General features: G+C 38.1%; 52 protein-coding genes and 1 pseudogene (2 of these 53 only partly in view). 24 read left to right on the top strand and 29 right to left on the bottom strand.

The features are described from left to right. The 8 genes from speE to ACVC7R_RS01460 form a co-directional block, all read left to right on the top strand. Positions 1-698: the 3' portion of a polyamine aminopropyltransferase gene (speE, locus tag ACVC7R_RS01495; RefSeq protein WP_447263217.1), read on the top strand. The gene continues 163 nt to the left of window position 1, outside the view; the window shows 698 of its 861 coding nt (coding positions 164-861); its start codon lies off the left edge, out of view; it ends in the stop codon at positions 696-698. Continuing rightward, positions 695-1,954 carry a saccharopine dehydrogenase family protein gene (locus ACVC7R_RS01490; RefSeq protein WP_447263216.1) on the top strand — a complete coding sequence of 420 codons (1,260 nt, stop codon included), beginning with the start codon at positions 695-697 and terminating at the stop codon, positions 1,952-1,954. The genes speE and ACVC7R_RS01490 overlap by 4 nt, the downstream gene beginning before the upstream one ends. Next, on the top strand, positions 1,954-3,081 hold the full coding sequence (gene nspC, locus ACVC7R_RS01485) for a carboxynorspermidine decarboxylase (protein ID WP_447263215.1): 1,128 nt from the start codon (positions 1,954-1,956) through the stop codon (positions 3,079-3,081). The genes ACVC7R_RS01490 and nspC overlap by 1 nt, the downstream gene beginning before the upstream one ends. After that, positions 3,078-4,163 (top strand): agmatine deiminase, encoded by a 1,086-nt coding sequence (gene aguA / locus ACVC7R_RS01480; protein WP_447263214.1) that lies wholly within the window; start codon positions 3,078-3,080, stop codon positions 4,161-4,163. Before nspC ends, aguA begins: the two co-directional genes overlap by 4 nt. A 9-nt stretch (positions 4,164-4,172) precedes the next feature. After that, entirely contained in the window at positions 4,173-5,048 is an 876-nt protein-coding gene (gene aguB / locus ACVC7R_RS01475) for an N-carbamoylputrescine amidase (RefSeq protein ID WP_447263213.1), read from the top strand. 109 nt (positions 5,049-5,157) lie between these two features. After that, positions 5,158-5,934: a nucleotidyltransferase domain-containing protein gene (locus ACVC7R_RS01470; RefSeq protein ID WP_447263212.1), complete on the top strand. Its 777-nt coding sequence runs from the start codon at positions 5,158-5,160 to the stop codon at positions 5,932-5,934. A gap of 8 nt (positions 5,935-5,942) precedes the next feature. Continuing rightward, entirely contained in the window at positions 5,943-6,995 is a 1,053-nt protein-coding gene (locus ACVC7R_RS01465; protein ID WP_447263211.1) for a hypothetical protein, read from the top strand. A gap of 17 nt (positions 6,996-7,012) precedes the next feature. Continuing rightward, entirely contained in the window at positions 7,013-7,624 is a 612-nt protein-coding gene (locus ACVC7R_RS01460) for a tetratricopeptide repeat protein (protein ID WP_447263210.1), read from the top strand. 18 nt (positions 7,625-7,642) lie between these two features. Here the strand turns inward: ACVC7R_RS01460 and ACVC7R_RS01455 are convergent, their stop codons facing one another. Genes ACVC7R_RS01455 through ACVC7R_RS01445 form a run of 3 tightly spaced genes read right to left on the bottom strand, consistent with a single transcriptional unit; the run spans position 7,643 to position 9,492 of the window. Continuing rightward, on the bottom strand, positions 7,643-8,458 hold the full coding sequence (locus ACVC7R_RS01455; protein ID WP_447263209.1) for a TIGR03943 family putative permease subunit: 816 nt from the start codon (positions 8,456-8,458) through the stop codon (positions 7,643-7,645). Beyond that, positions 8,455-9,360 carry a permease gene (locus tag ACVC7R_RS01450; RefSeq protein WP_447263208.1) on the bottom strand — a complete coding sequence of 302 codons (906 nt, stop codon included), beginning with the start codon at positions 9,358-9,360 and terminating at the stop codon, positions 8,455-8,457. Before ACVC7R_RS01450 ends, ACVC7R_RS01455 begins: the two co-directional genes overlap by 4 nt. After that, positions 9,361-9,492, bottom strand: coding sequence for an SPJ_0845 family protein (locus ACVC7R_RS01445; RefSeq protein ID WP_447263207.1), 132 nt, complete (start codon positions 9,490-9,492; stop codon positions 9,361-9,363). 155 nt (positions 9,493-9,647) lie between these two features. Between ACVC7R_RS01445 and ACVC7R_RS01440 the strand changes: the two genes are divergently transcribed. From ACVC7R_RS01440 to ACVC7R_RS01430, 3 genes are read left to right on the top strand one after another with little or no spacing between them, the layout of a single operon-like run. Next, entirely contained in the window at positions 9,648-11,777 is a 2,130-nt protein-coding gene (locus ACVC7R_RS01440; RefSeq protein ID WP_447263206.1) for a Tex family protein, read from the top strand. Then, positions 11,764-12,213, top strand: coding sequence for a SprT family protein (locus tag ACVC7R_RS01435; protein ID WP_447263205.1), 450 nt, complete (start codon positions 11,764-11,766; stop codon positions 12,211-12,213). Before ACVC7R_RS01440 ends, ACVC7R_RS01435 begins: the two co-directional genes overlap by 14 nt. A gap of 59 nt (positions 12,214-12,272) precedes the next feature. Next, entirely contained in the window at positions 12,273-12,545 is a 273-nt protein-coding gene (locus ACVC7R_RS01430; RefSeq protein WP_447263204.1) for a PspC domain-containing protein, read from the top strand. Between the two features lie 212 nt (positions 12,546-12,757). Here the strand turns inward: ACVC7R_RS01430 and ACVC7R_RS01425 are convergent, their stop codons facing one another. Continuing rightward, positions 12,758-13,453 (bottom strand): VIT1/CCC1 transporter family protein, encoded by a 696-nt coding sequence (locus ACVC7R_RS01425; RefSeq protein ID WP_447263203.1) that lies wholly within the window; start codon positions 13,451-13,453, stop codon positions 12,758-12,760. A 190-nt stretch (positions 13,454-13,643) separates the two neighbouring features. Between ACVC7R_RS01425 and ACVC7R_RS01420 the strand changes: the two genes are divergently transcribed. Together ACVC7R_RS01420 and radC are read left to right on the top strand one after the other, a co-directional pair. Then, on the top strand, positions 13,644-14,924 hold the full coding sequence (locus tag ACVC7R_RS01420) for an O-acetylhomoserine aminocarboxypropyltransferase/cysteine synthase family protein (protein ID WP_447263202.1): 1,281 nt from the start codon (positions 13,644-13,646) through the stop codon (positions 14,922-14,924). 63 nt (positions 14,925-14,987) lie between these two features. Continuing rightward, a complete protein-coding gene (gene radC, locus ACVC7R_RS01415; protein ID WP_447263201.1) occupies positions 14,988-15,668 on the top strand; it encodes a RadC family protein in 681 nt (226 codons plus the stop codon). A 23-nt stretch (positions 15,669-15,691) separates the two neighbouring features. On the opposite strand, the gene ACVC7R_RS01410 is transcribed toward radC, so the two are convergent. The 7 genes from ACVC7R_RS01410 to ACVC7R_RS01380 form a co-directional block, all read right to left on the bottom strand. Further along, positions 15,692-16,381, bottom strand: a complete 690-nt coding sequence (locus ACVC7R_RS01410; protein ID WP_447263200.1) for a gamma-glutamyl-gamma-aminobutyrate hydrolase family protein — start codon at positions 16,379-16,381, stop codon at positions 15,692-15,694. Between the two features lie 15 nt (positions 16,382-16,396). Beyond that, on the bottom strand, positions 16,397-17,038 hold the full coding sequence (locus tag ACVC7R_RS01405) for a redox-sensing transcriptional repressor Rex (protein ID WP_447263199.1): 642 nt from the start codon (positions 17,036-17,038) through the stop codon (positions 16,397-16,399). A gap of 86 nt (positions 17,039-17,124) precedes the next feature. Next, positions 17,125-17,334, bottom strand: coding sequence for a DUF4649 family protein (locus tag ACVC7R_RS01400; RefSeq protein ID WP_447263198.1), 210 nt, complete (start codon positions 17,332-17,334; stop codon positions 17,125-17,127). A 9-nt stretch (positions 17,335-17,343) separates the two neighbouring features. Further along, positions 17,344-17,691: a DUF1831 domain-containing protein gene (locus tag ACVC7R_RS01395; protein ID WP_414257427.1), complete on the bottom strand. Its 348-nt coding sequence runs from the start codon at positions 17,689-17,691 to the stop codon at positions 17,344-17,346. Positions 17,692-17,696: 5 nt separating this feature from the next. After that, positions 17,697-18,812 (bottom strand): cysteine desulfurase family protein, encoded by a 1,116-nt coding sequence (locus tag ACVC7R_RS01390; RefSeq protein ID WP_447263197.1) that lies wholly within the window; start codon positions 18,810-18,812, stop codon positions 17,697-17,699. Positions 18,813-18,827: 15 nt separating this feature from the next. Continuing rightward, complete coding sequence (locus ACVC7R_RS01385) at positions 18,828-19,772, bottom strand: ribose-phosphate diphosphokinase (protein WP_447263196.1); 945 nt, start codon at positions 19,770-19,772, stop codon at positions 18,828-18,830. A 123-nt stretch (positions 19,773-19,895) separates the two neighbouring features. Further along, complete coding sequence (locus ACVC7R_RS01380; protein WP_447263195.1) at positions 19,896-20,465, bottom strand: CYTH domain-containing protein; 570 nt, start codon at positions 20,463-20,465, stop codon at positions 19,896-19,898. A 133-nt stretch (positions 20,466-20,598) separates the two neighbouring features. On the opposite strand from ACVC7R_RS01380, the gene ACVC7R_RS01375 reads away from it, so the two are divergent. The 7 genes from ACVC7R_RS01375 to ACVC7R_RS01345 all read left to right on the top strand — a co-directional run bounded on the left by ACVC7R_RS01375 (position 20,599) and on the right by ACVC7R_RS01345 (position 27,290). Further along, a complete protein-coding gene (locus ACVC7R_RS01375; RefSeq protein ID WP_447263194.1) occupies positions 20,599-21,270 on the top strand; it encodes a GTP pyrophosphokinase in 672 nt (223 codons plus the stop codon). Beyond that, positions 21,254-22,072, top strand: coding sequence for an NAD kinase (locus ACVC7R_RS01370; protein ID WP_447263193.1), 819 nt, complete (start codon positions 21,254-21,256; stop codon positions 22,070-22,072). The genes ACVC7R_RS01375 and ACVC7R_RS01370 overlap by 17 nt, the downstream gene beginning before the upstream one ends. Then, complete coding sequence (locus tag ACVC7R_RS01365) at positions 22,069-22,968, top strand: RluA family pseudouridine synthase (RefSeq protein ID WP_447263192.1); 900 nt, start codon at positions 22,069-22,071, stop codon at positions 22,966-22,968. The genes ACVC7R_RS01370 and ACVC7R_RS01365 overlap by 4 nt, the downstream gene beginning before the upstream one ends. A gap of 15 nt (positions 22,969-22,983) precedes the next feature. Beyond that, positions 22,984-23,958: a phosphate acetyltransferase gene (pta, locus tag ACVC7R_RS01360; protein ID WP_447263191.1), complete on the top strand. Its 975-nt coding sequence runs from the start codon at positions 22,984-22,986 to the stop codon at positions 23,956-23,958. A 148-nt stretch (positions 23,959-24,106) separates the two neighbouring features. Then, complete coding sequence (gene ylqF, locus ACVC7R_RS01355) at positions 24,107-24,958, top strand: ribosome biogenesis GTPase YlqF (RefSeq protein WP_447263190.1); 852 nt, start codon at positions 24,107-24,109, stop codon at positions 24,956-24,958. Then, positions 24,945-25,727, top strand: coding sequence for a ribonuclease HII (locus ACVC7R_RS01350; protein ID WP_447263189.1), 783 nt, complete (start codon positions 24,945-24,947; stop codon positions 25,725-25,727). Before ylqF ends, ACVC7R_RS01350 begins: the two co-directional genes overlap by 14 nt. A gap of 12 nt (positions 25,728-25,739) precedes the next feature. After that, positions 25,740-27,290, top strand: a complete 1,551-nt coding sequence (locus tag ACVC7R_RS01345) for a chloride channel protein (RefSeq protein ID WP_447263188.1) — start codon at positions 25,740-25,742, stop codon at positions 27,288-27,290. Between the two features lie 565 nt (positions 27,291-27,855). Here ACVC7R_RS01345 and ACVC7R_RS01340 read toward each other — a convergent pair. Further along, positions 27,856-28,126, bottom strand: a pseudogene (locus ACVC7R_RS01340) (transposase); the annotation flags it as partial. A gap of 513 nt (positions 28,127-28,639) precedes the next feature. Next, the gene (locus tag ACVC7R_RS01335; protein WP_447263187.1) at positions 28,640-29,656 is read right to left on the bottom strand and encodes a hypothetical protein; all 1,017 of its coding nucleotides are present in this window, start codon (positions 29,654-29,656) and stop codon (positions 28,640-28,642) included. 434 nt (positions 29,657-30,090) lie between these two features. Between ACVC7R_RS01335 and ACVC7R_RS01330 the strand changes: the two genes are divergently transcribed. Both ACVC7R_RS01330 and xerS read left to right on the top strand, forming a co-directional pair. Further along, positions 30,091-30,348, top strand: a complete 258-nt coding sequence (locus ACVC7R_RS01330) for a hypothetical protein (RefSeq protein WP_447263186.1) — start codon at positions 30,091-30,093, stop codon at positions 30,346-30,348. A 445-nt stretch (positions 30,349-30,793) separates the two neighbouring features. Continuing rightward, positions 30,794-31,864, top strand: a complete 1,071-nt coding sequence (gene xerS, locus ACVC7R_RS01325) for a tyrosine recombinase XerS (RefSeq protein WP_447263185.1) — start codon at positions 30,794-30,796, stop codon at positions 31,862-31,864. 78 nt (positions 31,865-31,942) lie between these two features. Here xerS and ACVC7R_RS01320 read toward each other — a convergent pair whose 3' ends face one another. The 12 genes from ACVC7R_RS01320 to ACVC7R_RS01265 all read right to left on the bottom strand — a co-directional run bounded on the left by ACVC7R_RS01320 (position 31,943) and on the right by ACVC7R_RS01265 (position 44,810). Further along, positions 31,943-32,584, bottom strand: coding sequence for a hypothetical protein (locus ACVC7R_RS01320; RefSeq protein ID WP_447263184.1), 642 nt, complete (start codon positions 32,582-32,584; stop codon positions 31,943-31,945). Positions 32,585-32,842: 258 nt separating this feature from the next. Continuing rightward, positions 32,843-33,832 (bottom strand): lipoate--protein ligase, encoded by a 990-nt coding sequence (locus tag ACVC7R_RS01315; protein WP_447263183.1) that lies wholly within the window; start codon positions 33,830-33,832, stop codon positions 32,843-32,845. A 58-nt stretch (positions 33,833-33,890) separates the two neighbouring features. After that, positions 33,891-35,594 carry a dihydrolipoyl dehydrogenase gene (gene lpdA, locus ACVC7R_RS01310; protein ID WP_447263182.1) on the bottom strand — a complete coding sequence of 568 codons (1,704 nt, stop codon included), beginning with the start codon at positions 35,592-35,594 and terminating at the stop codon, positions 33,891-33,893. 39 nt (positions 35,595-35,633) lie between these two features. Continuing rightward, complete coding sequence (locus tag ACVC7R_RS01305; protein ID WP_447263181.1) at positions 35,634-36,677, bottom strand: dihydrolipoamide acetyltransferase; 1,044 nt, start codon at positions 36,675-36,677, stop codon at positions 35,634-35,636. A gap of 431 nt (positions 36,678-37,108) precedes the next feature. Then, a complete protein-coding gene (locus ACVC7R_RS01300) occupies positions 37,109-38,101 on the bottom strand; it encodes an alpha-ketoacid dehydrogenase subunit beta (protein WP_447263180.1) in 993 nt (330 codons plus the stop codon). A 16-nt stretch (positions 38,102-38,117) separates the two neighbouring features. Further along, a complete protein-coding gene (locus tag ACVC7R_RS01295) occupies positions 38,118-39,086 on the bottom strand; it encodes a thiamine pyrophosphate-dependent dehydrogenase E1 component subunit alpha (protein WP_070460439.1) in 969 nt (322 codons plus the stop codon). A gap of 181 nt (positions 39,087-39,267) precedes the next feature. Beyond that, on the bottom strand, positions 39,268-40,608 hold the full coding sequence (locus tag ACVC7R_RS01290; protein WP_447263179.1) for an MATE family efflux transporter: 1,341 nt from the start codon (positions 40,606-40,608) through the stop codon (positions 39,268-39,270). A 41-nt stretch (positions 40,609-40,649) separates the two neighbouring features. Further along, positions 40,650-41,918: a dihydroorotase gene (locus tag ACVC7R_RS01285; RefSeq protein ID WP_447263178.1), complete on the bottom strand. Its 1,269-nt coding sequence runs from the start codon at positions 41,916-41,918 to the stop codon at positions 40,650-40,652. Positions 41,919-41,930: 12 nt separating this feature from the next. Beyond that, entirely contained in the window at positions 41,931-42,395 is a 465-nt protein-coding gene (locus ACVC7R_RS01280) for an NUDIX hydrolase (RefSeq protein ID WP_447263177.1), read from the bottom strand. A gap of 9 nt (positions 42,396-42,404) precedes the next feature. Then, entirely contained in the window at positions 42,405-43,058 is a 654-nt protein-coding gene (locus ACVC7R_RS01275) for a uracil-DNA glycosylase (RefSeq protein ID WP_447263176.1), read from the bottom strand. A gap of 118 nt (positions 43,059-43,176) precedes the next feature. Continuing rightward, a complete protein-coding gene (locus tag ACVC7R_RS01270) occupies positions 43,177-44,088 on the bottom strand; it encodes a hypothetical protein (protein ID WP_447263175.1) in 912 nt (303 codons plus the stop codon). Positions 44,089-44,117: 29 nt separating this feature from the next. Beyond that, positions 44,118-44,810 (bottom strand): YjjG family noncanonical pyrimidine nucleotidase, encoded by a 693-nt coding sequence (locus ACVC7R_RS01265; RefSeq protein WP_447263174.1) that lies wholly within the window; start codon positions 44,808-44,810, stop codon positions 44,118-44,120. 525 nt (positions 44,811-45,335) lie between these two features. Between ACVC7R_RS01265 and ACVC7R_RS01260 the strand changes: the two genes are divergently transcribed. Continuing rightward, positions 45,336-47,054 carry an Ig-like domain-containing protein gene (locus ACVC7R_RS01260; protein WP_447263173.1) on the top strand — a complete coding sequence of 573 codons (1,719 nt, stop codon included), beginning with the start codon at positions 45,336-45,338 and terminating at the stop codon, positions 47,052-47,054. A 129-nt stretch (positions 47,055-47,183) separates the two neighbouring features. Here ACVC7R_RS01260 and ACVC7R_RS01255 read toward each other — a convergent pair whose 3' ends face one another. From ACVC7R_RS01255 to rexB, 4 genes are all read right to left on the bottom strand, one after another. Then, positions 47,184-49,268, bottom strand: coding sequence for a glucosaminidase domain-containing protein (locus tag ACVC7R_RS01255; RefSeq protein WP_447263172.1), 2,085 nt, complete (start codon positions 49,266-49,268; stop codon positions 47,184-47,186). A gap of 364 nt (positions 49,269-49,632) precedes the next feature. Beyond that, positions 49,633-50,130 carry a YkgJ family cysteine cluster protein gene (locus tag ACVC7R_RS01250; RefSeq protein WP_447263171.1) on the bottom strand — a complete coding sequence of 166 codons (498 nt, stop codon included), beginning with the start codon at positions 50,128-50,130 and terminating at the stop codon, positions 49,633-49,635. Positions 50,131-50,219: 89 nt separating this feature from the next. Continuing rightward, on the bottom strand, positions 50,220-53,870 hold the full coding sequence (addA, locus tag ACVC7R_RS01245; protein WP_447263170.1) for a helicase-exonuclease AddAB subunit AddA: 3,651 nt from the start codon (positions 53,868-53,870) through the stop codon (positions 50,220-50,222). Further along, positions 53,867-57,118 (bottom strand): ATP-dependent nuclease subunit B, encoded by a 3,252-nt coding sequence (gene rexB / locus ACVC7R_RS01240; RefSeq protein ID WP_447263169.1) that lies wholly within the window; start codon positions 57,116-57,118, stop codon positions 53,867-53,869. The genes addA and rexB overlap by 4 nt, the downstream gene beginning before the upstream one ends. Before the next feature lie 116 nt (positions 57,119-57,234). Here rexB and ACVC7R_RS01235 point away from each other — a divergent pair, with 116 nt between their 5' ends. Next, positions 57,235-57,671, top strand: the 5' portion of a protein-coding gene (locus ACVC7R_RS01235; protein WP_447263168.1) for a Cof-type HAD-IIB family hydrolase. Its footprint extends 373 nt past the window's final position; the window shows 437 of its 810 coding nt (coding positions 1-437); it begins with the start codon at positions 57,235-57,237; its stop codon lies beyond the right edge, outside the window.

Raw genomic sequence — 57,671 nt, 5'->3', positions numbered from 1 at the left:
ATGCAGATGATTTCGTCTACAACGAAATGACAGTTCACGTTCCTATGGCTGTCCATCCAAATCCAAAGAAAGTCTTGGTTATTGGGGGTGGTGACGGTGGTGTTGCCCAAGTATTAACCCTCTATCCAGAATTGGAACAAATCGATATTGTAGAACCTGATGAAATGTTGGTAGAGGTTTGTCGAGAATACTTCCCAGATTTTGCTGCAGGACTTGATGACCCTCGCGTCACCATTTACTACCAAAATGGACTGAGATTTTTGAGAAATTGTGAAGATGATTACGACATTATTATCAACGATGCGACAGATCCATTTGGTCATACGGAAGGACTCTTTACAAAGGAATTTTACGGCAATAGCTATAGGGCTCTCAAAGAAGACGGAATCATGATCTATCAGCATGGTAGTCCTTTCTTTGACGAAGATGAGTCAGCTTGCCGAAGCATGCACCGCAAGGTCAATCAAGCCTTTCCAATCAGCCGGGTTTATCAGGCACATATCCCAACTAGTCCTGCTGGCTATTGGTTGTTTGGATTTGCATCGAAAAAATATCACCCTATTAAAGATTTTGACAAGGAAGGCTGGAAAAAACGCCAGTTATTTACTGAATACTATACTGCAAATCTACACGTCGGTGCCTTTATGTTGCCCAAGTATGTAGAAGACATTTTAGAAGAAGAGGAAGGAAGAAAATGAGTCGTTTATTAGTTATTGGATGTGGGGGCGTTGCCCAAGTTGCTATTTCAAAAATTTGCCAAGATAGCGAAACTTTTAAAGAAATTATGATTGCTAGCCGTACAAAGTCAAAATGCGATGACTTGAAGGCTAAATTAGAGGGGAAAACCAGTACTAAGATTGAAACAGCTGCTCTTGATGCTGACAAGGTAGAAGAAGTGATTGCCTTGATTGAAAGCTACAAACCAGAAGCTGTTTTGAACGTAGCCTTGCCATACCAAGACTTAACCATTATGGATGCTTGTTTGGCAACAGGTGTGCACTATATCGATACTGCCAACTATGAGGCTGAGGATACAGAAGACCCTGAATGGCGTGCTATTTATGAGAAGCGTTGCAAGGAACTTGGTTTTACAGCTTACTTTGATTACTCATGGCAATGGGCTTACCAAGACAAATTCAAAGAAGCAGGATTAACAGCTCTGCTTGGTTCTGGTTTTGACCCAGGTGTAACCAGTGTCTTTTCAGCTTATGCACTCAAACATTACTTTGATGAAATCCACTATATCGATATTTTAGACTGTAATGGTGGTGACCACGGTTATCCATTTGCGACAAACTTTAACCCAGAAATCAATCTACGTGAGGTTTCTGCACCAGGTTCTTACTGGGAAGATGGAAAATGGGTAGAAGTCGAAGCTATGTCTATCAAACGCGAGTATGATTTCCCTCAAGTTGGGCAAAAAGATATGTATCTTCTTCACCATGAAGAAATCGAATCACTTGCCAAAAACATTCCAGGCGTTAAACGGATTCGTTTCTTTATGACCTTTGGTCAGTCTTATCTAACTCATATGAAATGCTTGGAAAACGTTGGTCTCCTTCGTACTGATGCTATTAACTTCAATGGACAAGAAATCGTTCCAATCCAATTCTTGAAAGCCTTGCTTCCAGATCCAGCCAGCCTTGGACCACGTACTGTCGGTAAAACAAATATTGGATGTATCTTTACAGGTGTCAAGGATGGTGTTGAAAAGACTATCTACATCTACAATGTTTGCGACCATCAAGAATGCTACGCAGAGGTTGGTTCACAAGCTATTTCTTACACGACAGGTGTTCCAGCTATGATTGGGACAAAATTAGTGATGGATGGCACTTGGAAACAACCAGGAGTTTATAACCTTGAAGAGTTGGATCCAGATCCATTCATGGAAGCTTTGAATCAATACGGTTTGCCATGGGTTGTGGTTGAAAATCCACAAATGGTGGACTAATGAAGCTAGAACAAGTACCAACACCTTCTTATATCATTGACTTAGCAAAACTAGAAGAAAATTGTAGCATTCTACAAGAGGTTGGGGAAAAGGCTGGTTGTAAGGTTTTGCTAGCTCAAAAGGCTTATTCTCTCTATAAAACCTATCCTTTGATTAGTCAGTATCTGTCAGGTACGACAGCTAGTGGACTCTATGAAGCTAAGCTAGCCAGAGAAGAGTTCCCAGGAGAAGTTCATGTATTTGCACCTGCTTTCAAGGAATCAGATATGGAAGAGCTACTGCAAATATCTGATCATATTGTTTTTAACTCAGAGAGACAACTACGAAAATATGGTCAACTTTGTCGTGAGGCTGGTATCAGTGTCGGTTTGCGCATTAATCCACAATGTTCAACACAGGGTGACCACGCGCTTTATGACCCTTGTGCACCTGGATCCCGTTTTGGAGTGACTTCAGACAAGATCCCAAGTGATTTGTTGGATTTGGTTGACGGACTTCACTTTCATACCCTCTGTGAGCAAGGGGCAGATGATTTGCAGACAACGCTGAAAGCAGTAGAAGAGCAGTTTGGTTCATATCTACATCACCTTAAATGGCTCAATATGGGTGGTGGACATCACATTACCAGAGATGACTATGACCTAGATCTGTTAATTTCTGAGATTAAACGAATTCGAGAAACTTATAATCTTGACGTTTACATTGAACCTGGAGAAGCCATTGCACTGAATGCTGGTTATTTAGCGACTGAAGTCTTAGATATCGTGGAAAATGGGATTGAGACCTTGGTGTTAGATGCTTCAGCAAGTTGCCATATGCCAGATGTTCTTGAAATGCCTTATCGTCCCCCGTTGAGAGATGGTTTTGAGGCACAAGAAAAAGCCTATACTTATAGACTTTCTTCCAATACCTGTCTAACAGGGGATATCATTGGGGATTACAGCTTTGAAAAACCGATTGAAATCGGCGATCGCCTCTATTTTGAAGACATGGCTATTTACTCATTTGTCAAAAATAATACTTTTAACGGTATTGGACTTCCAAGTTTGTATCTCATGGATAAAGAGGGTGAGTGCAGTCTAGTCAAAGCTTTTGGTTACCAAGACTTTAAGGAGAGATTATCATGATAGAGACTCCAAAAAAAGCAGGCTACCGTATGCCAGCAGAGTATGAACCCCACCATGGGACTCTCATGATTTGGCCTACTCGACCAGGGTCTTGGCCTTTTGAAGGCAAGGCAGCTAAGAAGGCTTTTAGCCAGATAATCAAAACAATTGCTCAAGGGGAAACAGTCTACCTTTTGGTAGAGCAGGACTATTTAACTGAGGCGCAATCCTGTCTTGATGATAAGGTCGTTTATCTGGATATCCCGACAAATGATGCTTGGGCTCGTGATACTGGACCGACAATTCTCCTCAATGATAAAAGGGAAAAGTTGGCAGTAGACTGGTCTTTCAATGCTTGGGGTGGTGCTGTTGATGGTCTCTACCAAGACTATGAAGCAGATGACCAAGTAGCCAGCCGATTTGCAGAAGTCTTAAATATACCTGTTTACGATGCCAAACCATTTGTGCTGGAAGGTGGAGCTATTCATAGTGACGGTCAAGGAACGATCCTTGTTACAGAAAGCTGCTTGCTTAGTCCGGGTCGCAATCCTCACCTGACTAAAGAGGAGATTGAAAAGACCTTACTAGAGAGCCTTGGTGCCGAAAAAGTCATTTGGTTGCCTTATGGTATTTATCAAGACGAAACCAATGAACACGTCGATAATGTTGCAGCCTTTGTTGGCCCTGCAGAGCTTGTTTTAGCATGGACGGACGACCAAGATGATCCCCAGTATGCCATGTCTGCAGCTGATTTAGCTCTCTTAGAGAAGGAAACTGATGCAAAAGGCCGTCCCTTCACTATTCATAAACTCCCGATTCCAGCTCGTCATCAAGTCGTTACAGAAGAAGATTTGCCGGGCTATACTTATGAAGAAGGAGAAGAGGAGCGCTATGCTGGGGAACGTCTAGCAGCTTCCTATGTGAACTTTTACATCGCCAATAAGTCGATTTTAGTGCCACAATTTCAGGATATAAACGACCAAGTAGCCTTGAATATTCTGAGCCAGTGTTTCCCAGACCGTGAAGTTGTCGGCATTCCTGCAAGAGATATTCTCTTAGGCGGCGGAAATATTCACTGTATTACCCAACAAATCCCAGAATAGGAGAAAAAGATGAGAAATGTAACGGTTGCAGCTATTCAGATGCAATGCGCTAAGGATGTGGAAACCAATATCCAAACAGCTGAACGTCTAGTTCGACAAGCTGCTGAGCAAGGAGCCCAAATTATTCTTTTACCAGAATTATTTGAACGTCCCTATTTCTGTCAGGAGCGTCAGTATGATTACTACCAGTATGCCCAGTCAGTGACAGAAAATACAGCTATTCAGCATTTTAAAGGTATTGCCAAGGAGCTAAAAGTCGTTTTACCCATTAGTTTCTATGAAAAAGATGGAAATGTCTTATACAATTCCATTGCTGTCATTGATGCGGATGGAGAAGTTCTAGGAGTTTATCGCAAAACTCATATCCCAGATGACCATTATTATCAAGAGAAATTCTTTTTCACTCCTGGAAATACTGGTTTCAAGGTCTGGGATACTCGCTATGCCAAGATTGGGATTGGTATCTGTTGGGATCAATGGTTCCCTGAAACAGCTCGTTGCCTTGCGCTAAATGGTGCAGAATTGCTCTTTTACCCAACAGCCATTGGTTCGGAGCCGATTTTGGATACAGATAGCTGTGGTCATTGGCAACGTACCATGCAGGGACACGCAGCAGCGAATATTGTCCCAGTTATTGCTGCTAATCGTTATGGTTTGGAAGAAGTTACTCCTTGTGAGGAAAATGGGGGACAAAGTTCCAGTCTAAACTTCTACGGTTCATCCTTTATGACCGATGAAACAGGAGCTATTTTAAGCCAAGCCGAACGACAAGGTGAAGCAATCCTCTTAACTACTTATGACCTTGATAAAGGGGAAAATGAGCGCCTGAACTGGGGGCTATTTAGAGATAGAAGACCAGACATGTATAAAGATATTGTCAGATAAGAAAAGGCCTATTATAGGCTTTTTTCTGTAGATACTATAATAATTTTTGATAATGTCCTAGGATTCTGCTAAAATGGGGTATAAGAAGTTAATAAGAAAGAGAACTACCATGCAAACACAAGAAGAAATGAATATTCTGGTACCTGAAAAACTAGCGGAAATTGAACGTGATTATGATGTTACAGTTTTGTGGGCAATTGAGTCTGGCAGTCGCGCTTGGGGCTTTGAGTCTCCGGATAGTGATTTTGATGTGCGTTTCGTATACAAACACAAGCAAGATTTTTATCTTAGCTTGAATGATCATCGCGATGTCATCGAACTACCAATTGACGATACATGGGATGTGAGTGGCTGGGATTTGGACAAGACTTTAAAACTCCTTTATAAGTCAAATCCAACACTGTTTGAATGGTTACAGTCGCCAATCGTTTACCAGCAAGATGCAGATTTTATTAACCGTATCCGTCCGCTTGTCAGTCAGTATTTTTCCGAGAAAAAGATGCTCCACCATTACTTGAATACTGCTAGAACTCAAATGAATAAGTATCTTTCAGGAGACAAGGTCAAACCTAAAAAGTACTTCTATGCACTTCGTCCCATTTTAGCTTGTCGTTGGATTGAAAAACATCATTCTGTTCCACCGATTTTGTTTGATGATTTGGTCAAAGAACTCCTCCCTGATGAAATGAAAGAGCATGTGTCTAGATTGCTTGATATAAAGGTAAAGGGACCTGAAGGTATGGAAATTGAGCCGATAGAGCCAATTCAGGACTTTATCATCAAAAATATCCAAGAGCTGGATGACTACGTCCAAAGTGTTACAGAGGAAAAGAAAGACTGGAAAGCTCTCAATCAATTTTTCCTTGAAGAATTAAGTCGTGACTGAGGTTAGATATGGGAAAATGGACTTGTAGATGTGGTCAAGCAATGAACGACCACAAAGCCCCTGATCCAAATGCTTATTCGGTTTATTCGGATGAGTTGCTTGAAGATATTTTTAACAATACTGACGAACATGATAGAATTTCCTATGAAGACATTTCGGAGGCTTCCTTCTATATGTGGAAATGTCCAAATTGTGGTAGTTTTATGGTCTTTGGTGAAGAGGATAATAAAGATTGTTTCACTTTTTATGAGCGCCAGACCAGTGCAAAAGCTGAACCACTTTTCGATCCTGATCAAGAGTTAAATCTCGTTGTCGTTGAGTTTCAAGAAGGTGGAAATGGTTATACTTATATATGTGACGAGCCCAATATCCATATTGGACATGCTGTTATTGTCCCAGTAGGAAAGGAAAATACTGAAAAAACTGCTTTAGTTGTCCAGAAGTATCATGCCCTACCAAAGGATATCACTTTTCCCGTCGAAAAGTTAAAACGTGTCATTCGTAGGTATACAGATTTTGATCCACTGACTTCTACAATAGTTTGTGCAAATATAGTTAAACATGGAAGGATTTTAGATGCTTGCTTGAAAAAAGTAAAAGTAGATTCTAAACAAATTTACCATGCAATCAAAACTCCCTTGGGACACTTTTGGTTAGAGTTAAATGGAGTTCCTATTCCAATGAAAATCTCACAAATACAAGCCAGAGATAAAAAGTATCAGGTGGATGGTGCCTTTTATATAAAAACCGCCAAAGTAAACTATAGAAAATTCTTTACACTAGAGTTATGTGCAGATTTTGATATTGACGCCTCTCGTTGGATTGATGTTCTATCAGATGAAAATGTTTGGGGAAATACTTGGGAATTGAATGGTCTTCAATTTGGAATTACTGCAGGAGAGTCCCCAGAATTTGAAGATGAAGTAGTTGCAAGAAAATTTAGCCGTATCCCACTTTATTATGACTGGCATCCAGAATTTGAAGACTATTATGGCTTTAGTTTAGCTTGGAAAAAATACGAGTCTGATAGTGATTTGTCGATTGATTTCTATACAACATAAGCTAAAGGAGAATAAACATGAATCAAGCCTGGGAATTATTGTTTGAGGGGAAGATTGAAGAGGCCAAGAAATTAGTCTCAGAAACTTTCTCGTTAGAAACTTGCAAGGATTACAGCCTTCTCAATTTAATGGGGTATATTAAGCTCTTTGAAAAAGATTACAAAGAAGCTTTGATAATTTATCAAAACTATCTTGAAATAGCAATATCAAGTCAAGATAAAGAAAATGAACATATAGGATATCACCAGTTAGTCATGGTTTATCGTGAAATGAATGACTATCAAACAGCTCTTAACTATATCGATAAAGAGCGAGAAGTTATTGAAGATTCTTTTTCAGAGGATGCACTCAAATCTTCTGTCAATAATTATGAGCAAGGTTATTTACGATTAAAACTAGGGGAAATAGCAAAAGCAATCATGTATATGGAACAGTCCTTAAAGCAAGCATTACAAACAGATGATCTGATAGCTCAAGCCTGTTCCTATAGAGGTTTAGGTGAGATTTATTCTGCTGAAAATTCAGAAAAATCGCAAGAGAATTTTTTACAAGCTATTGAACTTTTTGAAAAAGCAGGAGATCAGGTCGGAGCCCGAGAAGTTAAAAACTTACTAAACAAGAAAAAGTAGCCCACTCAGGCTACTTTTTTAAAATTCTTTATAAACATAAGGATTCTCTGGTTTATCGACTTTTACAAAGGATTGAACTTCCAGGGTTGGGAGGACTTGGTTGAGTTCTTTGTGATAGCGATTGCTAATCTTACCTTTGACTCTCACCCAAGTATTATTTTCGTACTGATTGGTGTTTCCTGTAGTCAAAAGTCCAAAAACTCCTGAATCAGCGATACAGTGCATGATACCAAAACGAAAGACAAATTGACTATTAGAGTAATTGGGATCATTGTAGACAAAGCCAATAAACTCGATTTCCTTTCCTTCAAATTCATTTGGATAATCATAGATAGCTTCCATGACCTCCAGGTAATTTTCATCATTGATAACTATACTAGATTGAGCTAAGTATTTATCAGCACTCTTTCGAATAATATTTTCATGAGCTGTTTGTGAATAAAATCTGCTCGTATCCGGCTTAAGAAACTGACTGCTAGTTCCTTCACTTGCTTGGATTGCCTTGTCAGTTCCTTCCGACAAAGGGAAATAATATCCTTTTGCCGATACTGTTTGTGAATCCAGAGTGACGGTTGGAAAGGTAAATCCAACTAACAAGGGAAAACTTAAGAGGACAAAACTAGCAAGCTTGGCTGAAAAACTATGTAAGTGACTATGTTCTTTCAAACGCTTGAAGCAAATATAGGCTTGAACGATGGCTAGTAGCAAAGATAAAAACATAGTGATATAAGCCAGATAAGAGTAGTGGAGGTTTATATACTGATTGAGCTTACCTGATAGGTGCAGATAAAGGCTTAAGATAAAATAGCCAAATAAGATAAAAAATCGAATCATAGCATCACCCCGACTAGATAAGAATAGACAAGAACAACAAGAGTTACAATTGTCATGAATTGCCAAATGAATCGAGTTTTAAGATAATTCTTCATCATGAGGAGGTTCTTGACATCCAGCATGGGACCTATAACTAGAAAGGCAAGCACTGGAGCAAAGCCAAAACTAGAGAGAAGTGAAGATCCGATAAAGGCATCCGCTTCACTACAGAGGGATAGTAGGAAAGATAAGACCATCAGAAGAAGAATAGCAAGCAGTGGTGTCGCACTGATAGATGTTAGGATTCGAGTTGGTACATAAACCTGAACGATGCTTGCAAAAAGACAACCAAAGACCAAGTAACGCCCCATATCAAAGAATTCATCAATAGCTTGGATAAAAACCTGAAGCAGTTTTTGACTTTTAGTCAAGTGAGAAAAATCATGCTCATGGCAAGCAAGTCTATTTTCTTTTTGAATAGGTTCCTCCCAGACAAAACCAAGAAAGAACCCCAATATAGTAGCTACTAGAAATGCGCCTAAAGCTCTTAGGATAACCATTTGAATAGAATTACCAAAGGCTGAATAGGTCGCAAAAAGTACGATGGGATTGATGATAGGAGCTGTGACCAAAAACGGAACAGCTGTATAGCTTGGAACCTTTTTCTCCAAGAAACGATTGATGATCGGAACGATTCCACACTCGCAAGAAGGGAAGAGAAAACCGATGAAGGTACCAAAAAAGATTCTCCCCAAGCGATTTTTAGGGAGAAATTTATAGACCTTTTCAGGAGTGACGTAGACTTCAATGGCGCCAGAGATGATGCTACCAATTAAGACAAAGGGTAAAGCTTCAATGATAATTGAAAGAAAAATGGCACCAGCTTGTAGCACACTAGAAGGTAAACTTTGAAAGAGTGTCATCTATTTTTTATTTTCTGCCTTATCTTTCTTTTCTTTTTCATCTGGAAATGTTACTTGCTTCAAATCAGGTAGTTTAGCGAATTCTTCGAACATCTTATCTAAGTCATCAGTTTTTGTAAATTTAACAGCCATAAGGCATACCTCGATTCTTTTAGTTAACACTATTATACTATTATTTCTGAGAAATGTTTGGATTTTAAAATAAACATGGCTTTTATCTTTATAAAGTTGAAATAAAGCAACAAATTAATGAAAACAAGCTTTCTTCCTTATGGTATAATAGTTTCATGGATAAAAAATATGAAAAAATTTCCCAAGATTTGGGTGTAACTTTAAAGCAGATTGATACTGTCTTATCTTTGACAGCAGAAGGAGCAACTATACCCTTTATCGCTCGTTATCGGAAAGATATGACCGGAAGTCTAGATGAGGTAGCCATTAAAGCTATTATCGACCTCGATAAGAGTTTAACTGCTCTAAATGATCGTAAGGAAGCCGTCTTAGCAAAAATCAAAGAGCAAGGCAAGCTAACTAAGGAGTTAGAAGAAGCTATTTTAGCAGCTGAAAAACTCGCAGATGTAGAAGAACTCTATCTTCCCTATAAGGAGAAACGTCGCACCAAGGCAACGATTGCGCGTGAGGCTGGACTTTTTCCACTTGCTCGTTTAATTTTACAAAATGTTTCGAACCTAGAAAAAGAAGCAGAAGCATTTGTCTGTGAAGGTTTCAAAACTCCTCAAGAGGCTTTGGCTGGGGCTGTGGACATCTTGGTTGAAGCACTATCCGAGGATGTTCATTTACGTTCAATGACATATCAAGAGGTACTTAGACGTTCTAAGATTACTTCTCAAGTCAAAGATGAGAGTCTTGATGAAAAACAAGTCTTTCAGATTTATTACGATTTCTCAGAGACAGTTGCAAACATGCAAGGTTACCGTACGCTTGCCCTTAATCGCGGTGAGAAACTAGGCATTTTGAAAATTGGCTTTGAGCATGCGACTGATCGTATTCTATCTTTCTTTAGTGGTCGTTTTAAAGTTAAGAATGCTTATATTGACGAAGTTATTCAGCAATCTGTTAAGAAAAAAGTATTACCAGCTATTGAGCGTCGTATTCGCACTGAACTAACAGAAAAGGCAGAAGAAGGAGCTATTCAACTCTTCTCAGAAAACCTTCGAAATCTTCTCCTTGTTGCTCCTCTTAAAGGGCGCGTGGTCCTTGGATTTGACCCTGCCTTTCGTACAGGTGCTAAGCTTGCGGTCGTTGATGCGACTGGGAAGATGCTAACAACGCAAGTCATTTATCCAGTCAAACCAGCTTCAGCCCGTCAGATTGAAGAAGCTAAGAGAGATTTGGCAGATTTGATTGGCCAATATGGTGTGGAAATCATTGCTATCGGAAATGGTACTGCTAGTCGTGAGAGTGAAGCATTTGTAGCTGAAGTACTTAAAGATTTTCCTGAGGTTAGCTATGTTATTGTCAATGAGAGCGGTGCATCTGTATACTCGGCTAGCGAGCTTGCTCGTCAAGAGTTTCCTGACTTAACCGTTGAAAAACGTTCTGCTATTTCTATTGCCCGTCGCTTGCAAGACCCTCTTGCTGAGTTGGTTAAAATCGATCCTAAATCCATCGGTGTCGGTCAATATCAGCACGATGTTAGTCAAAAGAAACTGTCTGAAAGTCTGGACTTTGTTGTTGATACAGTAGTTAACCAAGTCGGTGTCAATGTCAATACAGCTAGTCCAGCCTTACTTTCGCACGTAGCTGGGCTTAACAAAACAATCTCTGAAAATATCGTGAAGTACCGTGAAGAAGAAGGCAAAATCACTTCACGCGCCCAAATCAAGAAAGTCCCTCGTTTAGGAGCAAAATCCTTTGAACAGGCTGCCGGTTTCCTCCGTATCCCTGAAAGTAGCAATATCCTTGATAACACAGGTGTCCACCCAGAAAACTATACTGCTGTTAAGGAACTCTTCAAACGTTTGGACATTAAAGACCTAAATGAAGAAGCGCAAGCCAAACTCAAATCTATTTCAATCAATGAAATGGCCCAAGAATTAGGCCTCGGTCAGGAAACCCTTAAAGATATTATTGCTGATCTTCTCAAACCAGGACGTGATTTCCGTGATTCTTTTGATGCTCCAGTCCTTCGTCAGGATGTCTTGGATATCAAAGACTTGAAAGTTGGCCAGAAGCTTGAGGGTGTTGTTCGTAACGTCGTTGACTTCGGTGCCTTTGTTGATATTGGTATTCACGAGGATGGCCTGATTCATATCTCTCATATGAGCAAGAAATTCATTAAACATCCGAGTCAAGTCGTTTCAGTTGGTGATTTGGTAACCGTTTGGGTGAAGAAGATTGATGTCCAACGCGAAAAAGTAAATCTGTCGCTCCTTGCACCAGATGAATCTAACTGATTATGTCAGACAAGTTTCTATAGAAGATTTCGGGAAACATTTCAAACATCAGGCTCAATGGAACAGTCGTTTACGGTCGACAGGTGGACGATTTTTCCCTACGGATGGGCATTTGGATTTTAATCCCAAAGTCTACCAAGAACTTGGTCTAGAGGTTTTTAGGAAAATCGTTCGGCACGAACTTTGCCATTATCATCTATACTATGAGGGTAAGGGGTATAAACATAGAGATTCAGCCTTTAAAAAACTGTTAAAAGAAGTAGATGGGCTTCGCTTTGTTCCTCCCTTATTAAGTGCTAATAAAAAGCCAAACTTAGTCTATACTTGTCAGTCTTGTCAGCAAATCTATCAAAGAAAGAGAAAGATTAATACCGATCGTTATCGATGTGGTCTTTGTCGGGGCAAACTCATTTTGCAAAATCGGCCTAAGGACTGATGCAAGCAGTTTTGGTTCATGTTATACTGTTTTCAAGAATAGCGAAAGAGGTAGAAATCATGAATAACAAATTTTATAAAATGAGACGAAACCGTATGATATCAGGAGTACTTGCTGGACTATCTGATAAATGGGATCTTGATGTTACTCTCGTGCGCTTCATTTTTGCTATCTTTACAATCGCAAACTTTGGACTTGGAATCATCATCTACATCATCTTAGCCTCTATCTTGCCAACTAAGGAAGATATCGAGGCAGAAATGTACGGAACAGGACCACGTAAGATAAAAGAGGCTGAACCAATCAAGGATGACGAAGGTTGGTTTTGGTAAATTTTATTAACTGTTTATATTTTGATTGCAAAAGAGGCTGGGACAAAAGTCCTAGCCTCTCAATTGTCTTTGGATTGTCGAGCAAGACGCAGTGGTTGTGTGGGCTCTACTACGCTGATTTCATCAGCTTTTACAGCCCTACTCAACTGTGCGGAGGTGGGACGACGAAATCGAATTCTAACGAATTACCGATTTCTGTCCCACTCTCTTTTTTAAATACTAAACAATTGTCCAAATAGGTAAGTAACTCCCATGGTTAAGAGACCGATACAAAGGTTACGAATCATAGCTGTTCTGGTTGGCGCTTTTCCGAGTTTCGCACTGGTATAACCAGTGATCAATAGAGAAATCGCAACGATGAAAACAGTAGCAGGGATTCGATAGTCGCTTGGAAAGATGATAATGGAAAGCATCGGTGGTAAACTACCAAGAACAAAAGCGATAAAGCTAGATGCCGCAGCATGCCAAGGATTTGTAAACTCTTCATACTCGATTCCGTATTTTTCTTCAACTAAAGCTTTCAGTGGATTTTTTAAAAAGGCTTTGTTGACTAATAGTTGAGCTGAGGTTTCACACTCACCGTTTTGAAGATAAGCAGCATAGAGAGATTTCTTTGCAGCCTCGATATCCTTATCCAAAAGTAATTGCTCACGAGCTACAGCGGCTTCCTCAGTGTCTTTTTGAGTTGATACTGATACATACTCGCCTCCAGCCATAGAAAAGGCACCTGCTAAGATTGCTGCTAAACCTGATAGAAAGATAATCCAGATGTTGGTAGTTGCACTAGCAACCCCGATAACAACTCCAGCGATAGAAATAATCCCGTCATTGGCTCCTAGCACACCAGCACGCAAAATGTTTAAACGGCCAGCAAAGTTTGCATCAATTTCATGTGTATTTTCTGACATAGTGTTCTCCTTTTTATCCATTATAAAATATAGGAATTGTGAATACAAACTTTTAAAACTATCTGAAAAAAGTTCTACAATTTTAATAAAAGCCATAGCTATTTCTTATCCTATATATAATAAAGTTTTATTTGTAACTGACTGCCATAGATGATACAATTAATTTAATAAAATCTTTGGAGGTCTGATGATGACTCGTGAATTTAAATTTGAAACCCTACAATTGCATGCAGGACAAGTGGTAGACGCTACTACCAAGTCTCGTGCTGTCCCTATTTATCAAACAACATCTTTTGTATTTGATGATACACAGGAAGGTGCAGAACTTTTTGCACTTCAGAAGGCTGGTAATATCTATACTCGTATCACTAACCCAACAACTTCAGCCTTTGAAGAGCGTATTGCAGCTCTTGAAGGTGGTGTTGGTGCTCTTGCCACAGCTTCTGGAATGGCAGCTCTTACATACACTATTCTTGGACTTGCTCACGCAGGTGATCATGTTGTTGCAGCTTCAACTATCTACGGTGGGACCTTTAACCTTTTGAAAGAAACTCTTCCTCGATATGGCATTACCACAACTTTTGTAGATATTGATAATTTAGAAGAAGTAGAAGGAGCGATTGGGGAAAATACCAAACTTGTTTTGATCGAGACTTTAGGAAATCCTGTTATCAACATTCCTGATATCGAAAAGATTGCTGAAATTGCTCACAAACACAAAATTCCGTTGGTTGCTGACAATACTTTCGCAACCCCTTATCTCATCAATGTCTTTTCTCACGGTGTAGATATCTCAGTTCACTCGGCTACTAAGTTTATCGGAGGACATGGAACAACTATCGGTGGTGTTATCGTTGATAGTGGGAAGTTTGACTGGGCAGCTTCAGGGAAATTCCCTCAATTAGTCGAAGAAGATCCAAGCTACCATAATTTGAGTTATACTCGAGATGTAGGTGCAGCAGCCTTTATCGTTGCTGCTCGTGTTCAATTGCTACGTGACACAGGTGCAGCTCTATCACCATTTAACTCATTCTTACTCCTACAAGGACTTGAAACTCTTTCTCTCCGTGTAGAACGCCATGTTCAAAATGCTGAGAAAATTGTTGATTTCCTGGTTAATCATCCAAAAGTTGAGAAAGTCAACTATCCAAAATTAGCTGATAGCCCTTACCATGCCTTGGCTGAAAAATACCTACCTAAAGGGGTTGGATCAATCTTTACTTTCCATGTTAAAGGTGGAGAAGCAGAAGCACGTAAAGTGATTGACAGCTTAGAAATCTTTTCAAACCTTGCTAACGTGGCAGATGCAAAATCATTAGTAGTTCATCCAGCAACTACAACACATGCTCAGTTGTCTGATTCAGATCTAGAAGCAGCAGGAGTAACTAAAAATCAAATTCGTCTATCAATTGGACTAGAAAATGTCGATGATTTGATTGAAGATTTACGTCTAGCGCTTGAAAAAATCTAAAAATAACTAGTTTTTATGAAATTAAGCATCCTTCTCACGAATAATAAAGTGAGGAGGATTTTTATGTATAGTATTTCATTTCAAGAAGATTCACTCTTACCACGAGAAAGATTAGTAAGAGAAGGAGTAGGAGCTCTGAGCAATCAGGAATTATTGGCTATATTATTAAGGACAGGTACCAAACAAGCTAATGTTTTTGAAATTGCGCAGAAGGTTTTAAATCAGCTGACTTGCTTAACAGATTTAAAAAAAATGAGTCTACAAGAATTGCAGACTTTATCAGGTATTGGACGAGTTAAAGCTATCGAACTACAAGCCATGATTGAACTAGGTTACCGGATTCATAAACGAGAAACTGTAGAGATGGAGAGTATCCTCAGTAGTCGAAAGTTAGCTAAAAAGATGCAAGCTGAGCTGGGAGATAAAAAACAAGAGCACCTGGTGGCGCTCTATCTAAATACTCAAAATCAAATCATTCATCAGCAAACCATTTTTATCGGCTCAGCTACTAGAAGTATTGCTGAACCTAGAGAGATTCTCCACTACGCCTTGAAACATATGGCAACGTCAGTAATTCTAGTTCATAATCATCCTTCAGGAGCAGTGGTTCCCAGTCCCAACGATGACCATGTTACCAAGCTTGTTAAAGAAGCCTGTGAGTTGATGGGGTTGGTCCTATTAGACCATCTAATCGTCTCTCACTCCGATTATTTTAGTTATCGTGAGAAGACAGATATGATATAAAAAACCTGTATATAATACAGGTTTTACAGTTCATTGACGACATAGTCAAAAAGTGTTTTATCTTTGGGACGATTTTCAAAAAGGAATTCTGGATGCCATTGAACACCAAGATAAGGGAAGCCGTCTGTAGTTGTAACAGCTTCGATAATACCATCTTTAGGATCATGAGCTACAACCTTTAGATTCGGAGCTAGGTCCTTAATGCTTTGATGGTGAAAAGAGTTGATATGAGAGATTTCCCCATATATTTCTCGGAGAATCGTATCTGGTTCAGTTATGAGGCGTTGGGTCGTGTATTCGGCCGAACAGTCTTGCCAATGATCCTCAATCTCTTGATAGAGAGAACCACCCATAGCCACGTTAAAGAGTTGAGTTCCACGACAGACAGAGAAAATCGGTTTCTTTTGCTTGATTGCTTCTTTAATGAGGGCTAACTCAAAAATATCGCGTTGAAGGTGGTAATCGTCGCTATCAATAGCTTTTGGTTCACCATAGAATTTTGGGTCAACATTTTGTCCACCAGTTAGGATGAGTTTATCAATTAGGCTAACGTAGTAACGAGCCATTTCTTCATCACCAATTGGTAGGATAATGGGAATTCCTCCGGCTTCTTTAACACCTTCTATAAAGCCTTTCGCAGCATAACTCATCATCAGTTCATCATCTGGATGAGTTTTTTCATTTCCTGTAATCCCAATAACTGGTTTCTTCATAAATAATTTCGCTTTCTAATCCTCTTTACGCATGAAATAGAGGAGGGTTTGAAGTTCGCTTGTGAGATCGACATACTGAACAACTACATCTTTTGGAAGATGTAGGTGAACAGGAGAAAAACTAAGGATACCTTTGATACCAGCATCGACCAGAAGATCAGCAACTTCTTGCGATTTAACACTAGGGACTGTTAGAATAGCTGTTTTTACATCAGCATCTTTAATTTTTTCCTTAATTTGAGAGATTCCATAGATTGGAACACCATCAGGAGTTCGAGTGCCGACCTCTGGATGATCATCTAGATCAAAAGCCATGATGATTTTCATCTTGTTACGCTCATGAAAGCGGTAGTGGAGGAGGGCATGTCCCATATTTCCAATACCCACAAGCATAACATTGGTAATAGAATTATCATTTAAAAGATCAGCGAAAAAGTTCATGAGCTTTTTGACATCATAGCCAAATCCACGACGTCCAAGTTCGCCAAAGTAAGAGAAGTCACGACGAACAGTGGCAGAATCAATTCCAATGGCTTCTGCAATTTGTTTGGAATTAGCTCTTTCAATTTTCTCGGCATTAAATCTTTTAAAAATACGGTAATAGAGAGAAAGTCTCTTTGCTGTTGCTTTTGGAATAGCAGACTGTTTTTCTTTCACAAAATCACAACCTTTCTATCTACTATTTTATAGAAAGCTTGTGAAAATTGCAACAATAACGAAAAAAAACTAAGAAAAATCTTAGTTTAGGTATTTTCGTGATAGGTTGTTAAAAAACGATAAAGATTTCCAAGAAGACCTTGATAGATTTTAACCCCATTGTGGGTCAGTGATGTGACAACAGTCGTATCAGGAAGCGTCACACAGCCTGATAGAGAAAGCATAAGAGCTTCATAGTCTTCGTATTCTTGAATACGCACTACTTGATAGGCATCTTTATAAGTTAATCGAAACATAACAACCTTCTATCTTTCGCTTTTTGTAAATATGCCACGTTCAACCAGGCTATCCATCAAAAAGTAGAATTTCTCTTGGTGGATATGAGTTTCTTCTGATTTGAAGATATCAACTAAACGTAGACCAAATTTATCAGTGATATTGATTTTTACACCAGTTAAGTCTTTGTTGATGATAATCTTAAGTTGGAATCCTTCTCCACTATTTGGAACTTTTTCAAGTAGACGCGTTAATTCATAGTTACCAACTTTAGTTTCAAAAAAAGTATTATCTTTAAGCGTAAATTTTTTAACAGTTGGACTAAGTGTGTAATCGTAACGACAATTTTTAAGTTTAATCGTTTGTTCAAATGCCATTAAGTTTATCCTCCGATGATATTTTTAAAAGTTTTAGCAAGAGTTATCATTTCTTGTTCTGTATTTTGAGGTGAAATGCTGACGCGTACAGACTCGTGTAAGCGAGGAGATTCTTCTCCGTAGAAGGCTTGAAGAACATGACTGACCTGTACAACACCAGCTGTACAAGCAGAACCCGTTGAAATAGAAATACCTTCAAGATCCAAACGAAGGAGTAGCAGATCATTGCGTTGGCCTGGAAATCCGATATTGAGGACATAGGGAAGATTTTCCTTACCTTGATTGAGATAATAGGCTGTCCCATTCAATTCAGTTAAAAATATTTCCTGTAACTTTTGAACTTTTTCAAAGTTGCTTTCTAAATGTTCAAGATCGTCCTTAAGGGCTGCAACCATCCCTATAATTGCAGGAAGATTTTCTGTTCCTGCTCTTTTTTTCTGCTCTTGATCTCCTCCATGTAGGTAAGAGTCAAAATCTGTAGAAGCAGCGTATAGGAAACCGATACCCTTCGGACCATGAAATTTATGGGCAGAAGCACTGAGGAAATCTATTCCTAGTTCTTCAGGAAGAATCTCTAATTTCCCAACCGCTTGAACAGCATCGACATGATAAGCTGCTGGATGTTCTTTTAGAACTGTACCAATCTCAGCTATAGGTAATAGAGTACCTGTTTCGTTGTTGACATACATAGTTGAAACAAGAATGGTATCGTCACGCAGTGCATTTTTCACTTGGTCTGCCGTGATATCTTGATTTTCAGGTTTTAAGATCGTTACTTCAAATCCGAAATTTTCTACCAAATATTCGATCGGCTCAAGAACTGAATGATGCTCGATAGCAGTAGTAATAATATGTTTCCCACGATTTTGATGACGAAGACAGTAGCCGATAATAGCTGTATTATTACTTTCTGTACCACCCGAAGTGAAGAAAATGTGTTGGGGCTTTGTACCTAGTAAACCAGCTAACTCTTGACGGGCTTCACGTAATAATTTTCCCGCTTGACGCCCATGACCATGAATACTAGAAGGATTGCCATAAGTCTCCTGCATGACTTGAGTCATTGCTGAGATAGCTGCAGATGACATGGGGGTCGTAGCAGCATTATCTAAATAAATCAAAAACTCACCTAATTTCTATTTAAATAGTGGACTAACTGGTTTTCTTGAGTGAATACGAACCATTGCATCACCAATCAATTCGCTAGCAGTGATGTATTGTACGTTTTTAGGTTTTTTACTTTCTGTCAATACAGAATCTGTAACTAGGATTTCTTTGATATTAGCTGCATCTAACAACTCTGCAGCACCGTTAACGAAAAGTCCATGACTTGATACTGCGTAAATGTCAGTTGCTCCATCGCGTTCTAGAATTCTAGCTGCTTCAGAGAAAGTGCGTCCGGTGTTAAGAATGTCATCAATCAGGATTGCCTTCTTACCTTCGACATCACCGATAATGTAACCTTGACTGCGTTCAGAATCATCTTGTGCATAATCAATGATAGCAATTGGTGCATCGAGGTATTCTGCAAGACTACGAGCACGTTTTACACCAGAGTTTTTAGGACTAACAACAACCACATCTGAACCAGTTAACCCTTTATCGCAGTAATGTTTAGCAAAAAGTGGAATAGTGTAGAGGTTATCTACAGGAATATCAAAGAAACCTTGAACCTGAACAGCATGAAGATCGAGAGTCAATACACGACTAACTCCAGCTTTTACCAACATATTAGCAACAAGTTTAGCTGTAAGAGGCTCGCGAGAAGAAGCAATACGGTCTTGACGTGCATAACCAAAATAAGGCATAACAACATTAATTGTATTTGCACTAGCACGAACACAAGCGTCGACCGTGATTAAAAGCTCCATTAAATGATTGCTAACGGGATAAGAAGTAGACTGAATAATGTAAACATCATATCCACGTACACTTTCTTCAATGTTAACTTGGATTTCGCCATCAGAGAACTGACGAGAAGATACTTTTCCAAGTGGAACACCAGCAGCATCTGCAATCTTTTGAGCAATTTCATGATTGGATGAAAGCGAAAAAAGCTTCATATTTTTTGTATCTGACATTGATAAACCGTCCTCTATAAACTGTGTGAATCAGCGAAAATAACAAATTTAAAAGAAAGTGTTTTCTTTCGCAGACTCAATTATTTTTTATCCCTTCTATTTTATCAAAAAAAGAAGATTATTTCAGTATTTTTTCATATTTTCTATAAATCGTACTAATTTTGAAGGACCTTTCTTATACTGGATTTCATTTGCTCGTAAAAACTCTTGAAAATCAAGGTTCCCTTGGACGCCGTTTTCTACTTCCAGTTCAAGTTCATAATCAACAATATCGAAGTAGTGGCTTTGATCAAGGGCCATGAGTCCAATAGCTGTTTCTTTTTCGTAACGAACGGTTGTTAAACAACCTAAAACAACCCAACCATTTGGTGAGAGTCCCCGACTGTTTAATTCCTCCATAATCATCCCCTGAGGGAGTTTACATTCTTCAAGACAAAAGTTAGCTTCCTCCAGAGTAAGCGCTTGGTTGTATTCCATATTTCCAACTTCTTGAGGGATTTTTATGGTCAATTCAGCGCTTGTATCGAAGGTACGAATACGCATAGCAATTTTATGTTGGCGAAGATAAAAATCAGGCGTATCTAAGTAGTAATTTTTCTGTGTAACTGGTGTGACTTCTAAAAATTGAGCTTGCAATCGGTCATATTCTTCTTCAGTGAGAAGTGTTTTCATTTCAATTTCTAAATGTTTCATTTTTTCAACCTTTTCTTTATATTTGAAAGCGATTTATGGTATAATAAGCATTGTATTTATTGTATATGATTTTCATGAGAAAATCAAAAACTAGATAAATGATACTGCTTAAAGAATTGGATGCAATAGTTATATGATTACAGAATGGGAAGAATTTTTAGATCCTTACATTCAAGCTGTCGGAGAGCTAAAAATAAAACTCCGTGGAATCCGAAAACAATATAGAAAACAAAACCGACATTCTCCAATTGAGTTTGTCACGGGTCGGGTGAAACCGATTGAAAGTATCAAAGAAAAAATGGCACGCCGTGGAATTGGCTACGATACACTTGAACAAGATTTGCAAGATATTGCAGGTTTACGTGTCATGGTTCAATTTGTAGACGATGTGAAAGAGGTTGTTGCAATCCTTCGTAAAAGACAGGATATGAGAGTTGTTCAAGAACGTGATTATATCACACATCGCAAGGCATCAGGTTATCGTTCTTACCATGTGATTATTGAGTATACGGTTGATACCATATATGGCGCAAAAACGATTCTAGTTGAGATTCAAATTCGTACCTTAGCTATGAACTTTTGGGCTACAATTGAACATTCCCTCAACTATAAATATCAGGGAGACTTCCCTGAAGAAATCAAAGAAAGGCTTGAGATTACTGCCAGAATTTCTCATCAGCTAGACGAAGAAATGAGTAAAATACGAGCTGATATACAGGAAGCACAAGCGCTCTTTGATCCTTTGCACAGAAAGTTAAATGACGGGGTAGGAAACAGTGACGATACCGATGAAGAATACAGGTAAACGAATTGACCTAATTGCCAACCGTAAACCTCAGAGTCAGAAAGTTCTATTCGAGTTAAAAGAACGACTGAAAAAGAATAATTTTATTCTTAATGATAAAAATCCAGATATTGTCGTCTCTATTGGTGGGGATGGCATGTTGCTGTCTGCCTTTCACAAGTATGAAAATCAACTGGATAAGGTTCGGTTTATTGGAGTTCACACTGGGCATTTAGGTTTTTATACAGACTATCGGGATTTTGAGTTGGACCAATTGGTTACAAATTTACAGTTGGATAATGGAGCTCGTGTTTCTTATCCAGTATTAAGTGTTAAAATCTTTCTGGAAAACGGAGAGGTAAAGTCTTTCCGAGCACTGAACGAAGCAAGTATTCGTCGTGCTGATCGTACAATGGTAGCAGATGTTATTATCAACCATGTACCCTTTGAACGTTTTCGTGGTGATGGTTTAACGGTTTCAACTCCAACAGGCAGTACAGCCTATAATAAATCACTGGGTGGAGCAGTCCTTCACCCGACCATAGAAGCGTTACAATTAGCTGAAATTGCTAGTTTGAACAATCGGATTTATCGAACGCTTGGTTCTTCTGTTATCGTTCCTAAAAAGGATAAGATTGAAATCATACCAACACGGAATGATTATCATACAATTTCAGTTGACAATAGTATCTATTCTTACCGAAATATCGAGAGGATAGAGTACCAGATTGACCATCACAAAATTCATTTTGTAGCGACGCCAAGCCATACCAGTTTTTGGAATCGAGTTAAAGATTCCTTTATTGGTGAGGTGCACGAATGAGGTTTCAGTTTATTGCCGACGAACATGTCAAGGTAAAAACCTTTTTGAAAAAACACGAAGTTTCAAAAGGTTTACTTGCCAAGATTAAGTTTCGAGGTGGTGATATTCGAGTGAATGGACATCCGCAGAATGCAACCTATCTTTTAGATATTGGAGATGAAGTTGTCATTGACATTCCTCCAGAGGAAGGTTTTGAAACCCTGGAAGCTATTAATTATCCTCTAAATATTCTGTTTGAAGATGATCATTTCTTAGTTATAAACAAACCTTTTGGAGTCGCGTCAATACCTAGCGTCAATCATTCCAATACGATTGCAAACTTTATTAAGGGCTACTATGTAAATCAGAATTATGAGAATCAACAGGTTCACATCGTGACTCGGCTTGATCGAGATACCTCTGGTTTGATGCTTTTTGCTAAACACGGCTATGCGCATGCCAGACTAGACAAGCAGTTGCAAAAAAAGGCAATTGAAAAGCGTTATTTCGCTCTAGTCAAGGGAGATGGGTATCTGGAACCTCAGGGAGAAATCATAGCTCCAATAGCTCGAGATGAAGATTCGATTATTACTAGGCGAGTAGCAAAGGGTGGGAAATATGCTCACACTTCCTATCAAATAGTAAAATCTTATGGGAATATTCATCTAGTCGATATTCGTCTTCACACGGGTAGAACTCATCAGATTCGAGTACATTTCTCACATATAGGGTTTCCATTGCTGGGAGATGACCTTTATGGGGGAAGCCTAGATCATGGCATAGAACGCCAAGCTCTACATTGTCATTACTTATCGTTCTATCATCCTTTCTTAGAAGAGCAGTTAGAGCTGGAATGCCCACTGCCGGATGATTTCAACACACTTATAACACAGTTATCAAATAATAATTTATCTTAAAAGGAGTCAAAACTCATGGAAATTTTTGAAAGTTTAAAGGCCAACTTAGTTGGTAAAAATGCACGCATCGTCCTACCTGAAGGTGAAGAACCACGTATCCTTCAAGCAACGAAGCGCTTGGTAAAAGAAACAGAAGTTATCCCAGTATTATTAGGAAATCCTGACAAAATTAAAATCTATCTTGAAATTGAAGGAATTACAGAAGGTTACGAAGTTATTAATCCAGAACATTACCCACAATTTGAAGAAATGGTAGCTTCTCTTGTTGAACGTCGTAAAGGAAAAATGACAGAAGAAGAAGCGAGAGAAGTACTCGTCAATGATGTAAACTACTTTGGCGTTATGTTAGTTTATATGGGCTTAGTTGATGGTATGGTTTCAGGTGCTATTCACTCAACAGCATCGACCGTTCGCCCAGCTCTTCAAATCATCAAGACTCGTCCAAATGTTAGCCGTACTTCAGGTGCCTTCCTCATGGTCCGTGGTAGTGAGCGTTACTTGTTTGGTGACTGTGCGATCAATATCAATCCTGATGCTGATGCTCTAGCTGAAATTGCTATTAATTCAGCTATTACAGCTAAAATGTTTGGTATTGAACCTAAGATTGCTATGCTTAGCTATTCAACAAAAGGATCAGGTTTTGGTGAAAGTGTTGATAAGGTTGTTGAAGCAACTAAAATCGCACACGACTTGCGCCCAGATCTTGAAATTGATGGTGAATTACAATTCGATGCTGCCTTCGTTCCAGAAACTGCAGCTCTTAAAGCTCCTGGAAGCAAGGTAGCAGGTCAAGCCAATGTCTTTATCTTCCCAGGCATTGAAGCTGGGAACATTGGTTACAAGATGGCAGAACGTCTTGGTGGATTTGCTGCCGTTGGACCTGTTTTGCAAGGCCTTAACAAACCAGTAAATGACCTTTCACGTGGATGTAACTCTGACGATGTTTACAAACTAACTCTAATTACTGCAGCGCAAGCTGTTCATCAATAAGAATTTTATCCCTCTTTTCCTCTTGGTAAAGGGGGATTACCCTTTTTTAAAGACACAATTCATCTGCAAAAATAGCCAAAATATGATAAAATAGTCAGTAATCATCTATGTTTTATGAAATAAGTTTGTATGAAGAAAAGGAAATAAAATGGCAACTATTCAATGGTTTCCTGGCCATATGTCCAAAGCAAGACGTCAGGTCCAGGAAAATTTAAAATTTGTTGATTTTGTGACAGTTTTAGTAGATGCACGCTTGCCCTTGTCTAGCCAAAATCCGATGCTGACTAAAATCATTGGGGACAAACCAAGGCTATTGATTCTAAACAAGGCAGACCTTGCAGACCCTGCATTGACAAAAGAGTGGCGTCAGCACTTTGAATCGCAAGGCATTCAAACGCTTGCTATTAACTCTAAAGAGCAAGTAACAGTAAAAGTCGTGACTGATGCTGCTAAGAAACTCATGGCAGATAAGATTGCTCGTCAAAAAGAACGTGGTATTCAAATCGAAACCTTGCGCACCATGATTATTGGAATTCCAAACGCAGGAAAATCAACTCTGATGAACCGTTTGGCTGGTAAAAAAATTGCTGTAGTTGGGAATAAACCAGGTGTGACAAAAGGTCAACAATGGCTTAAAACCAATAAGGATCTTGAAATTTTAGATACTCCAGGGATTCTTTGGCCAAAATTCGAAGATGAGACCGTCGCCCTTAAACTTGCACTGACAGGAGCCATCAAAGATCAGTTACTTCCTATGGATGAGGTAACGATTTTCGGTCTCAATTACTTTAAAACGCATTATCCTGAAAAGCTTCAAGAACGTTTCAAACAAATGAATCTGGACGATGAAGCTCCAGAAATCATTATGGATATGACCCGCATCCTTGGTTTTCGTGATGATTACGACCGTTTTTACAATCTCTTTGTTAAAGAAGTTCGTGATGGAAAACTAGGTAACTATACCTTAGATACATTGGACGATCTCAATGGCAACAATTAAAGAAATAAAAGAATCATTAGCAAAAATAGCTGAACTTGAAAGTCCCTTGTTTAAGGAATTTGAAAAAGATTCTCGTTCAGGTGTACAAAAAGAAATTCAGAAGCGTAAAAAAGCCATCCAAGCAGAAATGGATGAAGAGCTTCGCTTGGAAAGCATGCTTAGATATGAAAAAGAGCTTTACGCTCAAGGCATCAGCTTCATTGCTGGTGTAGATGAAGTTGGACGTGGTCCTTTGGCCGGTCCTGTTGTTGCTGCTACAGTCATTCTTCCAAAAGATTGTAAAATAAAAGGGTTAAACGACAGCAAAAAAATTCCTAAGAAAAAACACCAAAAGATTTTTCAGGCTGTCAAAGACAATGCCCTAGCAATCGGTATTGGGATTATGGACAATCAAGTCATTGACCAAGTCAATATCTACGAAGCGACTAAACTAGCCATGAAGGAAGCTATCTCACAACTTGAACCTCAGCCAGAACATCTTTTGATTGATGCTATGAAGTTGGACTTGCCGATTTCTCAGACATCCATCATCAAAGGGGATGCCAACTCCTTATCTATTGCAGCAGCATCGATTATAGCTAAAGTTACCAGAGATAAGATCATGGCTAACTATGACGAAGAATTTCCAGGATATGATTTTGCTCAAAATGCTGGCTATGGAACTGCTAAGCATCTAGAAGGAATTGAAAAGCACGGTGTCACACCTATTCATCGCATTAGTTTTGAACCCGTTAAAACACTTGTTACGTCAAGTAAAGAAAAGAATTGAGAGGAAGCAACTATGGAGAAGCAGTCGGGAGCCCTTAGTTCCAAGAAAGAATTTGCCTTCGCGTCCAGTACGATCTTAGCTCAAGTAGGGCGAGGTATTATTGTCGGATTAATCGTAGGAATTATTGTAGGATCATTTCGATTTTTGATTGAAAAAGGCTTTCATATCGTTCAAGGATTTTATCAAGACCAAGAAAATCTACTTCGAAATCTATTGATCATTTTATTGTTTTATATCCTCATTTGCTTACTTAGTGCCAAATTAACACGCTCAGAAAAAGATATTAAAGGTTCTGGTATTCCTCAAGTTGAAGCGGAGTTAAAAGGTCTCATGTCTCTCAACTGGTGGAGTGTTCTTTGGAAGAAATATATTCTCGGTATCTTGGCCATTGCAAGTGGGCTTATGCTAGGTCGTGAAGGTCCCAGTATTCAGCTAGGTGCTGCTGGAGGAAAAGGAATTGCTAAATGGCTCAAGTCTAGCCCTGTTGAGGAGCGTTCTTTGATTGCTAGCGGAGCTGCTGCTGGACTCGCTGCAGCCTTTAATGCACCGATTGCGGGCTTATTATTTGTAGTAGAAGAAGTCTATCACCATTTTTCACGATTCTTCTGGGTTTCTACCTTGGCTGCTAGTCTAGTAGCAAACTTTGTTTCCCTTCTCATCTTTGGCTTAACACCTGTGCTTGATATGCCTGATAATATTCCTCTTATGAGTTTGAGCCAGTATTGGATTTATCTGCTTATGGGCGTTTTTCTGGGGCTCTCAGGCTTTGTTTATGAGAAAGCTGTTCTAAATGTTGGAACAGTATATGATTGGATTGGGAAAAAGGTTCACATTGACAAAGCTTATCATCCAATTTTTGCTTTTATCCTGATTATTCCTGTGGGAATCTTCCTACCACAAATACTTGGTGGGGGAAATCAGGTTGTCTTATCCTTAACAGAACAAGATTTTAGCTTCCAAATTCTCTTAATTTACTTCATCATTCGCTTTATATGGAGCATGATTAGTTACGGAAGTGGACTTCCTGGTGGAATTTTCCTACCTATTTTAGCTTTAGGATCCTTACTTGGAGCTCTGGTCGGTGTTATTTGTGTCAATCTTGGCCTCGTTACACAGCAGCAATTCCCTATCTTTGTGATTCTTGGAATGAGCGGCTATTTTGGGGCTATCTCAAAAGCACCTTTGACAGCTATGATTCTTGTGACTGAGATGGTCGGTGACATCCGAAATCTTATGCCTTTAGGTATGGTGACTCTAGTTGCTTATATTGTCATGGATCTGCTCAAAGGGGCGCCCGTCTATGAAGCCATGCTAGAAAAAATGTTGCCTGAAACCGTAAGTGACGACGGAGAAGTTACCCTTATTGAAATTCCAGTATCAGATAAAATAGCAGGTAAACAAGTACATGAACTCAATTTACCACACAACGTACTGATCACAACCCAAATTCATAACGGAAAAAGTAATACTGTTAATGGTTCAACAAGAATGTATCTAGGAGATATGATCCATCTCGTTATTCCAAAAAATGAGATTGGAAAAGTGAAAGATTTGTTGTTGTAGAATTAGTTATTTACATAACTTTTGTTATGTCTTGTATATGGTTGGTCTAAAATTAGTAATTAAAATGATAGACCGAATCATATAAATCAAAACTCGATTCCTAAATAATGGTATCGAGTTTTTAAATTGTATTCTAATAAACTGTAGTAGCTTTAGAAACTTTTTCAGTCAATAAATTAATGATCAATAATTCACTTAGCGAATCTAGACGTTTTTTAGAAAAACTAAAAGTTTATGTACAATCGACTTAACTAGAGCTAAACCATTGATAAAACTGAATTAGAAGCATAAAGTACACTCATTAAGCAGTGTACTTTATTTTTGTTTTGTACATTATTTTAGAGTGTTATTTTGTATGTTTTCTAGTTCATAACATCATCTGATTTAAGGAATTGATTTGTACATTTTTACTCTAATAGGTGCAGAAGAAGTAGTGGTTCAATTGTACATTTTTTGCTACTCACTTAAGGTCTTATTGATAGTAAGATATAGATTTTTACTCGTGGTGCTAGCTAATTTCAAAGTATCTCAGATTATAAGTCAGTACAATTTGCTCCATTCTCAACTACAATCCTGTTAAGCCTCTAGCTAGTGTTTGTTTGTTCGACATCAAAAAAAGCACAAAGTTCTGAAAATCGAGTTTCAATAGTCCGTCTCATAGCCATTAGTTTCCAATGATTATGTTGTTTAGCTCTTGCCATATTTTGACGTAAAGGCGTCCAAAGATTGTAACCTTTCTGTTTCAACTGTTCTCTGAGTTCATAGCTAAGATAAGCTAAATCAGGTAAAACATAGGGTTGAGAACAATTTTCTAGTAAGTCATCAACTGCCTTGACCGTCGATTAAACGACTTCTTTCAAGGAGACACCCACAAGGATTCTTGTTTAGAAGCACCGAATCAATCAAGAAGGATCACCCAGAGGTTCCAGCATTTGAAGAATATGACGAGCTACTTGAAGCAATAAAAAAATCCCTATAAAGGGATTTTTTTATACCTATAATACCTTGTGCAAAATAGTCGTATATATCAAAATCAGAGTCACGTTACCTACTATTAGACCAAAAGTCGCAAGCAAGGTCTTTGCTGTACCCGGCTTAAAATCTGCACTAATCAAATATGGCCAAAAGCATACCATTGGGAAAATGGCTATTAACACGCATACATAGGTAGGAAAGCTTGTCCAAAGAAAGCGTGTCGTCTCTAACCAGTGACCCCATGAAGGTATCACTATTTTGCTTATAGTGAAAAGTATGCATATAAGATGGACCACTAGAAGATAAATAGCATACTTTGTCTTACTTAATACTTTTTTCTTTTTCATTTTGCCTAATTATCCCTGCAAATTCTTCTATCGCTCTGCTGCAATATTAGAACTAAAATTAAAATTAACTATATCATTATTCGAATCAAGGTCTAAATTCATAAAATAATGATTCCAAAAGAATTCATTGTTACCTGCTCCCCACTGCACGCCATAATGATCCAAATATTCATCTCTTGGCTCGCTTGGAGTCAGCCATATTTTTTTCCCAAATACTTTCGTGAACTCGTTTTCGTCAAGCTTCTTTAGCAAATCTATACCATCTATATTATATGAAATTCCATATTTTTTGGCAACAGCTGCGCACTCAGAATCGAAGCAAACCTGCGTAACTACACAGTCCTTCAGCTCCGTACTCTTCCTCTTATCTCCGTAAACACCTATACATCCGAGAACTACATTCTTCTTTACAAGAAGATAGGTAGATCGCGTAACTGCTGAGTCATATGACTTAAAGCCGTTTGGTACGCTAACCCCAGCTCCTTGGTATTTAGTATAGCTTCCCGTTGTCAAAAGCTCGTTATAATTAGGATAATCATGTCTACCGTTTGACACATAAATTTCAAACTCCTTGTCTATCAAATCCGAAATCTTAGTCTCTGTAAGATGAATTTCAGTTGCGTCAATTTTAAGTGGAGGTGCGTTATCAGGTAGACCTATAATTATATATACAAACATCAAAAACACGAATACCATAAGCACTGCAACGATACCCATCCAAGATTTCCCGGTTCTCCTTCGTGCATTGAAAAGCGACATTATAGAAGGCGTGATTATAGCAGCACCAATTGGCGCCGCCCCCCCATGACGGAACATGCTCATGACCTTAAAGGCAATTACAGCGCTAATTAGTATTAAAATTATGTGCACTGCATACTCTCCTACGCTTAGCTTACTCGTCCTAGTCTGATTATTTGCTGGGGCATCGTACACTGGAACACCGTTCTCAAAGGTGTTCTTCATTCTAAAACGTAGCCAAAACAATATTCCAATAAACACAAATGCCAAGAACACTAGCATTCCGATAAAAGCTAATTTTTCCATCTGTAACCTTTTCTCTGACCTAATTATCGTCCATCCAAATTCATATCTAGTCTACCACATTTTGAAATTGTTTTACAATATTTACATACTTGAGCACGAATCAAAAATGTATACAAACTTTTCAGAGTATTTATTCTTTACACCTCTTTTCCGCTATGTAAAAATTGTAGTAAGTTTAATACTTGTGTTCAATTCCAATTAGAAGAGAAGTGCCTAATACTTGTCCATATTGAAATAACGAACAAGCATTAAAAGGCTATAATACAATTTCAGATATTTATCCTGAATTATGTGATTATTGGAGTAGCAAGAACTTATTAAAGTCTGATAAGGTAACATTTTGTTCATTTAAAAAGACTGCAAAAGGTTATAACGATCTTGAAACAACACATCCTTGGTTAATTAAAGAATGGTCAACATTAAATAAACAAGAAATGTCTTCAGTAAGAGTTAATTCAATATATATCGCATGGTGGAAATGTCCTGTATACACTGGAGAATATCAGCAAATCATTAAAGAAAAATTTTACAGAGAAAATTCTCGTCCATATTGTAGGAATCAAAAAGTTTTAAAAGGATTTAACGACTTAGCAACGACACAACAAAGTCTAATGCATGAGTGGGATTATTTAGATAACCTCCTAATAGCAAATCCAACTGAAATCACAGAGTTGAGTAATATGTCTGTATAGTGGATATGTCAGGAAAATCCAGAACATCGTTATAAAATTCAAGTTAAAGAATGGCGGCATACAGAAAGCGAAATAAAAAGGCATGTTCGATTTGCAAAGGTTACAGAAGAAAGCAAGAACATTTTATACAGTTTAAAAAAGATATAAAAAAATAAGAACACTTTAAGTTTTTGTCAAAATGTACATTTGAAAAGTTTTTAGTTTTCACTTAGATAAAGTACATATTACAGTAGATGGACAGCTTTTAAAATTTCCAGTGTTCACTTAAATAAAGTACATAATTAAGGATAATTAACTCTAAAAAAATTTTTGGTTACAAAACTCGTCTTTTTTAGTTATCGATTCCTATATATCCCCTATAACATCTTTCCGAAAAACTATAATTTTCTTGAAAATTATATCTGACTATGCTATACTACTAGTATAGAAAGATTTGGAGAAAAACATGAAACGCGAGATCTTATTAGAACGTATCGATAAACTCAAACAAGTCATGCCCTGGTATGTTCTAGAATACTATCAATCGAAACTGGCTGTTCCATACAGTTTTACGACCTTGTACGAATACTTAAAGGAATACGATCGATTTTTTACCTGGGTTTTAGAATCTGGCATATCGAATGCTGACACCATAGCTAATATTCCTTTGGATGTACTTGAGAACATGACTAAGAAAGACATGGAATCTTTTATTCTTTACTTACGTGAACGTCCTTTGCTTAATGCTAATACGACAAAGAATGGTGTCTCCCAAACAACAATCAACCGTACCCTTTCTGCATTATCTAGTCTCTATAAGTATTTGACCGAGGAAGTTGAAAACGAACATGGTGAACCTTATTTCTACCGCAATGTCATGAAGAAGGTTGCTACCAAGAAAAAGAAAGAAACCTTGGCTGCGCGAGCTGAAAATATCAAGCAAAAACTCTTTTTAGGTGATGAAACAGAAGGTTTCCTGAACTATATCGACCAGGAATACCCTAAAACACTTTCAAATCGCGCCTTATCTTCCTTTAATAAGAATAAAGAGCGAGACTTAGCCATTATCGCACTCCTTCTTGCCTCTGGTGTTCGTCTCTCTGAGGCAGTAAATCTGGATCTTCGAGACCTTAATCTCAAGATGATGGTGATTGAAGTCACTCGAAAAGGTGGAAAACGAGACTCTGTTAATGTTGCTGCCTTTGCTAAGCCTTATCTAGAACAATATCTCGCTATTCGAGACAAACGTTACAAGACAGAAAAGACTGATACAGCCCTCTTTCTGACCTTGTATCGAGGTGTTCCAAACCGGATTGATGCTTCAAGTGTTGAAAAGATGGTAGCCAAGTATTCAGAAGACTTCAAAGTCCGAGTAACCCCCCATAAACTTCGCCACACTCTTGCAACCCGTCTCTATGATGCAACCAAGTCACAGGTTTTGGTCAGCCACCAGCTGGGACATGCCAGCACACAAGTTACCGACTTGTATACCCATATCGTTAATGATGAACAGAAAAATGCTTTGGATAGTTTATGATATACATAATATAAATTATGTAATATATTTAAAAAGAGCGATAGATTTTTAATTATCTTACGCTCTCTTTTATTCTTTCTATAAAAATTCGATCCAATAATTACGGTGCGGTTCAATAATAACTGGTTTACCCCAGAATGATTTTAGATAGGCCAAGTTTGCAGGGGTGACAGGTCTTTTTTCACCATTGAACTTCTCTGCACTCTCTTCCGTTAAAAAGCATTTAACTGCTTCATATTGTGTACCATCGCTCGCTATCCGATCAATCCCTAAATAAGCAATTTCAGCACCGGCTTTTGGAATATCTGTAAACAGTTTACCAATAAAATAAACCGTCTTATCTTTCATTAATTCATAAGCCTTACTATTTTCCAGTCTATTATTCGCTGCAGCGTACATAATACAAAAACTATCTACGATATCTTTCAAAGGCAGTAATTCCTCTTTACTGACCATAATTTCGTCGGGTGCAAGTCCACCAATGATTAAGTTTTTATAATGAGGTTGCTGAATGATATTATCTAAAGCCATTCCTAATGGTAGTTGAACAGCTTGATAGCCTAATGGTTCTAGCTCTTGCTTTTTCTGGTCAAGGTGTTCTTGTGTGATACTGATATTTAAATCATAAGGACTAGAAGGTTGTTCCTTCTTAAAAAAAGCAACTACGATACGATCTAACTGTTCAAATAGACCAAGATTTTCCACTGGAACTTTCATCATTGAATTTGATCCCCTTTTTTATAGATTTCTTCTATATTCTACTCTCATTATTTTTGAATATCAAGTTTAAGATAAAGAGGCTGGGACAAAAGTCCTAGCCTCTCAATTGTCTTTGGATTGTCGAGCAAGACGCAGTGGTTGAGTGGGCTCTACTACGCTGATTTCATCAGCTTTTACAGCCCTACTCAACTGTGCGGAGGTGGGACGACGAAATCGAATTCTAACGAATGAGCGATTTCTGTCCCACTCTCTTTTACTTTATTCCACCACAGCCTCGGCAATTTCTTCTGCAGTAATCCCCGCGAAGTAACGGCCTAGGTTAATGGTTTGAAGGGCTTTAAGAACATCTTCGCGTTCGTATTTAACGCCACGAAGAACATCTTCTACTGCTGCAACGTCTTCGATACCGAAGAAATCACCGTAAATCTTGATATCTTGAATTTTTGATTCAATGACGTTTGCAAAGATTTCAACCTTACCGCTTGGGAATTTAGTACCACGGCGAACGTTATATTCAGGTGATTTACCATAGTTCCAGTCCCAAGTTGCAAACTTAGTATCTTTGATGCGATTGATTTCAGCCAATTCTTCATCTGAGAATACATACTCTGTCATCTCAGGATATTCTTTTTTCATATATTCCAAGAGAAGATCGCGAAATTGTTCAACAGTAATCTTTTCTGGCAATTCATCGATGATGTTGGTCACACGAGCACGAACTGATTTTACACCTTTAGACTCGAACTTATCTTTAGATACTTTAAGTGCGTTAGCAAGGACAGACAAATCAACGTCAAAGAGAAGGCAACCATGGTGCATAATGCGGCCATTGATGTAGGCTTGGGCATTCCCACAGAATTTCTTTCCGTCAATTTCTAAGTCATTACGACCAGTAAATTCAGCTTTCACACCAAGTTGAGCAAGTGTGTTGATAACCGGAGTTGAGAAACTCTTGAAGTCAAATGCTTTAGTTTCATCTTCTTTAGAAATGATGGTATAGTTAAGGTTATTCAAATCGTGGTATACAGCTCCACCACCACTGATACGACGCACTACTTCAATTCCGTTTTCGCGAACATAATCACGATTAATCTCTTCGATGGTATTTTGGTGACGACCTACAATAATAGACGGTTTGTTAATCCAAAGGATAAAGATTTGATCCTCATCAAGGAGATGTTTAAAAGCATACTCCTCTAAAGCAATATTAAAGGCAGTGTCGTTTGAATGATTGATAATGTATTTCATAAGATACCTTCTAATACGATAGAGACTGGAAAATAATTCCAGTCTAGTCTATCTATTTTTATTTTTTCTTAGGTGAATGGATAGCCATTCCAAGAACATCCGCAAATGCTTCGTACATAACTTCAGAGTATGTTGGGTGTCCGTGGATTGTCTTAAGCATTTCTTCAACAGTGATTTCCATTTCGATGATGCTTGACGCTTCATTGATCAACTCTGCAGCAGCAGGACCAATGATGTGAACACCAAGAATTTCACCATATTTCTTGTCAGCAATGACTTTAACAAATCCTTGAGCAGCATCTGATGCAATGGCACGTCCGTTTGCAGCAAAGTTGAATTTACCGATTTGGACATCATATTTCTCACGAGCTTGTTCTTCAGTCAAACCAACTGCTGCTACTTCTGGAAGTGTGTAAATAGCTGCAGGAGTCAAGTTCAATTTAGCAACATGGTGATTTCCTTTAAGGGCATTTTCAGCAGCTACTTCACCCATACGGAAGGCAGCGTGAGCCAACATCTTGGTACCATTGATATCACCTGGTGCATAAATACCAGGAACAGATGTTTCCATGTATTCATTGACCTTGATACGACCACGATCCAATTCAAATTCCACTTCACCAATTCCTTCAAGATCTGGAACACGTCCGATTGAAAGAAGAGCTTTGTTTGCAATGATATCATCTTTTCCTTCGACCTTGATACGAAGTTTGCCATCTTCTTCAATGATTTCTTGAAGTTTAGTACCTGTCAAGATAGTCATACCTTTACGTTCAAGAATCAAACGAAGGTTTTTAGATACTTCCGCATCCATTGCTGGAACAATGCGATCCATCATTTCGATAACAGTAACTTTTGAACCAAATGTCATGAAGGCTTGACCAAGCTCGATACCGACAACTCCACCACCAATGATCACAAGGCTTTCTGGTACTTCATTCATTTCAAGGATGTCGTCACTAGTCATAACAAGTGATGATTCCATACCAGGAACGTTAATCTTACTTACTTTAGAACCACCAGCAAGGATGATTTTCTTAGTTTCAAGCAATTCAGATCCATTTACCAAGACATTCTTATCTTTAGTAATCGTACCGATACCCTTATGAACATCAACTCCATAGCTACGAAGTAGTCCTGCAACACCACCTACAAGGGTATTGACAACTTTAGATTTTGTTTCTAAAAGTTTGTCCATATCAACTGTGAAATTAGGATTTTCAATTACAATACCACGATTTGCAGCATGGCCGATATTCTCGATAATTTCAGCGTTGTGAAGGTAAGTCTTAGTTGGGATACATCCGCGGTTCAAACAAGTTCCACCAAGTTCAGATTTCTCAACAAGGGCAACCTTACCACCTAATTGAGCTGCTTTAATGGCAGATACATAACCAGCAGGTCCACCACCAATAACGACGATATCGTAAGCATCATCGCTCTTACCATCATCGTTTGAAGCACTTGCTGCAGGTGCTGGGCTAGCTTCTGGTGCAGCTGCTCCAGCTGATGGGATATTTTCACCTTCTTCACCAAGATATCCGATAACTTCAGTAACAGGAACAGTCTCGCCGTCTCCTTTAAGGATAGCGATCAAGTAACCGTCTTCTTCTGCTTCCAATTCCATGCTGACTTTGTCAGTCATGATTTCCAAAAGGATTTCTCCTTCTTTTACAAATTCTCCGACTTTTTTATTCCATTGGACGATTTGTCCTTCTGTCATATCCACGCCGGCTTTTGGCATAATTACTTCTAAGGCCATATCTTACTTCCTTTATCTATATTTCTAACAATAAATTCTCTAAACCAACATTGAGATTGGGTTTTCAATCAAAGCTTTCAAGTCTTTCATAAACTTAGCACCAGCCATACCATCTACGACACGGTGGTCAATTGTTAACCCAAGACTCATGATTGGACGAATCACGATTTCACCATTAACTACAACTGGTTTCTCAACTGTTGAGCTAACCCCAAGGATTGCGGAGTTCGGTTGGTTAATGATTGGACCGAATGATTGAACACCAAACATTCCCAAGTTACTGATGGTGAAGGTTGAATTTTGCAATTCGCTAGGAGCCAGTTTACCATCCAAAGTACGTCCAATGACGTCTTTAAAGGCAACTACCAACTCAGACAAACTCATTTTTTCAGCATTATAAACAACCGGTGTCATCAAGCCATTGTCCATCCCAACCGCCATCGCAAGGTTGACGTAGTTGTGAGTGATAATGGTTTTACCATCTTCCGTTAACGAAGCGTTGATGTATGGGTGTTTCATCAGAGTCTTAACAACCGCAAGTGAAAGCAAGTCTGTAACTGTAATTTTCTTACCAGTTGCTTCCATGATTGGTTCTAGGACTTTCTTACGAAGGGCAAGCATTTCAGACATATCGACATCGTAGTTAAGCGTGAAGGTTGGTGCAGTCAAGTATGATTCAACCATACGTTGAGCAATAACCTTACGCATCGGTGTCATTGAAATACGCTCGATTTCTCCATAAGGTGTTACGTTATCTGGAACTTCTTCAACTTTCTCGATTTGAGCAGGTGACTTGATTGTCTCGTTCTCGATATTTTCAGGAAGGAAAGCTAAAACATCCTTCTTCATAATCTTACCACGATGACCAGTTCCTTGGATTTCCTGCCATGCAATGTTATGTTCAAGGGCAATTCGTTTTGCGAGTGGCGAAATGCGAACCACATTAGTGTCTTTATATGTTTCCACGTCTTCTTTGTGGACACGACCGTTTGCGCCTGAGCCAGAAATATCGTAGAGATTAATTCCTAAATCATCCGCTAATTTTCTAGCTGCAGGAGTCGCTCTTAGCTTATCATCAGCCATGACCTCTCCTATTCTATACTAAGATATTAAGGACGAAGAGGACAATGAAAAAATAGGAGATTGACGATGTGTTCGATGAACACAAGGAAATCTATCTTTTTTTCACAGACCTCCGTCCGAATTCAATTACAAGATACTAAGGGCGTCAAAAGTCAAAGTGAAAATAGGAAACTTGACGAAGAAACTTTAGTTTCTAGGAAAGTTTATCTTTTTCACACAGACTTTAGCCCGAGTTCAACTCTACAAGCAACTTGGATACATGACGTATCTCAAGTTGCTACGGTTGCCGCTATTAGGCGATCAACCTAGTAGACTTACTAAGTCGTTCGTCGGTTAAAATCGACCCGACTCTCTCCTGTCGCAACTCTATTAATTACTTGGATACAAAACGTATCTCAAACAATCTTATGTTACATAATTTATTTTATGTATTACTGTTTGTTGTGAGTTTTACGGATTGCATCTTTGATGCTTTCAACTGTTGGAATCATTGCATTTTCAAGATTTTGTGCGTAAGGCATTGGCACATCTTCCCCGGCACAGCGACGAATTGGTGCATCCAAGTAGTCAAACGCTTCTGATTCAGAAATGATAGCTGAAATTTCACCGATAAATCCACTTGTTTTATGAGCATCATTGACAAGAACGACTTTTCCAGTCTTCTTAACTGAATTAATGATGATGTCTTTATCAAGTGGAACCAAAGTACGTGGGTCCACTACTTCTACCGAGATTCCTTCTTCAGCCAACTCTTCCGCAGCTTGCATAACACGACGAAGCATTTTACCGTAGGTTACGACAGTGACATCCGTTCCTTCGCGTTTAATTTCACCAACACCAAGTGGAATGGTATAGTCAGGATCTACTGGTACTTCACCTTTTTGGTTGAATTCTGATTTGTACTCAAGAATGATGACTGGGTTGTTGTCACGGATAGATGACTTAAGAAGTCCCTTCATATCAGCCGGAGTACCTGGAGCAACAACTTTCAATCCAGGAATATGAGTGAACCAAGATTCCAATGATTGGGAGTGTTGTGCTGCAGAACCTACTCCATTACCAGCGGCACAGCGGATAGTAATAGGCACTTGACCTTTACCACCAAACATGTAACGAGTTTTAGCTGCTTGGTTGACGATATTATCCATGGCAATAACAGAAAAGTCCATGAAAGTCATATCAACGATTGGACGAAGTCCCGTCATAGCAGCACCAGCAGCTGCTCCAGAAATAGCTGCTTCAGAAATAGGACAGTCACGAACACGTTCAGGCCCAAATTCTTCAAGCATCCCTACAGATGTTCCAAAGTCTCCACCGAAGACACCTACATCTTCACCCATCAAGATTACATTTTCGTCGCGACGCATTTCCTCAGACATTGCAAGGATAATGGTATCGCGGAAAGACATTAATTTTGTTTCCATATTTCTCTACTTCTCCTTAGTCTGCGTAAATATCTTCAAAAGCTGATTCTAGTGGAGGGAATGGACTTTCTTCTGCAAACTTAACAGATGCTTCCACTGCTTCCTTAACTTGCGCTTGAATTTCTTCGAGTTCTTCTGCACTAGCAATTTTATTCTCAACAAGATACTTGCGAAGGTTTTCGATTGGATCTTTTTCTTTCCACATATCGACTTCTTCACGTGTACGATATTTACCAGGGTCTGATGAAGAGTGACCAAGCCAACGATAGGTTACACTTTCGATCAAGACAGGACCTTTACCAGAACGAACATGGTCAACTGCTTTCTTAAATCCTTCGTAGACATCGATAACATTGTTACCATCTTCGATAAACATTCCTGGAATTCCATAAGCAGCACTACGCTCATGGATATGCTTGACATTAGTCATTTTTTTAATGTCAGCAGAGATTCCATAACCATTATTGATACAGTAGAAAATAACTGGTAGATTCCAAATTGAAGCCATATTAACAGCCTCGTGGAATACACCTTCATTTGTCGCACCATCTCCAAAGAAGCAAACAACAATCTTACCAGTATTTTTCATTTGTTGAGTAAGGGCTGCACCTACTGCGATTCCCATACCACCACCAACGATACCGTTAGCACCGAGGTTACCTGCATCTAGGTCGGCGATATGCATTGATCCACCTTTACCTTTACAAGTTCCAGTATATTTACCAAGGATCTCAGCCATCATCCCATTAAGGTCGATTCCTTTAGCAATGGCTTGTCCGTGACCACGGTGGTTTGAGGTGATGAGATCATCTTCGTTTAGAGCTAACATAGCCCCAACGTTGGCAGCTTCCTCACCAACAGAAAAGTGCGTCATACCGGGCACTTTACCTTTTTTTACTAATTGAGCAATTTTTAAATCCATACGACGAATTTCTTCCATCTTACGGAACATCTCAAGCAAAAGATTTTTATCTAAAGTTGACATAATCTTGCCTTTCTAAGTTTAATTTCTTATAGTTCTATTCTAACTTATAGGTTAACTATAGTCAAAGATTATGCTTGATATTTTTTCACAATATAAAAAAAGAAAAGTCAATGAAATCAAGACTTTTCTTTACGTAAAATGGCTATTTCACAAACTGATTTCCATGGATATTTTCAACAAATTATTTGAATCTTTTCATAATAACTTGTAAACGCCACTGATAGAGTAATCCGCTGACAACTAAACTTACGATAAAACCTATCCAATATGAATAAGCATCGAGATCTGTTGAGTAATCTAGGAGCAAGCCCAGAGGTATAGCAACTCCCCAGTATCCCAAGAGTCCTAAATAGAAAGGGATGACTGTATCTTTGAAACCGCGTAATATCCCTTGTAATGGTGCTGCAAATGTATCAGCTAATTGGAAAAACAAGCTATAGGTCATAAAGCTAGCAGTTAATTGGATGAACTCCGAGTCATGGCCATAAAGGCTAGCAACATTTTCTCTAAAAATATATAAAAAAGAAAGTGTTAAAATCGCAAATACCATAGCAGATAGTCGCCCGATTTTAATATATTTCTTAGCATCTTCTAGACGTTTGGCACCGACTTCGTAAGAAACAACAATAGCCATTGCTGTTGAAATGCTCATAGGAAAAGCGTACATGAGAGATGAAAAGTTCATGGCAGACTGATGACTAGCTATTATCAATGATGAAAACTTTGCCATAATCAATCCCACTGCTGAAAAAATAGCAACCTCTGCAAATACAGTTCCACCAATAGGCAATCCTAGTTTTATCGCTTCTTTTATTTTATTTCCGTCTAAAGGTAATCGTTTTTCTAAATGTAGTTCTTTTAATTTTTCTTGTTTGAGAAGAACGAATATAGAAATTAGCAATAAAGCCCAATAAGCCAAAGATGTACCAAGACCTGCTCCTGCTCCTCCAAACTCAGGAAAACCAAAGACCCCGTATATCAACAAGTAGTTGAAACCGCTATTTAGAGGTAGCAAAAGAAGCATCAGATACATGGATAGCTTGGTCAATCCCAATGCGTCCAGTAATGAACGAATGACACTAAAGAGTAAGAGTGGAATAATTCCGATTGACAAAAACCATAGATAACGAATTGCTATATCTGCCACTGCTTGTTCTAACCCCATATTGCTTAGAACAAGCGGAGCAGCGATAAAAACTAAAATAAAAAGAAAAATGGATAAAGCAAGTGAAAGATAAAGAAATTGATAAAAATCAGAAGTCACTTCATTTTTCTTTCCTCTTCCTAAATGATGGCCAACGATAGGAACTAGAGCTGAAACAATCCCCGTTAAAAAGGTAAAAAAGGGATTCCACAAACTAGTCGCCATGGATACTCCTGCCAGATCAATCGTATTATACTGGCCCGTCATGGTCGTATCAATAAAGGAAGCTGAATAATTTGCGAATTGATAAATCAAAATTGGAAAGAAAATCTTAAGAAATAAGATAAATTTGTCTTTAAAATGGTGGGTTGGGTACATACAGTCTCTCTAATTATAGATTATACAGAGCAGTTTACCATCTAATTTTTATAGACAATCTGTCCATTACAAATGGTGTATTTCACCTGCCCTTTTAAAGTTTCACCGATAAATGGTGAGTTAGATGCTTTAGAAGCAAAATGTGTGTCTACAATTCGGTCAGCTTGATCATCAAAAATTGTGATATCAGCTGGCCCATTTTCAGCCAAATAACCTGCTTCAAAGTTATACAATTTAGCTGGATTAACAGTCATTTTCTCTAGCAATTCCATCAAACTTAATTCACCAGCTTCAACTAAGTAAGTTAAACCAAGTGATAAAGAAGTTTCCAAACCTGTCATACCAGATGGTGCTTTTGTAATATCTTCAACATTCTTTTCGTCAGCGTGGTGAGGCGCGTGGTCGGTTGCAATCACTGAGATAATTCCTGATTTGAGTCCTTCAATAACGGCAAGACGGTCAGACTCTAGACGAAGTGGAGGATTCATCTTTGCATTACTTCCCTTCGTCAAAAGAAGAGCTTCTGTCTTAGAAAAATGTTGCGGAGCCACTTCTGCCGTTACATTAGCTCCTAACTTTTGAGCAAACTCGACAACTTTGACACTCTCTTCTTTAGATAAATGCTGAATATGGACATGGGCTTTGGTTGCATAGGCAATCATGACATCGCGAGCTATCATAGCATACTCAGCTACTCCAGTTGCCCCACAAATATGGAAGTGTTCTTTAGCAATATTCTCGTTAAAACCTAGTGTACCATTCAAGCCTGGGTCTTCCTCATGTAAGCTGATAAAGGTGTTGAGTTTTTTAGCCTCTTCCATAGCTTCCTTAACCACTTTACTGCTTTCAAGAGGAATTCCGTCATCAGAAAAACCTACAGCTCCAGCTTCCAAAAGCGCCTTAAAGTCTGTTAAATCTTGGCCATTAAAGTTCTTGGTAATCGTTGCTACAGATTTAACATTAATTTTTTCCTTTGCAGCAGATTGAAGAACTTCCTGCAAAGTCTCAACATCGGAGATGGTTGGATTGGTATTAGCCATCATGACAACTGTCGTAAAACCACCAGCTGCTGCTGCTAGTGCACCTGTATGAATGTCTTCTTTATGAGTTTGACCAGGTTCACGGAAATGAACATGGATATCCACCAAACCGGGTGCAACTACAAGACCAGTTGCATCAATGACCTCTGCATCTTTTTCACTAATTTGTGGTGCAATTTTGACAATTTTACCGTCTTCAACCAAGACATCACATACTTGATCCAAACCAGACTTAGGATCCATTACTCGACCATTTTTTATTAGTAACATCTACTTTCTCCTTTATTCGTAAAAATCCACTTGGGCATCCAATAATTTATCGCCATCATAAATAAACTTTGCTGAAAAGAATGGTTTATCTTCTAACAGCCACTCGACAAAAGTGTGGTCCCCTTCCCAAGTCGGTTTACTCAAAACCTCTTCATAGGGAACCCATTCTAAGGTCCCTTCATTACAGTCAATCAATTCACCTTCAAATTCTGTTACCTTAAAGACATAGGTGTACCAGTCCAAGTCTGGTGTAAACTCTGGAAAGGTGATGACTCCTTTTAGAATTGGTTTGGCTTTCAGACCGGTTTCTTCTAAAATTTCACGAGTAGCACATTCTTGTGGAGTTTCTCCACGTTCTAACTTTCCACCGACACCAATCCATTTTCCTTCATGAACATCATTAGGTTTCTTATTGCGATGAAGCATGAGCAATTCTTTTCCGTTATCAATGTAGCAAATCGTCGCTAACTGAGGCATATTCTCTCCTTATCTAAGCCAATCGATTGGCTCTTGTCCACTTTCTTTTAAGAATGCATTGGCCCTAGAAAAAGGCTTGGAACCCCAAAATCCTCTGTAAACAGAAAGAGGACTGGGATGGGCGGATTCGATGATCAAGTGCTGAGGATTGGTCACCAGTGCTTTTTTCCTCCGTGCGTAAGCCCCCCACAGTACAAAAACCACAGGTCTATCAAGATTATTGACAACCTGAATCACAGCATCTGTAAAAGGCTCCCATATCTGACCTGCGTGACCATTGGCCTGACCAGCAGGAACAGTTAGACAAGCATTGAGAAGTAAGACTCCTTGCTCAGCCCAAGTTGTCAAATCATGGGATTCCTTAACGCCAATATCATCTGCTAATTCTTTCAAGATATTTTGCAAGGATGGAGGAGCTGGAATAGAGTCAGGGACAGAAAAACTCAAGCCCTGCGCCTGATCTGGTCCGTGATAGGGGTCTTGCCCTAGAATCACCACCTTAACCTCTTCAAGTGGCGTTGTCAAAAGAGCCTGAAAAACCTTTTCTTTTGGCGGATAGACTGTACCTTGAGCATATGCTTGCTCCATAAACTGATTGATTTTCCCGAAATACCCTTCAGGTAATTGCTCCTTAATGAGCTTATGCCAAGATGAGTGTTCCATCGTCTGCTCCTTCATGTTTACTGCCTCTATTATAGCAAAAAGTGGCTATTGAAACCACTTTTTACAGTATCTATAAACATCCCGAGAAGTTTTATAAAGAATCTATACTAAAGAGCCTTTATTGAACAGCTTTTCTCGTATTAGAAAGGATAAATTCTTTGTCGATGTCATCAATAATCAATTCTGTACGAGTATTAAGATTTTCATGATATCTTTTATTCAATTCCTTTGCAACGCTAATCTTAAACTCATCACTTGATTTTTGTTTATAGTAATCAAATCCTCCAGAAGCCGCACTACAGCAGTTCCCCCAATCTGAAAGATATCCTATAATTTCAAAAACACTATCATTGTATTTTTCAAATTTTTTAGTTGCTGTACTTTTTAAATAGCCTGAAATACAATTTACAAAAGAGTAGTAATACTTAGAGTCACGAAATGAATTGTATTCGTGACTATGAAAACTCGGATCGAGAATCCGTGCTGATCGTACATCTTCCATTGTGGGTTTTCTAGGAATTTTAATATCAGTCAGTAGATAAGCATAATAGGTTTCCTTGTCAAAGAAAGCTCCATCTACTGCTATCAATGTACCGTAGCTACCATCCTCATACTGAAACACCATCACAGCACCGTTCCTATATTTGCTTTCTACAGGAACAGGCGGAGTAATTCTCTTTTTAGGCTTTTCTTTTTTTACGCTTATCTTTTCTAAAAACTTTTCTAGATTTTCACTTCTTTGTTCTAAAAATTCACTATCTGCACCTAATTCTTGGGCAAGTTCTAAATCCTCTTTGTTGATAATGATCTCTTTGATTTCAAGTAAGAATTCGTCATCTAATTGTCCAACTTCCCATAAACAGTGTGCTAAGGCGAACAAGACATCATACATATCGTCATCGTATAAATCTGATATCAAGTCATTTTTGATTGTATTTGCATCTTCACCTCGATTGTATCTCTCAAAAAACTCTTCTTTAATATCTAAGGAAGTATCATTTCCAAATATCGTTGCATCCCATGTTCCCATAATTTTATGCACCTTTTATTTTAGCATCTTTAAAGTTTTCCCAAACAACCTAGTAAATCTTGATAAGAATGGACTTCGTAAGTCGGTTGAGCTTGCGTCTTATTTTCTAAATGTTGAGGATTGTACCAGATAGTGTCAATTCCTGCATTATTCCCACCTTGAATATCTGCTGTTAGGGAGTCTCCAATCATCAGAGCCTTTTCTTTATCAAATCCAGTAATCTGTTGCCCGATTTTTTCATAGAATAGTGCATCAGGTTTTTGAGTTTGTAATTGTTCTGAGATGAAAATTCCCTTGAAATATGGTGCAATACCTGAATGAGCTATACGACCTGTCTGAATGTTAGTTATCCCGTTAGTGGCAGCGTAGAGTTCATAACCACGATCAATAAGGTTACCTAAGAGTTCCATAGCACCAGAAAACACCTGCCCCTGTTGGGCTAAATAAAACTGATAGCGTTTGGCTAAATTGCTACCATCTTTCTTGATTCCAAAATGAGCAAACAATTTTGAAAATCGTGTATTCACTAATTCCTGTTTTGTAATTTTCTTTTGTTCCAAATCTTTCCAGAGCGCCTTATTCATAGGAACGTAATAATCTTTGTAGACTTGAATATCCTCAACTCCTTCTTCTTTAAGGAGTTGTGTTAAGGCTACATCCTCAGCAGCATCAAAATCAAGCAAGGTGTGATCGAGGTCGAAGAGTAAAAATTTATAAGTCATCTAATTTTATTCCCTCATTTTATAGTTTTCACATAGTTCAAAGTATAGCACAAACAAAACTATTAACCAAGTATAGAAATTTAATGTTGGAAAATTTCAATTAATAATCTTAAATCTTACATTTCTAAAATTACTAGTTAAAATTATAAAAAATATAGTAAGTTTTTAAAATACTTTAGAAATATCCTCACTAATTTGAGAAGAAATCTTACATTTATTTTTTCCTGATTTCATTAGAAACGAAATCGTTTTTATATGTTTTTTATTCATTGAATTCATAAATTATATAATAATTTAAAAAACTTACATTTTAATAATAATTTGACACCTTAAATATTGATGTTCCTATTTTAATGTGATATAATTCACGTTATAGGTGAATTTTAGTGTTAGACTAGGAGGAGGCTTGGTTAAGGTTTGTCTATAAAATCAACCTATATGACTAACTCGTCTTTCAGTAAATGATCGACGCTACTTTATATTATATTTAGAAACTATCTTAAATTTATAAGAAGGATGTATATGATGAACAAAAAGAAAAAGTTTAGTATTTTCTCATTTTTGATCTTTGTATTGACGACTATTTTCGTATTTAGTTTGAATAAAACTTTTGCTGAAACTCCTGAGGTTTCAGTATCTGGAAAATTTGTGGATACAATCCAAAATGTTAAAGTAACGAATAATGAAGGTGGTGTTCTCGACTGGGACTTACAACAGTGGGCAACATTCCGAATCAATGCTGATTATGATTTATCTGGTAAAAATGTTAAAGCAGGAGATTCAACCGTTATTACTGTACCGGATGCTTTAATGATTACTTCAACTTCGTTTAAGATTCGCGATATCAATACAAATGAGATTATTGCAAATGCTGATGTAAACCCAGATAATAAATCCATCACAATAACCTATACAGATTATGTTGAAAAACACTCCGATACAAGCGGATCTTTCTTCTTTTACGCTCGTATCGATTTCAAAAAACACCCACAAAAAGGTGAAATACCGGTAGAAATCACCATTAACAAAGAAACAAAAATTGGTGGTAAAGTTTCATTTACTGGTGTTGGTGATGGAGATCCTAATGAATTAAAGAAAACTAGTTGGGTTCATTCAGATAATCCTAGAATAATTACCTATGGAATCTCAATTAATCAAAAGAAACAAAGTATTAAAGAAGTGACTATTGAGGACAAGTTACAATTCACGAATGCGTCCTATGTAAAAGATAGCTTCCGTGTGACAAAAGGAGAAATGTCTTTTGTCGATGGCGAATGGCAATTTAATAACACTTCTGATGTAACCAATGAACATCCTGTTACTGTTAGCGCTGATGGACAATCATTCTCTGTTAGTCTTGGAGATGTTGCTGAAACGGATCAGTACCGTATTTCTTATGATGTTCAGTTAAATTATTCACCTGTCGATGGAGAAATTTTAAAAAATGAAGCTACATTAAAAGGTAAAGGAATTGTTATCAAAGAAGCTTTGAATAAAGCTGCAGTTCAAATTGCTGGCGGTGCCGGTATTGGTTATGTTTACTCAATCAATATCCATAAAGTAGATGATGCGAACCAGCCACTCAAAGGCGCTAAATTTAAAGTAGTTCGTCAAGCAAACAATCAAGTTATTGGTGAGTTTGTATCAGATGATAATGGTAATATTGCTGTTGGCAAACTGTTAAAAGATAAATATATCTTAACTGAAATTGAAGCACCTTCAGGTTATATCATTAAAGAAGCAGATACTGAAGTTAACGTTGAAGATTTTGGAGCTGATCATTCAGTAACTAAAACAATTGTGAATCCGAAGGAAGTAACAACCACTACAACCACTACAACCACTACAACTACGACTGAAGAAACCACAACTACTACTACAACTGAAGAACCTAAGACTACTTCAACTACAACTACAACTGAAGAACCTAAGACTACTTCAACCACAACTACAACTACTGAAGAACCTAAGACTACTTCAACCACAACTACAACTACTGAAGAACCTAAGACCACTTCAACCACAACTACTAAAGAGTCTACAACGACTTCAACTACAACAAGCACTACTACCACAACAACTACTGGAGAAGAACCTAAAACTACAGTAACTACAACAAATGATAAACCTGGACTTCCTAAAACTGGAGAAGGTAAAGGAACATTGGTGACTATCATTGGATTTGTAACTTTAATTTCATCAATTATTTTGGTAGCATTTCTACATAAATCAAAAAGAAATTAATTCTAAATTAGACATTAGGTTTGATTAGTCTTTAAAAAGGATTTACTTTTTCAAAGTAAATCCTTTTTGTATGATTTAAGAACAAAAAATCGATAACTAGTTTTGTATAGTTATCGATCATAAAGAATGTTAGTCCTTCTCACCAAGTTTGCTATTGATGGTCATCATGATACTAGCTATTTTTTCACCCCAGTATGGATCAGAAGCGTATAAAACGTTCATACCAGATGATTTATTACCTAGGTGGGTTCTACCTTCATCAATATAATTCTCTCGGATCCATTTAGCTGCCCCCAAGATTCCTTTGTCGACATTGTCAAAACTCTTTGCTGAATCATATGGAGTTGTATCGTAGGCTGCAATACCAAAAAAGTTATTCTTATCGTTAGCAATTTGACTACGTCCCCACGAACTTTCTAAGGCACTGTGAGCCATTAGATAGAGCGCGTTAACCTGGTAACGTTTTTCTGCTTCCTTAAAGACAGCTCCTTTACCTGCGAGACGACTTCCGTTAATATTCATGAGAGAAAAAACTTTATCAAGTTCAGCTGCGGTATAATTGGTTGGCTTTCTTAAGTCTCTATAGAGGAATGGATTCTCCACTTTAAAGTTATCGAAGTTAATGCCATCGGCTGAATAGTATTTTGTACCAATAGCCATCGAAGAACTATGAGGTGCTACACGTATGCTTGTATAAGGCGATAACTCATGGTAAATGTAACGACCGTCACTCGTATAATGAGGAATAAATTCGTTACTTGTGTTAACAGCTACAAGGTCACTCTTATTCATAAATCCTGAAAGACCAGAAATTTGAACGGGTATTCTGTTCCCTTGAGTCCCTGTGTCGGACACAGATACAATGGTACCTTGTGATATATAACTGAGTCTAGCTCCAGAAGCGCTATAAACGTAAGCTGTAATTGGTCCTACTTTGTAATAGGTAGATGGATTAGAAATCCATTTCCCATTATTTTCGAAGCTATAATTTTTCCCCTTGATTTTCAGAGTCCCAGTAGCGTATAGACCGTCTTCTTTGAGATAGTACCAAGCATTGTAATTCTTATCAAAAATCCACTCACTCTTGGCCATATAACCATATGATTTGAGATAGTAGGATCCTTGCCATTGATTTTCGGCATATGAACCATCTGATTTTAAGTAGAACCAACTATTGTATTTTTTATCAAAGAACCATTCGCTTTGAGCCATGGCACCACTATCTTTTAGGTAGTATTTCTTCTTCCAGATGCCACTTTCCATCACACCTTCTGCATCAAAGCAATACCAATAATCTTTGATTTTTTCCCATTTATTTCTAGTTATTTTCCCAGAATTGTCAGCGTAATACCACTTGTTAGAAATTTTAGTCCATGATGATTCAACTAAGGCACCGTTCTTATTAAAGAGATAATCCTTGTATATGGTTTCACTTAGCATGGCACCATCTTGGTTAAAATAATACCAGGTGTTTTTAATTCTTTCCCACTTATTACGAAGAATTTTCCCATCTTGATTCCCATAATACCATTTATCACCAATTTTAGCCCATGTAGTGACTGCTAAAGTACCGTTACTAGTGAATAAATGGTCGTCGTTGATAGTACTACTAAGCATAATACCATCTTGATCAAAACGATACCATGAACCGTTGATCTTTTCCCATTTATTGCGGATAATCTTTCCTGAGTCTGTGGCATAATACCACTTCTCATCAACTTTAACCCATGATGATTCAGCTAAGGCACCACTCTTATTAAAGAGATAGTCATCATAGACTATATTACTAAGCATGATACCATCTTGATTAAAATAGTACCAAACTCCAGCAATATTCTTCCAATTTTTAACAGCCTTTTTATTTTCATAATAACGCCATTGACCATTCTCTTTTTGCCAACCTTCTTTGTTGACCTCTTCAGTAATTTTTTCTGTTGAAGAATTATCCTTGGTCACGGCTGTTTCTTGCTTCTGTTTAGTTTGAGAAGGATTTTTTTCTGTCTTATCGTTTTTATCGTTTTGATTCTCTTTATCGCTTTGCTCTTGACCTTGAGATTCCTTTTTTTCTTTAGCGTCCTTACTCGTTTCATTTGCTACAGTTTTTTCTGAATTTTGTACTTTGTTTGTAGCATGGTTTTCCTCCGCTAATACTGTTGTTCTTGAAATCCCTGCCATGGAAAGAACAACTGTACTTGCTAGCAGTATTTTTTTCATGATTTTATCCTTTCAACTTTATAATCCCTATATCTAATACTTCTTGCTTATCGTTTCAAAGACGATAATTATCCATTTTATTATACATGATAATTTCAAATATAAAAGTAAGATCTTTAAGAAGAAAGAAAGTTGTAATATTATTAAAACATTATAGAAATAAAAGCCCTAAAAAGTAGTCGAACATGATATGAACGACTACTTTTTTATCATATATCTAAACTTCCACGTTTCTAATATTCTTCTTTATTCGAATAGGATTTATAAAAATCGATAGAAGAGCTAGGATAACAAATCCGCCCCCTATTTCTAATAGGGGGCGTCAAGTGTAATTGAGGATGGAATTTAATATAAAATAATATTTTTACTCTATCTTATCTCTTAATTTCTCAACGAAGAGATAAGCCGCGGGACAGGTTAAAGTATTTTTGATAGTCAAGTTATTGATTTGATAAATCTTTTTTCGGTCAGTATGTGGAAATTCTCTGCAAGCCTTAGGACGAACATCATAGATAGAACATAGATTGTCACCACCTAGAAATGGACACGGCATTGATTTAAAGATTTTATCACCGTCTTCATCCACCCGTATAAATTCGTCTTCGAAGGCTGGTAATTTCATTTTAAAATACTTAGCAATTCGTGTGATATCTGCCTCTTTAAAGTCTGGTCCAAGGCTCTTGCAACAGTTAGCACAGGCTGTACAATCAATTTCTTCAAAAACTTCTTGGTGAATTTCAAGGGCAATCTTGTCCAAATTTTTAGGAGCTTTCTTTTTCAGATTTCCAAGAAATTTACGATGTTCTTTTTGCTTTTGTAAAGCTAATTGGTGATAGTATTCGATATCGATTTCTTTTGACATAGATTCTTTTACATCCTTTTCTGAAACTAGTATACCATAACTGAATATAAATAAAAACTACTGCCAATAAGGCAATAGTTTTTACAAGATTAGTTAACTTCAACCACTTCAACCATATCTTTGCCAAGCAAAATTAGATATTTTTCAACCTTGTCTATCTGATAAGAACGGGATAAGGCTTCTGCATATAGAGATAATTGACCCCTATAACGTTCAATCAGTTGACTTGGATATTCATAATGATCTGTCTTGTAGTCAAAGAGAACAATTTTATCCTCATAAACTAGATAACCATCTAAAATTCCACGGACAACAAAGTCTTCCTGACTCTTCTCGTCTCTTTTTAACATAGAGAAGGGTTGTTCTCGATAAAGTTTATCTTGATTTTTAAGAATCTCTTGACCGAGAGCTGTATCAAAGAAAGATAAGATTTTTTCTAGATTAACTTTATCTTTAACAGCTGTGCTAGCGTGAACTTGCTCCAAAGCCACCGTTAAAGTTTCTAATGTAGGTTCCTTGACAAGATTAATTCGCTGCATGAGTTCATGGGTTGCACTACCAATCTCAGCCCCTGTAACTTTTTCAGTTTTTGAAAAATCTGGAAGCTCAAACTGAACAGTAGGATCTTTTGGTTTACTTTGACCAGCTACTACGACTCCTTCCATATCCATGACCGGTTCATAGAACTTTTTAATCTGACTCGGTGTCTGAACACTTGGAAGATTGATTGCTGCACGGTGGATTTCGTTATACACTTCCACTTCTTTTAGCATTTCCAACGCATCTTTGATGGTTTCTGACTGGCGGTTGTCTGCTTGGGATAGGTCTTGAAGTTGACTTTTATGTTCCAATTCTCCGATAGCTTCTTTGGTTAGGTATTCTTCACCTTCAAAGCGTACACTAAAGTGTAAATCCTCTTTAGAAAATGCTTGATAGATGGCCCAAATCCAATCCTGGAAATTTTGAGCGTCTAATCTAGTTTCTCTCGTCAAAAGACCTTTTCCATTTGTCGGGTATTCTTTAGACTCCAACTTTTCCCTCGATCCCTTTCCGACTAGATAAAGTTTTTTTTCAGCACGAGTCATGGCTACATACAGTAAACGCATCAACTCAGAATAGCTTGCTAATTGGAGCTCCTCCTCATTTTGACTATAAGTCAAGCTTGGAATGGATAACTTAATCGTAGATGGAACATATTCCTCTTTTGCATTTGTAGTTACTCTAGCAACATACTTGAGACCAAGTCCATTTTTACGACTTAGAATAACTTCAGACATGGAATCTTGCTTGTTAAATTGCTGATCAATATTGAGAATAAAGACATAAGGGAACTCAAGCCCCTTACTCTTATGAATACTCATAAGCTCCACAGCATCCTTAGGTGGAGCTACAGTGACACTGGCAAGGTCGTGCTTGGCTTCCAAGACTTGATCAATCATAGTTATGAAACGTGATAAGCCTTTAAAATTACTCTTTTCAAACTGGTCAGCTCGTAATGCTAGGGCATAGAGGTTGGCCTGTCTAGCCTGACCATTTGGTAAAGCACCAACATAATCATAGTAGAAACGTTCGCTATAGATTTTCCAAATAAGGTCATAAAGCGAATGCGTTTTTGAGAACAAACGCCAAGAATTAACAGATTCCAAGAAAAGGTTAAGCTTTTTATGGAGTTCAGACTTAATTAAATCCTTATGAAGACTAGTTTTCGCTTGAGCATTGACTAGTTTCTCATAAAAATTCTCTTGAACCTTATCTTCGGATTTTTGGAGAGCGAGACGAGCCAATTCATCCTCATCAAAGTTAAACATCGGAGATTTCATTAGAGCAACCAAAGCAAAGTCTTGAAGAGGGTTGTGGATGACACGAAGAGTATCCAACATAACCTGAACTTCTAGGGATTGCAAATAGTTTGCTTGAGCACTGTCTGTCTTGACAGGAATACCATATTCAGACAAGACGAGCAGAACCTGATCATTTCGACTTCTGCTAGCAGTTAAGAGAGCCATGTCCTTGAAAGGTACACCCTTATCATTATGAAGGTGAATTATCTCCTTAAGCACCATCCGCATTTCACCAGACAGTTTGTTAGTTGCAAGTTCCTCCTCATCATCAGAATCGCTATCATCATCCTTATCGTACAAGAGAACTTCTGCCTTGTTTTCTGGATTTGATTGAATATCAGTATTTCCAAAAACAAGTTGATGCATACCGTCATAAGATATCTCTCCAACTTCCTCGTCCATGAGGTGTTTAAAGACATCGTTCGTAGCATCAAGAACCTCTGAACCGCTCCGGAAGTTTTCCTTAAGCAGAATTAACTGACCTTCTGTGTCATCTTGAGCAAATCTATGAAATTTTTCGTTGAAAATTTGGGGATCTGCCTGTCTAAAACGATAAATAGACTGCTTAATGTCACCCACCATAAAACGATTATGACCGTTTGAGAGGAGTTCTAGCATTCTTTCCTGGATATGGTTGGTATCTTGGTACTCATCAACCATGACTTCATGGAAGCGTTCCTGATACTCTTGACGAACCTGTGGGAAGTTTTCCAAAATCTCAATGGTATAGTGGCTAATATCAGCAAATTCAAAGGCATTTTCTTCGCGCTTCCGTTGTCGATAGGCATCAACAAAATCCCTCATGAAGACTTGGAATGTCTTTGCCAAGTCCCAGGAATCTTGATGATAATCTTCTTGGAATTTTAGTAAAGTTATTTGATCATTTAGTGAGATCAGCTTTTCAAATTTTGCTTTTCTCTCTTGGTTGTAGGTTTCTTTCAAGTCTTGCAGTTCGGCCTTACGACTGGCATTTGTAAGAGCACGACCTCCCTTATCCTTAGAGATACTAACAACTCGGTCTAAAACTTCTTGGTATTGATTAAAATTCGATTCAGGCGTTAAAGCTCCAATTTCATCAAGAACTTGTTGGACAGATTCTAAGTAGGCCGCTTTTCCAAATTCCTTGGCATCATTCTCTAAATGATGACGGAAAAAGCTTTCTAAATCCCAGAGTTTTTCCTTTATATCCTCTGCTAGTTTTTCTTTAGCAATGGTAAAATCAGCATTTTCGAAGCCTTTTAAGAAAGATTTCTCTAGCCATGCATGAGGATTACTGGTGGATTGTAAGAACTCATAAATCGTATAGACCTGTTTCCGCAATCCACGTGCATCCTTACTTTTACCCGCAAAGTTCTTGACCAGCTGACTAAACTGTTCTTGTTCCTTATCTTGGTAGTGTTTTCCAAAAACCTGCCGAAAGACTTCGTTTTTTAAGAGGAGTTGCTCACTTTCATTCTGAAGAATGCGAAAGTTTGGGGCGAGGTCAAGGAGATAGCCATGTTTAGCCAGGAACTTTTGAGTAAAAGAGTCCATAGTTCCAATCGCAGCGTTGGGTAAATCAGCTAATTGTCTTCCGAGGTGTTTTTTTAGTTCCAGATCTTGAGTCTCTTGGATTTGTTGGCTGATTTTCTTTTCCAAGCGTTCTTTTAATTCAGTTGCTGCTTTAACCGTAAAGGTTGAGATAAAGAGTTGGCGAATTTCTACTCCACGCGCTAGTTGATCAAGAATTCGTTCAGCCATGACAAAGGTTTTTCCTGAGCCAGCTGATGCTGAGACCAGAATGTTTTGACCAGAACTGTAAATAGCTTGAATTTGTTCAGCAGTTTTCTTGGGTTTCTTGTCAGAATGAGCTTCTTCTATTTGCAACTTTTCAATCTCTTCTTGGGATAAAAATTTCATCGATCCAACTCCTCTCTAATTTTATTAAACCATGTTTCTTTATCATTGCTCTTAGCAACCTTATCTAACAATCTAGCCTGACCTAAATGGTAGTTAGATTCAAAACCAGTTATCGACTGATATTGTTGGACATATGGAGCAATACTTCTGCCGTCTTCTGTATAAGGATTGATAGAAAATTTACCAGATAAAATCTTCTCTGCCGCCTTCTTGTAGATAAGGGCATTATAGTCCAGCAACAACTGGAATTCCTCATCAGACAACTGATAGGTCTTGTTTTTATTATAAAGTTCCCCAAGGTTCTTTATCTCTTTTTCGAGAAATAATCCTTGATATTTCATACTCTTAGTCGTTTCTGCTAAAGCCTTTGAAAGAGTTTTAACAGTTTGTAAAGACTGAACTGGCTCCGCCATCTCTAAATACATAGCACCAAAGAAGTCTGTATTTCCTTCTTTCTTAAGTGCCGCCAGATAGGTCGGTAATTGCGAGTTTAGGCCGTTATAAAAAAGAGGGAAGTTAAACTGAGTTAGAGATGATTTATAATCGACAACACCAATAGCATCACTGGTCTTTAAGCGGTCGATACGGTCAACTTTACCACGGACATAGACATTTCTGCCATTATCTAACTGAACAAAAGCTTGTTCCTTACCACCAAAGACTGCTTCTTCCTGAATGGTTTCAATTTCAGCATTGTAACGAAGAATGTGACCAGTTGCACGCGCAACATCCAAAAGAACTTCCTTGGTTAATCGGGCTTCCAAACTCTCTTGATAAATAGCTTGAAACTCTCGTTCCTGGCTAGTTTCAGAGATTGCTTGTTCTAAGCGGTGATCAAAAGATGTATCCGCAGGAAGTTTCATAGCGCGTTCAAAAATACGATGCAAGAAATTCCCATGGCTTCGAGCATCAGGTCGCAAACGTAATTCTTCCTGCAATCCTAAGACATAACGAAGATAATAACTATATTCGTTTCGATAAAACTCTGTTAAGCCAGAAGTTGATAGATAAAAATCTTGATTTTGAGGATACAAGGCATCTAAAGTATCTGCCGCTAAAGTCTTACTGCGAGGACTTGTCGGTAGGACAGGATTATCAAGACCTTGGTCTTCCAACTTTCTCCCCATGACACGAGCTAAAACTTTGACAAAGGTTAAGTCCTGCTCACTTGTCTCCAACTCACCCTGCTGGTGATAAGCAACAAGACTAGACAAAAGACTGTGATAAGAACCAATGTCTTCAGTTGATAGGCTGTTTCGGTCGATTCTCTTTTCAATCTTGCTAAAACCAAAATCCTGCAATTCTTTCAGATAAACAGACTCTTTACTTTCGCTTTCATTGAATAAACTTGGTGCCGATAAGACCAATTGCTTCTTGGCAGAATTTACCAAAGAAAGCATGGTATAGCGATTCTTCTTAAGATTTTCTTGACTTGCAATCAGTAATTGAGAACCTTCTTGGCTTGCTTGGTTCAGTACTTCCCTTTCTTCATCGCTCAATAAACTAGTGTTTTGAGCAATTTTAGGCAAGTGATCTTGACTCAAACCAAGTGAATAGATGTAATCAGAAGTCAAAGGCGAAATCAAATCATAACTCTGCACCAGAACAGTATCTACCGTTGCTGGAATTGTACGATAATTTGACAATGACATCCCCGAATGAAGAAGTGCCAAGAAATCATCTAAAGTGACCTGAGAACCTTCAAATACAGTTGCAAATTGCTCCATTACGTGGCAAAATGCTTTCCAGACCTCCTCTTGTCTTTCTTGTTCCGCCACTTCCATCGTTTCAGATAATGCTTGTAATTGCTTGGTAACAAAAGAATCCTTCAAAAAGTTCTTCCATTTTGCAAGGATATTTTCAGTCTTTTGCTTACGACTGGATAATAGAGTTTCTAGCGGGCTTAGAACACGAACACGAAGCTCATTTAATTTTTCTAAATCAAATTTCCCATGATGGTTTTTTGTAAATTCTTGTTTAAAGTTCGAAAGACCATCAATACCTAAATAGCGGATATATTGTTCAAAACTATCGATTTCTTCTTGTGCAAGGTCTGTGTATAAGCCAGTTCGTAAAAGATTAATCAAATCTTCTTGACGGAAATAGTAACGTTTGAGTCGTCCGATGGATTCTACAAATTGAGTCAAAGGATGATGAGCCATAGACTCACTCTTCCCTAGATAGAAGGGAATCTGATATTGATTAAAAATTGTCTGCAAGGACAGTTTATAGGACTCTACGTCTCCTAGTAAGATACGAAAATTTTTGTAGCTTAGTTCAGGTTCTTGGTGCAATTTCTGGCGAATACTACGAGCAACGAGCTCCAGCTCTTCTTTTTGTGTCAGACAAGACCAGATTTGCAGGTCTTCTCTATCCTTATCATCCACATCTATGCTGATTTCTGAAAAATCATAGGCACTTTCCAGTAATTTTGAGGCTTTGGCAAAAGCATCAAGGTTCTCATGTTCTTGACAGGCATCTTCTGCCTTGGTCTGATATTTAAATGCTAAATGACGTAGAAACTCAACACTGGCTTGATAGAGATTCCCTTCACTAAAGGGGCTAGTATAGGCTTTCTTCGTCGCATAGACGCCAATGATAATCTCTACACCCTTACGATGAAGCAAATCCACTAGGTGTTCCTCTTCTGCAGAAAAACGGGTAAAACCATCAATGACTAGAGCAATTTTGCTAAAATCGCCAGTTACCTTGTTTTCTTCGATAGCATCAATCAGATAGGATAATGGACTCCCTTGTGAAACTTGACCTTGATTTAAATAAACTGTTATCTTTTCAAAAATCAAGAGTAAATCAGAGCGTTTATCAGCATCTGTCAAACTTTCCAAGTCCAAAAAACTCATCTTTGCAGTTGAAATTTCATGATAAATCTCAATCAGTTGCTGGATGAATTGCGGATCTTGTTTAATAGCCCCGTAAACACGTAAATTCTTAGCGTCTATCTCGGACAGACATTTATAGAAAGCCATACCAAGACCGATATCATCGAGACTTGACCTCTCAGGAATATCATTTAAAACCAGATAACGAGCCATTTGAGCGAAGCGCGTGACTGTGATAGCAAAAGAAGCCTGCTGACTCAAGCACTCCAGCACGGCACGTTCCTTTTCAAAAGAAAGAGAGTTAGGGGCGATATAAAAGACTCGTTTGCCTTGGGCAACCAGTCCTTGAGCCTCCTTGGTTAGGATTTCTGTCAAAGAAGTCCGAATATCGGTATAAAGTAGTTTCATCTTTGCCTCGTTTGTTTTTTCATTCCCTTTTATTATACCATGATTTAACAGAAGATTCTGTCTCTGATTCCCAAAATATGCTATAATATAGGCAAAACACATGAAAAGGAATTACTATGATAAAACTACTTGCACTGGATATGGATGGCACTCTTCTCAACGAAGCCAAGGAAATCCCTCAGGCTCATATTGATGCCATTCATAAGGCTATCGAAAAAGGTGTCAAACTGGTTCTCTGTACTGGTCGTCCTCTCTTTGGAGTCCTCTCCTACTATAAGAAACTGGGACTTGATTTAGAAAACGAATACGTCATCGTTAATAATGGTTGCTCTACGCATCAAACCAGTGACTGGAGCCTTGTTGACTGGCGGGAACTTAGCAAATCTGACATCGAATACCTGAATGACCTTGCTGAAAAGAGTGAGGTTCAGTTGACTCTCTTTGATGAGGAACACTATTTCGTTCTCGGAGGTAAACCAAATCCTATCGTTCAATATGATGCTACACTTGTTTTTGCTGACCTGACTGAAATCTCACTGAAAGAAGCTACTAG

This window comes from Streptococcus sp. Z554, from assembly GCF_053010305.1.
This window is presented reverse-complemented; position numbering and strand designations above follow the sequence as displayed.

Coding starts and splice junctions, on each gene's coding strand:
- ylqF (WP_447263190.1), top strand. CDS start 24,107: ATGGCAACTATTCAATGGTTTCCTGGCCATATGTCCAAAGCAAGACGT.
- ACVC7R_RS01380 (WP_447263195.1), bottom strand. CDS start 20,465: ATGAAACATTTAGAAATTGAAATGAAAACACTTCTCACTGAAGAAGAA.
- ACVC7R_RS01270 (WP_447263175.1), bottom strand. CDS start 44,088: ATGGGAACATGGGATGCAACGATATTTGGAAATGATACTTCCTTAGAT.
- ACVC7R_RS01430 (WP_447263204.1), top strand. CDS start 12,273: ATGAATAACAAATTTTATAAAATGAGACGAAACCGTATGATATCAGGA.
- ACVC7R_RS01255 (WP_447263172.1), bottom strand. CDS start 49,268: ATGAAAAAAATACTGCTAGCAAGTACAGTTGTTCTTTCCATGGCAGGG.
- addA (WP_447263170.1), bottom strand. CDS start 53,870: ATGAAATTTTTATCCCAAGAAGAGATTGAAAAGTTGCAAATAGAAGAA.
- ACVC7R_RS01275 (WP_447263176.1), bottom strand. CDS start 43,058: ATGGAACACTCATCTTGGCATAAGCTCATTAAGGAGCAATTACCTGAA.
- ACVC7R_RS01250 (WP_447263171.1), bottom strand. CDS start 50,130: ATGTCAAAAGAAATCGATATCGAATACTATCACCAATTAGCTTTACAA.
- pta (WP_447263191.1), top strand. CDS start 22,984: ATGGAAATTTTTGAAAGTTTAAAGGCCAACTTAGTTGGTAAAAATGCA.
- ACVC7R_RS01350 (WP_447263189.1), top strand. CDS start 24,945: ATGGCAACAATTAAAGAAATAAAAGAATCATTAGCAAAAATAGCTGAA.
- ACVC7R_RS01320 (WP_447263184.1), bottom strand. CDS start 32,584: ATGATGAAAGTTCCAGTGGAAAATCTTGGTCTATTTGAACAGTTAGAT.
- ACVC7R_RS01410 (WP_447263200.1), bottom strand. CDS start 16,381: ATGAAGAAACCAGTTATTGGGATTACAGGAAATGAAAAAACTCATCCA.
- radC (WP_447263201.1), top strand. CDS start 14,988: ATGTATAGTATTTCATTTCAAGAAGATTCACTCTTACCACGAGAAAGA.
- ACVC7R_RS01455 (WP_447263209.1), bottom strand. CDS start 8,458: ATGATTCGATTTTTTATCTTATTTGGCTATTTTATCTTAAGCCTTTAT.
- rexB (WP_447263169.1), bottom strand. CDS start 57,118: ATGAAACTACTTTATACCGATATTCGGACTTCTTTGACAGAAATCCTA.
- ACVC7R_RS01465 (WP_447263211.1), top strand. CDS start 5,943: ATGGGAAAATGGACTTGTAGATGTGGTCAAGCAATGAACGACCACAAA.
- ACVC7R_RS01435 (WP_447263205.1), top strand. CDS start 11,764: ATGAATCTAACTGATTATGTCAGACAAGTTTCTATAGAAGATTTCGGG.
- nspC (WP_447263215.1), top strand. CDS start 1,954: ATGAAGCTAGAACAAGTACCAACACCTTCTTATATCATTGACTTAGCA.
- ACVC7R_RS01450 (WP_447263208.1), bottom strand. CDS start 9,360: ATGACACTCTTTCAAAGTTTACCTTCTAGTGTGCTACAAGCTGGTGCC.
- ACVC7R_RS01300 (WP_447263180.1), bottom strand. CDS start 38,101: ATGGAAACAAAATTAATGTCTTTCCGCGATACCATTATCCTTGCAATG.
- ACVC7R_RS01420 (WP_447263202.1), top strand. CDS start 13,644: ATGACTCGTGAATTTAAATTTGAAACCCTACAATTGCATGCAGGACAA.
- ACVC7R_RS01460 (WP_447263210.1), top strand. CDS start 7,013: ATGAATCAAGCCTGGGAATTATTGTTTGAGGGGAAGATTGAAGAGGCC.
- ACVC7R_RS01260 (WP_447263173.1), top strand. CDS start 45,336: ATGAACAAAAAGAAAAAGTTTAGTATTTTCTCATTTTTGATCTTTGTA.
- ACVC7R_RS01440 (WP_447263206.1), top strand. CDS start 9,648: ATGGATAAAAAATATGAAAAAATTTCCCAAGATTTGGGTGTAACTTTA.
- ACVC7R_RS01370 (WP_447263193.1), top strand. CDS start 21,254: ATGAAGAATACAGGTAAACGAATTGACCTAATTGCCAACCGTAAACCT.
- ACVC7R_RS01295 (WP_070460439.1), bottom strand. CDS start 39,086: ATGTCAACTTTAGATAAAAATCTTTTGCTTGAGATGTTCCGTAAGATG.
- ACVC7R_RS01365 (WP_447263192.1), top strand. CDS start 22,069: ATGAGGTTTCAGTTTATTGCCGACGAACATGTCAAGGTAAAAACCTTT.
- lpdA (WP_447263182.1), bottom strand. CDS start 35,594: ATGGCCTTAGAAGTAATTATGCCAAAAGCCGGCGTGGATATGACAGAA.
- ACVC7R_RS01335 (WP_447263187.1), bottom strand. CDS start 29,656: ATGGAAAAATTAGCTTTTATCGGAATGCTAGTGTTCTTGGCATTTGTG.
- ACVC7R_RS01315 (WP_447263183.1), bottom strand. CDS start 33,832: ATGAAATACATTATCAATCATTCAAACGACACTGCCTTTAATATTGCT.
- ACVC7R_RS01345 (WP_447263188.1), top strand. CDS start 25,740: ATGGAGAAGCAGTCGGGAGCCCTTAGTTCCAAGAAAGAATTTGCCTTC.
- xerS (WP_447263185.1), top strand. CDS start 30,794: ATGAAACGCGAGATCTTATTAGAACGTATCGATAAACTCAAACAAGTC.
- ACVC7R_RS01425 (WP_447263203.1), bottom strand. CDS start 13,453: ATGTCAGAAAATACACATGAAATTGATGCAAACTTTGCTGGCCGTTTA.
- ACVC7R_RS01470 (WP_447263212.1), top strand. CDS start 5,158: ATGCAAACACAAGAAGAAATGAATATTCTGGTACCTGAAAAACTAGCG.
- ACVC7R_RS01265 (WP_447263174.1), bottom strand. CDS start 44,810: ATGACTTATAAATTTTTACTCTTCGACCTCGATCACACCTTGCTTGAT.
- ACVC7R_RS01305 (WP_447263181.1), bottom strand. CDS start 36,677: ATGGCTGATGATAAGCTAAGAGCGACTCCTGCAGCTAGAAAATTAGCG.
- ACVC7R_RS01385 (WP_447263196.1), bottom strand. CDS start 19,772: ATGTCAGATACAAAAAATATGAAGCTTTTTTCGCTTTCATCCAATCAT.
- aguB (WP_447263213.1), top strand. CDS start 4,173: ATGAGAAATGTAACGGTTGCAGCTATTCAGATGCAATGCGCTAAGGAT.
- ACVC7R_RS01280 (WP_447263177.1), bottom strand. CDS start 42,395: ATGCCTCAGTTAGCGACGATTTGCTACATTGATAACGGAAAAGAATTG.
- ACVC7R_RS01445 (WP_447263207.1), bottom strand. CDS start 9,492: ATGGCTGTTAAATTTACAAAAACTGATGACTTAGATAAGATGTTCGAA.
- ACVC7R_RS01375 (WP_447263194.1), top strand. CDS start 20,599: ATGATTACAGAATGGGAAGAATTTTTAGATCCTTACATTCAAGCTGTC.
- ACVC7R_RS01490 (WP_447263216.1), top strand. CDS start 695: ATGAGTCGTTTATTAGTTATTGGATGTGGGGGCGTTGCCCAAGTTGCT.
- ACVC7R_RS01285 (WP_447263178.1), bottom strand. CDS start 41,918: ATGTTACTAATAAAAAATGGTCGAGTAATGGATCCTAAGTCTGGTTTG.
- ACVC7R_RS01395 (WP_414257427.1), bottom strand. CDS start 17,691: ATGGCATTTGAACAAACGATTAAACTTAAAAATTGTCGTTACGATTAC.
- ACVC7R_RS01400 (WP_447263198.1), bottom strand. CDS start 17,334: ATGTTTCGATTAACTTATAAAGATGCCTATCAAGTAGTGCGTATTCAA.
- ACVC7R_RS01290 (WP_447263179.1), bottom strand. CDS start 40,608: ATGTACCCAACCCACCATTTTAAAGACAAATTTATCTTATTTCTTAAG.
- ACVC7R_RS01330 (WP_447263186.1), top strand. CDS start 30,091: ATGTCTTCAGTAAGAGTTAATTCAATATATATCGCATGGTGGAAATGT.
- aguA (WP_447263214.1), top strand. CDS start 3,078: ATGATAGAGACTCCAAAAAAAGCAGGCTACCGTATGCCAGCAGAGTAT.